The organism is Streptomyces sp. NPDC055239 (genome assembly GCF_053606205.1).
The window spans coordinates 665,454-723,124 of the sequence record NZ_JBSGRD010000001.1 but is presented as its reverse complement, the minus strand read 5'-3'; the positions used below and the strand labels follow the sequence as shown (position 1 = coordinate 723,124).

At 69.5% G+C, this 57,671-nt stretch carries 26 protein-coding genes (2 of these 26 cut by a window edge); 8 read left to right on the top strand and 18 right to left on the bottom strand.

Going from position 1 to position 57,671, the window contains the following annotated elements:
* Nucleotides 1–375 carry the end of an NAD(P)-dependent alcohol dehydrogenase gene (locus tag ACWFRJ_RS02890; protein ID WP_453525054.1) on the top strand. Its footprint begins 663 nt before the window's first position, so 375 of the gene's 1,038 nt are visible here — the last part of the coding sequence; its start codon lies beyond the left edge, outside the window; its stop codon occupies nt 373–375.
* Between the two features lie 28 nt (nt 376–403).
* On the opposite strand, the gene ACWFRJ_RS02885 is transcribed toward ACWFRJ_RS02890, so the two are convergent.
* Nucleotides 404–766: a winged helix-turn-helix transcriptional regulator gene (locus ACWFRJ_RS02885; RefSeq protein ID WP_453524392.1), complete on the bottom strand. Its 363-nt coding sequence runs from the start codon at nt 764–766 to the stop codon at nt 404–406.
* A 92-nt stretch (nt 767–858) separates the two neighbouring features.
* On the opposite strand from ACWFRJ_RS02885, the gene ACWFRJ_RS02880 reads away from it, so the two are divergent.
* On the top strand, nt 859–1,698 hold the full coding sequence (locus tag ACWFRJ_RS02880; RefSeq protein ID WP_453524391.1) for an SDR family oxidoreductase: 840 nt from the start codon (nt 859–861) through the stop codon (nt 1,696–1,698).
* A gap of 92 nt (nt 1,699–1,790) precedes the next feature.
* Here ACWFRJ_RS02880 and ACWFRJ_RS02875 read toward each other — a convergent pair whose 3' ends face one another.
* From ACWFRJ_RS02875 to ACWFRJ_RS02865, 3 genes are all read right to left on the bottom strand, one after another.
* Nucleotides 1,791–2,819, bottom strand: coding sequence for an NAD(P)H-dependent flavin oxidoreductase (locus ACWFRJ_RS02875; RefSeq protein ID WP_453524390.1), 1,029 nt, complete (start codon nt 2,817–2,819; stop codon nt 1,791–1,793).
* 132 nt (nt 2,820–2,951) lie between these two features.
* Nucleotides 2,952–4,319 (bottom strand): family 43 glycosylhydrolase, encoded by a 1,368-nt coding sequence (locus ACWFRJ_RS02870; RefSeq protein WP_453524389.1) that lies wholly within the window; start codon nt 4,317–4,319, stop codon nt 2,952–2,954.
* A 53-nt stretch (nt 4,320–4,372) separates the two neighbouring features.
* Complete coding sequence (locus ACWFRJ_RS02865; RefSeq protein WP_453525053.1) at nt 4,373–5,881, bottom strand: sulfatase-like hydrolase/transferase; 1,509 nt, start codon at nt 5,879–5,881, stop codon at nt 4,373–4,375.
* A gap of 403 nt (nt 5,882–6,284) precedes the next feature.
* Here ACWFRJ_RS02865 and ACWFRJ_RS02860 point away from each other — a divergent pair, with 403 nt between their 5' ends.
* The 5 genes from ACWFRJ_RS02860 to ACWFRJ_RS02840 all read left to right on the top strand — a co-directional run bounded on the left by ACWFRJ_RS02860 (nt 6,285) and on the right by ACWFRJ_RS02840 (nt 11,121).
* The gene (locus ACWFRJ_RS02860) at nt 6,285–7,478 is read left to right on the top strand and encodes an ROK family protein (protein ID WP_453524388.1); all 1,194 of its coding nucleotides are present in this window, start codon (nt 6,285–6,287) and stop codon (nt 7,476–7,478) included.
* A gap of 19 nt (nt 7,479–7,497) precedes the next feature.
* Nucleotides 7,498–8,310, top strand: coding sequence for an ABC transporter permease (locus ACWFRJ_RS02855; protein WP_453524387.1), 813 nt, complete (start codon nt 7,498–7,500; stop codon nt 8,308–8,310).
* Entirely contained in the window at nt 8,307–9,089 is a 783-nt protein-coding gene (locus ACWFRJ_RS02850) for an ABC transporter ATP-binding protein (protein WP_453524386.1), read from the top strand. Before ACWFRJ_RS02855 ends, ACWFRJ_RS02850 begins: the two co-directional genes overlap by 4 nt.
* 62 nt (nt 9,090–9,151) lie before the next feature.
* Complete coding sequence (locus tag ACWFRJ_RS02845) at nt 9,152–10,135, top strand: aliphatic sulfonate ABC transporter substrate-binding protein (protein WP_453524385.1); 984 nt, start codon at nt 9,152–9,154, stop codon at nt 10,133–10,135.
* A 29-nt stretch (nt 10,136–10,164) separates the two neighbouring features.
* Entirely contained in the window at nt 10,165–11,121 is a 957-nt protein-coding gene (locus tag ACWFRJ_RS02840) for a formylglycine-generating enzyme family protein (protein ID WP_453524384.1), read from the top strand.
* Nucleotides 11,122–11,208: 87 nt separating this feature from the next.
* Here the strand turns inward: ACWFRJ_RS02840 and xdhC are convergent, their stop codons facing one another.
* The 12 genes from xdhC to eccD form a co-directional block, all read right to left on the bottom strand.
* Nucleotides 11,209–12,018, bottom strand: coding sequence for a xanthine dehydrogenase accessory protein XdhC (xdhC, locus tag ACWFRJ_RS02835; RefSeq protein WP_453524383.1), 810 nt, complete (start codon nt 12,016–12,018; stop codon nt 11,209–11,211).
* Nucleotide 12,019: 1 nt separating this feature from the next.
* On the bottom strand, nt 12,020–14,464 hold the full coding sequence (gene xdhB, locus ACWFRJ_RS02830; RefSeq protein WP_453524382.1) for a xanthine dehydrogenase molybdopterin binding subunit: 2,445 nt from the start codon (nt 14,462–14,464) through the stop codon (nt 12,020–12,022).
* On the bottom strand, nt 14,461–15,990 hold the full coding sequence (locus tag ACWFRJ_RS02825; RefSeq protein ID WP_453524381.1) for a xanthine dehydrogenase small subunit: 1,530 nt from the start codon (nt 15,988–15,990) through the stop codon (nt 14,461–14,463). Before ACWFRJ_RS02825 ends, xdhB begins: the two co-directional genes overlap by 4 nt.
* A 345-nt stretch (nt 15,991–16,335) precedes the next feature.
* Nucleotides 16,336–39,867 (bottom strand): WXG100-like domain-containing protein, encoded by a 23,532-nt coding sequence (locus ACWFRJ_RS02820; protein WP_453524380.1) that lies wholly within the window; start codon nt 39,865–39,867, stop codon nt 16,336–16,338.
* A 120-nt stretch (nt 39,868–39,987) separates the two neighbouring features.
* Nucleotides 39,988–40,359 carry a hypothetical protein gene (locus ACWFRJ_RS02815; RefSeq protein ID WP_453524379.1) on the bottom strand — a complete coding sequence of 124 codons (372 nt, stop codon included), beginning with the start codon at nt 40,357–40,359 and terminating at the stop codon, nt 39,988–39,990.
* A gap of 2 nt (nt 40,360–40,361) precedes the next feature.
* Nucleotides 40,362–40,817 (bottom strand): YbaB/EbfC family nucleoid-associated protein, encoded by a 456-nt coding sequence (locus ACWFRJ_RS02810; RefSeq protein ID WP_453525052.1) that lies wholly within the window; start codon nt 40,815–40,817, stop codon nt 40,362–40,364.
* A 178-nt stretch (nt 40,818–40,995) separates the two neighbouring features.
* Nucleotides 40,996–44,466 (bottom strand): AAWKG family protein, encoded by a 3,471-nt coding sequence (locus ACWFRJ_RS02805; protein WP_453524378.1) that lies wholly within the window; start codon nt 44,464–44,466, stop codon nt 40,996–40,998.
* Nucleotides 44,467–44,603: 137 nt separating this feature from the next.
* Complete coding sequence (locus ACWFRJ_RS02800; RefSeq protein WP_453524377.1) at nt 44,604–45,077, bottom strand: type VII secretion system-associated protein; 474 nt, start codon at nt 45,075–45,077, stop codon at nt 44,604–44,606.
* A gap of 100 nt (nt 45,078–45,177) precedes the next feature.
* The gene (locus ACWFRJ_RS02795; protein WP_453524376.1) at nt 45,178–45,486 is read right to left on the bottom strand and encodes a WXG100 family type VII secretion target; all 309 of its coding nucleotides are present in this window, start codon (nt 45,484–45,486) and stop codon (nt 45,178–45,180) included.
* 84 nt (nt 45,487–45,570) lie between these two features.
* The gene (locus ACWFRJ_RS02790) at nt 45,571–45,906 is read right to left on the bottom strand and encodes a hypothetical protein (protein ID WP_453524375.1); all 336 of its coding nucleotides are present in this window, start codon (nt 45,904–45,906) and stop codon (nt 45,571–45,573) included.
* 493 nt (nt 45,907–46,399) lie between these two features.
* Nucleotides 46,400–47,974, bottom strand: a complete 1,575-nt coding sequence (eccB, locus tag ACWFRJ_RS02785) for a type VII secretion protein EccB (protein WP_453524374.1) — start codon at nt 47,972–47,974, stop codon at nt 46,400–46,402.
* Between the two features lie 80 nt (nt 47,975–48,054).
* Nucleotides 48,055–49,461, bottom strand: coding sequence for a type VII secretion integral membrane protein EccD (gene eccD, locus ACWFRJ_RS02780; protein ID WP_453524373.1), 1,407 nt, complete (start codon nt 49,459–49,461; stop codon nt 48,055–48,057).
* 456 nt (nt 49,462–49,917) lie between these two features.
* Between eccD and eccCa the strand changes: the two genes are divergently transcribed.
* Nucleotides 49,918–53,898: a type VII secretion protein EccCa gene (gene eccCa / locus ACWFRJ_RS02775; RefSeq protein WP_453524372.1), complete on the top strand. Its 3,981-nt coding sequence runs from the start codon at nt 49,918–49,920 to the stop codon at nt 53,896–53,898.
* A gap of 64 nt (nt 53,899–53,962) precedes the next feature.
* On the opposite strand, the gene ACWFRJ_RS02770 is transcribed toward eccCa, so the two are convergent.
* Together ACWFRJ_RS02770 and ACWFRJ_RS02765 are read right to left on the bottom strand one after the other, a co-directional pair.
* Nucleotides 53,963–55,207, bottom strand: coding sequence for a S8 family serine peptidase (locus tag ACWFRJ_RS02770; protein WP_453524371.1), 1,245 nt, complete (start codon nt 55,205–55,207; stop codon nt 53,963–53,965).
* Nucleotides 55,204–57,671, bottom strand: the 3' portion of a protein-coding gene (locus ACWFRJ_RS02765) for a right-handed parallel beta-helix repeat-containing protein (protein ID WP_453524370.1). It continues 853 nt past the right edge of the window; the window shows 2,468 of its 3,321 coding nt (coding positions 854–3,321); the start codon falls outside the window, past its right edge; it ends in the stop codon at nt 55,204–55,206. Before ACWFRJ_RS02765 ends, ACWFRJ_RS02770 begins: the two co-directional genes overlap by 4 nt.

The window sequence follows — 57,671 nt, the reverse complement described above, 5'->3', positions numbered from 1 at the left end:
TTGTTGCGCGAGGACACCGCTCAGGTACTACGGGCGCGGACCGAAGGCCTGGGCGTGGACGCCGTACTCGACTTCGTCGGCACCACGGCCACACTCGAACTCGCCACCCATGTACTGCGCCCGGGCGGCGAACTCGCGGTCGTCGGCAGCGGCGGCGGCCAACTCACCGTGCGCAAGCCGGGCTTCCTCCCCACAGGCTTCCGCCTTTCACTGCCGTTCTGGGGCACACGGCCCGAACTCGCGGAGGTCGTCACCCTGGCCCGCTCAGGAGCGCTCCGAGTAGAGACGGAGCAGCTCCCTTTGTCCTCGGCGCCGAAAGCGCTCGGCCTGCTGAGACAGGGGCAGGTGCGGGGGCGGGCCGTCCTGATTCCCTGAGAGCCGTCCTGATTCCCTGAGATCGGCGTCAGCGATCCGTCAGCCGCAGCGTGATCCGGTCGAACAAGTCCGTCAAAGGCTCGCCGATCTCCTGACCGAACTCGGTGAGCCCGTACGTGACTTGGGGCGGCGTCGTCGGCTCGACCTCTCGCCAGACCAGGCCGTCCTGGACCAGCGCGCGCAGGGTCTGAGCGAGCATCTTCTCGCTGATGCCCCGGATGCTGTCGCGCAGCTCGTAGAACCGAAGGTCGTTGTTCCGCAGGGAGATGAGCACCCAGACGCCCCACCTGCTGGTCACGTGGTCGATCACCCCGCGAGCGGGGCAGTCGGTGTGAAACACGTCATACCGGCTGCCTGCCTCGGCCTGCGTAAGCTGCGCGCCTTCCCTCATGTCCGGAGCTTACCTCTGGGTATGTTCTTACGGAAAGTAAGCCCGGCTCCTAGCGTCAGTTGCCGTAGTGCACAACGGACTAGGAGCTGAACATGATCGTGGTGACCGGGGCTACCGGCAATGTGGGCCGGCCTCTGACGCAGGCCCTGATCGAGGCGGGCGAGCAGGTGACAGCGGTGTCGCGGCGCGCCGTGGCGGTGCCGGACGGCGTCCGGCACGTGACGGCCGACCTGGCCGAACCGGCGTGCCTCACAACCGCGTTGGACGGTGCGAAGGCACTGTTCCTCCTGCTCTCCGGCGACCTGCACGCCCCCGGAGCCAGACCGACCGACCTCATCGACCTGGCCGCGGCAAGCGGGGTCCGCCGGGTCGTCCTGCTGTCCTCGCTTGGCGTGGCGACCAGGCCGCTCGGCCCGACGAGGGTCGCGATGCGCGCGATGGAGGACGCGTTGCGGGAGTCCGGCCTCGACTGGGCCGTCCTGCGACCGGGCGGCTTCGCCTCCAACGCCCTGGCATGGGCTGAGCCCGTCCGCACACAAGGGACGGTCGCCGCACCCTTCGGCGACGTAGGAGTGCCGGTCATCGACCCGGCCGACATCGCCGAGGTCGCGGCGGCCTGCTTGCTGGACGACCGGCACACGGGCGGAGTGTACGAGCTGACCGGGCCTGAGGTGATCACGCCGCGTCAGCAGGCAGCGGCGATCGCCGCCGCGCTCGGCTCGCCGGTACGGTTCCACGAACTCACCCGCGACGAGGCCAAGGCCGAAATGACCCGGCACGTGCCCGCGGAACTCGCCGACGACACCCTGGACATCATCGGCGCCCCGAACCCGGCCGAACTGCGGATCAGCCCGGACGTGGAACAAGTCCTCGGCCGCGCCCCGCACCCCTTCGACGCCTGGGTCGCCCGCAACATCTCCGTCTTCCGCTGAGCCACAACTCAACTGAAGCGTCCGGAAAGCCTCGTGCGGCTGTGGCCGCACGAGGCACCCACCTCCGCGGTGCCGACGTCGCCGGGGCACCGTCATGACCGGTCTCCGGATCCGAACCGGGTCAGTACCCGCTCTGCCTGATCCATCATCTCCCGGACGATGGCCTCGGCGGGCTTGATGTCGTGGACGAGGCCGACGCCCTGCCCCATCAGCCACGGCATCTCCTCCCAGTCCCCCTCGGTCCCCGGCATCGGCGGCAGCACATTGAACTTGCGCAGCACGGTCTCCTCCCCCTGGAAGACCGTGGTGCCGATCTGGTCGAGTGCGTCACGGTCCTTCGGTACTTGGTCGAGCCGCTCGTTCCACTCGGACACCACGCGATTGCGCTGTACCCGCATCGGATTGAAGTCCGGCCACTCAGGGCCGAAGATCGCTGAACGGACCGAGTCCTCCCCCAGGGCCGAGATCAGCCGACGGTGGTGCTCGGGATGGACCTGCGCCTCCCGCGACGCGACAAGGCGCGTTCCCACCCATACGCCGTCGGCGCCCAGGCACAGGGCCGCGGCGCTCTGGCGTCCGTCGGTGATCCCGCCCGCGGCGAGTACCAGCGCGCGGTCACCCACGGCGTCCACGACGGAGGGGACGCCGACCATGGTGGGCAGGCCGCCGTAGTTGTGGCCACCGGCCTCCCAGCCCTGGGCGACGACGACCTCCACGCCGTCGTCGACGGCGAGCCGGGCCTCCTCGGCGGAACCGACCTGCTCCCACACCGACACCCCGGCCTCACGCAGCTGCTTGAGCTCGTCGCCGGGCGGGTGCCCCCAGTGGTAGGAGACGATCGGCACCCGCTCGTCGGCGCAGACCCGGACATGCTCGGAGTTGTCGAAGTACGAGATCAGGTTGATGCCGAACGGCGCACTCCCCACGCCGTCGCGGACCTCATGGATGATCTGCCGGAGCCGCTCCGCGGGCATGAGCGCGGCGCCCACCGCGCCGACACCACCCGCCCGGGTGACGGCCACCGCCAGATCTGATGTTCCGCCCGCGAAGGCCATTCCGGCACAGGCGAACGGGTACGGAACGGCGAACTTCTCGGTGAACCTGGTGGACAGCACGCTCATGACGGCTTCCTCCTGGAGCTCGTGAGACACGGGCCCTTCCCACGCCCGTTCCGCAGGTTCCCACCGGACGACAGTACGAGGCCAGCGTCCGGTGCGGATGGGCGCGAACCGTATCGTCGGCCTCCTTGTGCTCTACCTCTGGCGCCGTACGTACAGGCGGTTGCCCTTCGGGCCCGTCCACTCCAGGCGGACGACACCCGCTACCGCGGCATCATCGGCGCGGGAGGGGTCGGCCCAGTGGCCGAAGGCCGGGTTGCGGAAGAAGGTCGCCCACAGGTCGCCGTCGCGGTCCTTGAAGAAGTTGTTGTGCCCGGCGCCGACTCCCGCGGTCCAGCGCTCGGAGTACGGGCCTTCGAAATGGTCCGCCACGGCGACGATCGCGTCGTACTGGTACTGCGTCCGTCCTGCGCCCCCGACGTCGTAGGCGTAGCGCGTGCTGCCGTCGGCGTTGACCGACGTGCGGTCCCATGCGGCGTGCACCAGGTAGTACTTGCCGCCGTGCTTGAAGACGTAGGCGCCCTCCAGGTACGGCTCGGGCGTGTACGGGGTCTGCTTGAACGCCGGGAGGTTCGTCGTCGGAACGATGTCCTCCATGTCCCCGCGGAACTTGGCGTAGACGTGATTGTGCAGCACCAGCCATGCGTCGGAGCCCTCCGAGTACAGGCTGCCGTCGATGTGGTGGTACGCGCCGGGCTTGATGAACGACGGCCCGCCGATGAACGAGTCACCGAAGGGCTTTTCGAGATTGCCCTCGACGAGGCGGTACGGGCCCGCGACCCCGCCCTCGCTCACCAGCATGAACGAGCCGACCTTCTGGGAGTGGTCGCCCATGCACGCGACGAGGTACCACTTGCCACGGAAGTAGTGCAGTTCGGGCGCCCACGCCTGGCCGCGCTTGCCGAACTCGTCGTCGTACCAGTACTCCTGCCACGGGGCGACGACCGTGCGGCCGGGGCGGTTCTCCCCGACGAACTCGGGCGACCACACCTTGCCGCGCTCCGCGCCGGGCCGAATGCCTTTGGTGTCGGCAAGCCGCCACGGGCCGTGCAGGGACGGCGCCGTCCATACGAAGAGGCCGTCGTTCCAGGGTCCTGCCGCAGTGAGGCCGGGCACGCGGGTGGTGCCGGTGGCGACGTAGAGCGGACGGCCGTTGACGACGAAGCAGTTGACGTAGGTGTCGCGCATCCAGACGCGGCCGAGATCCTTGTCGCGGGGACGGAGCTGGAGGGGCAGGACGAAGGAGTTGTCCTCGCGCGGCCACAGGTCCTCGCGGGCGTCCGCGACACCGTACGGCCTGGGGTCGGGCCAGTTCGACGGGTGATGCTTGTGATGCTTCGCCGCCGCGGCTTCGGCGGGCAGTGCGGCCTCCGCGGGCAGTGCGGCTTCACCGGGCAGCGCCTGGGCAGTGGCCGAGGGCAGTGCGGCCACGCCCACGGTGCCTGCGATGCCGGCCAGCATGGACCGTCGGCCGAAGTTCGTTCCGTTCTCGGATCTGGTCATCAGTAGCGAATCCTTTGTCGTCTGTCGTCGAGGACACCGGTGCTGTCGGAAAATCAGTGGGGGCGTGCGGCGCTGCCCTCCGCGTGCGCTTCGAGGCCGCCGGTCTCGAACGCGGAGAGGGTCGTGTCGTAGTCCGTCTCCACGTCGTACATCGGCGTCATCCAGTGGTAGAAGTTGTCGCCGCGCTCGCGGAGCAGGTCGTACAGCTGCCGGGTCAGTGCCGTGCGTATGCCCAGCATTTCGGGGTGGTCATGGCGGTTGTGCAGCTCGTCGGGGTCGGCATCGAGGTCGTACAGCTCGTTGCGGGACTCCGGGTTGATCACCAGCTTGTGGCTTCTGGTGCGCAGCATCCGCTGCGGGTAGGGGAAGTGGTGGCCGTGGAACTCGGCGAGGTGGTGCTCGTCCCACTGCGGGTGCTCGCCGCGTACGAGGGGCAGCAGGCTGCGGCTGTCCACGGCCGGCTCGGTCTTGCTGCCCGCCAAGTCGAGGATGGTGGCGGTGCAGTCGGTGAGGGAGACGAACTCCTCGCGGACCTGGCCCTGCGGGGCGCCTGGGACCTTCAACAGCCCGGGGATGCGGTAGATGTCCTCGTACATCGCGGGGCCCTTGTCGTGCAGCCGGTGGGCGCCGGTGAACTCGCCGTGGTCGGCGGTGAAGAAGACCGCCGTCCTGTCGTCCAGGCCCAACTCCCGCATGGCGTCGAGGATGCGGCCGATCTGCTCGTCGATGAGCGTGACGTAGCCCCAGTAGACGGCGATCAGCTTCCGCGACTCCTCAAGGGTCATGGTGTCGAAGGCCCACAGCTTGCTGTAGTTCTGCTGGACTGCCGGTTTCGCCGCGAAGGTCTCGCTCACTGAAGCGGGCAGTTCGACCAGATCGGGGTCGTACATGTCGTAGTACGCGTCCGGGAGGATGTACGGCAGGTGCGGGCCGAAGAAGTGGGTGGCCAGGAAGAACGGCGCGCCACCGCCGTCGTCCTCCTGTGCGGCGAAGCGGCGGAGCATCTCGATGGTGCGCGTGGCCAGGTAGTACTCGAAGGTGGCTTCGACCGGCTGGTGGAGGCGCGCGGCGAGGAGGTTTCCGGGGCTGCCGTTGGGTGTGGTGCCCCGCACCGGGTCGGTGATGCGGTACGGGGGCAGGCCGTTCTCCGCCAGGTGGGCGAGGTAGTCGGGGTGGTCCACGGGGTTGTGCCAGCCGACCAGGTCGGGGCCCTCGAAGCCGTAGTCGGCGGCGTTGCGGCGTACACCGCCGTGCCACTTGCCGAGCAGGCCCAGGTTGTAGCCCTCGGAGCGCAGTTGCTCGGAGAAGGTGAACTGGCCGTCGGAGAGGTCCTCGAGATAACCGACGTTGCGCTCATAGTTGGCGAGCAGCTTGTGCCGGAACGGGGCCGCCCCGGTGAGCAGGCTCGCGCGTGCCGGGGTACAGATCGCGGTGGGGGTGTAGAAGCTGTCGAACCGTGTGCCGTCGGCCGCGAGCCGGTCGAGGTTCGGGGTGTGCGTGTGCGGGTTGCCGTACGCGCCCAGGGTGTCCACCCGGTGTTGGTCGGTCATCAGGAAGAGCATGTTGTGGCGCACGGAGGGCCTCTCGGGTCGGTCGGTCCGGCTCGCGCGGCGGCCGGGGCGGGCCGACGCGGTCCTGGGAGCGTGACGCGGCTTCCGGTGCGTGCCCGAAGCTTCCGGTGCGTGCCCGAAGGTGCCGTGCGTGCCCGAAGGTGCCGTGCGTCGCATGCTCCGATCCGGCGACGATTTAAGTCAAGAGTACGGACGTTAATCACACCGAGGTAGCCCACCAAGGCGCATGAGCACCGTTCCGCGCCGCCGACACGTCCTGAGACCGGGAGTGACAAACCTGTTTGCCTGTACGTGACAGCAGGTCAAGCCGGTATCGGTGAAGAGCCTCGTGAGGGGTGTGGCATTCACATGAACAATTTGTTTCGACTCATTGACGAAAATACTCGGCGCTCACATGCTGTCCTGCATGCACGAACACGACGGCCCGCTGACGCGGCTCCGACGCAGCCATGAGCAAGCCGTTCTTGAGCTGCTCCGCAAGCACGGTCCGCTGAGCCGCGCCGAGTTGGGCGACCGCAGCGGGCTGTCCCGAACCACGCTCCACGACATCGTCGCCGGGCTTGTCGGCAGCGGCTCCGTGGTCACGGGCACACCACACGTCGAGGTGCGCAAGCGCGGCCGGCCGGTGGAGAAGCTCAGCCTGAACCCGGCCGCGGGCGAGGTGGTCGGCATCGACTTCGCGCGCCGTGCCGTACACGTCGCGGCGGTCAACTTCGCCCATGAGGTGATCGGTTCGGCGAGCGAGTCCCATGCCGCGGACCTGTCCTGGCCCGAGCGGATCGACATCGCGGGACGTCTCATCGCCACGTCGGGCACCGCACACCTCGACGCGCTCAGCGCGATCGGCGTAGGCGTGGTCGGACCGATCACCGACCCCGGCAGCGAGAACGCCCGCGCGCAGGGCATCGACGGCCTGCCTGACCTGCTCCGCAAGCAGTTCGGCGTGCCGGTGCTCCTGGACAACAACACCCGGCTCGCGGCGCTCGCCGAAGCCGTGTGGGGCGCGGCGGCGGACAGCAGCGACGTGCTCTACCTGCGGTTGTCACACGGCGTCGGCGGCGGCCTGGTCGTGGGCGGCGCGCTGCACCGCGGCCGCAACGGCCTGTCCGGCGAGTTCGGACACATCACCGTGGACCCGGCGGGCAGACCGTGCGAATGCGGCGGGATCGGCTGTCTGGAGACCCGCGCCTCGCTCGACGCGGTCCTGAACCGCTACCGCGAAGCCGGTGGCCGGGCCGACGACCTCGCCGGACTCCTCGACGCGGCCGCCGTCGGCGAACCGTACGCCCTGAACGTCCTCGAACGCGTCGGCAGCGACGTAGGCGGGGTACTTGCCGCCGTCTGTCATGCCGTCGGACCAGGCGTCATCGTCATCGGCGGCGAACTGGCGGAGGCAGGCCCCGCCCTCCTCGAGCCGGTCGAACGGGCCCTGCGGCAGCAGCTGATGCCGCTGGTCCGCCAGCTCGTGGACGTACGGCGCGCGACGCTCGGCGATGCCGGGAGCGCGCTCGGCGGCATCGCCCTCGTTCTCCATGAATCCCCCTTGCTCTCCCATTACCCGCAGCCCGTCTCCGAGGAGAACGCGTGAAGCCACCAGCGAGGAACCCATGGCTGTGATCACTCCCGTCGACAAGACGGCCGCCGGGGGGCGTAAGCAGCAGCCGCGCCGCTCCCGGCACCGGCCCCTGCTCCTCAACGCCGTCGCGGTGGCGGCGGGCATCGCCGTATGGGGCGTCGTGGCCGCCCTGGGCCTCGTCGAGAACCTGCCCACGCCTTCTGCGGTGGCGCAGAAGGCCGGCACCATGATCTCCGACGGCACCCTGGCGTCCGATACGTTGGCCAGCCTGCGCCGGGTCTTCCTCGGCTACGCCATCGGCGTGGCCGTGGCCGTGCCGGTCGGCTTCCTCATGGGCTGGTATCCCACCGTGCGCGCCCTGGTCGAGCCGTACATCCAGTTCTTCCGCACCATCCCGCCGCTCGCGCTCATTCCGCTGGCGGTCGTGCTTCTCGGGATCGGTGAGGTGCCGAAGATCGCCGTGATCTTCCTGGCCTCGTTCATGGCCTGCGTCCTCTCCTCCTTCCAGGGTGTCATCGACGTCGACAGGACACTGATCAACGCGGCCCGGGTGCTCGGCGCCTCCGACCGCACGATCTTCGCCAAGGTGGTCGTCCCCGCCTCCACCCCGTTCATCCTCGTCGGCATGCGGATCGGCCTCGGGGCGTCCTGGGCCACCGTGGTCGCCGCCGAACTCATCGGCGCCCAGGAGGGGTTGGGCTACCGGATGCAGAAGGCGTCCACCTGGTTCGAAATGGACACGATCTTCGTGTCCCTGATCACGATCGGCGTGCTCGGGCTCATCATGGACCGGCTGCTGCTGCTGGCCGAGCGACGCCTCACCGGCTGGCAGGAGCGACGATGAACAGCAAGATCAGTTTCCGCGACGTGGTGAAGACCTTCCCGCTCAAGGACGCGACCTTCACCGCTCTCGGCGGGGTGAGCCTGGACATCGCGGACCAGGAGTTCGTCACCGTCGTAGGACCGTCCGGCTGCGGCAAGTCCACCCTGATGAGCATGGCCGCAGGCTTGCAGGAGCCGGACTCGGGCAGCGTCCTGGTCGACGGCACGCCGGTGTCGGGGCCGGGCCCCGACCGTGGAGTCATCTTCCAGCAGTACGCCCTCTTCCCCTGGCTGACCGTGCGGCAGAACGTGGAGTTCGGGCTCAAGCTCGCCTCCGTACCCGCCGTGGAACGGCGCCGGCGCACCGATCAGGCCATCAGCCTCGTCGGCCTGAGCGACTTCGCCGACGCCCTGCCCAAGACGCTCTCCGGCGGGATGAAACAGCGCTGCGCCATCGCCCGTGCGTACGCGGTCGACCCCCAAGTGCTCCTGATGGACGAGCCGTTCGGTGCACTCGACGCCCTGACCCGGGTGCAGCTGCAGGACCAGCTGCTCGAGACCTGGAGCCAGGAGAAGCGCACCGTCCTCTTCATCACCCACGACGTGGACGAGGCCGTCTACCTCGCGAGCCGGGTCGTCGTCATGGCCGCCAAGCCCGGCCGCGTCCACCGCGTCATCGACGTGGATCTGCCCTACCCCCGCACCGAGGAGATCCGGCTCTCGCCCGAGTTCCGGCGCATCCGCAACGAGGTGTGGACCTCCGTGTACCACCAGGAAGCCCCGCCTCAGGCCGCCGCCTGACCCCACCGTCCCCGGCACTTCGTACAACCAACCCCGCGCACCACCCCGAGAGGACATTCCGCATGCCCAGAAGGTCGGTCAGGCACGCCGTCACGGCGCTGCCCGTCGCGTTCATGCTCTCGCTCTCCGTCAGCGCCTGCTCCAACAGCGCTTCCGAGAACAACAACACGGTCCGGTTCGGCTACATCGGCGACTACAACGGTGCCAGCCTCCTCGCGATCGCCGAGAAGCAGGGGATGTGGAAGAAGGCGGGCCTGACCGCACAGGTGAAGTCGTTCAACAACGGTCCCGTGCAGGTCCAGGCACTCAGCGCCGGCAACCTCGACTACGGCTACATCGGCCCCGGCGCGATGTGGCTGCCCGCATCCGGCAAGGCCAAGGTCGTCGCCGTCAACACCCTCACGTACGCCGACCGGGTCATCGGGCAGCCCGGCGTGAAGTCCATGAAGGACCTCAAGGGCAAGCGGGTCGGCGTACCCGAGGGCACCTCCGGCGACATGGTCCTCAACATCGCCCTGGCGAAGGCCGGGATGACGACGAAGGACGTCGAGAAGGTCAACATGGATCCGTCCACGATCGTCTCCGCCTTCTCGTCCGGAAAGATCGACGGTGCGGGCTTCTTCTACCCCGCCATCGACACCATCAAGAAGAAGGTTCCGGGCCTCGAGGAGATAGCCAGCACCAAGGACACCGGGGATTCCTTCCCCACCGCGTTCGTCGCCGGCACCAAGGTGCCCGAAGGGAAGAACAGCAAGGTGATCAAGGTGCTGCAGCAGGCCAACGACTGGCGTAAGCAGCACCCCGAGGAGACCGTCACGCTCACCGCCAAGATGCTCCAGGTCACCGAGGCCCAGGCCAAGGCCGACGCCTCTCACGTCCAGACCCTCTCCACCGAGGACCTGGCCGCGAAGACCAAGAGCGGCGAGGTGGACAAGTGGCTGAAGACGCTGGGCGACTTCTTCGTCCGCAACAAGCAGCTGGACGAGAACCCGGACCCCTCCGAGTACTACACGGGCGATCTCTACACGAACGCGTACAGCAAGTAGCCCTGGACCACGTGGAGCACGGGCCGGAAATGAGCCTCCCCATGAAGAGCTGCTGCGCCCCCTCCGGCCCGAAGCCGCAGGCACGCGATCTCCCCGACACGCCCGAAGGAGCTGTTCGTTCCGGCACGGCTGCGTGCCGCCCCGCGCACGCCGCACACGCCGCACACGCCGAGTACGCCGACCGCGTCCCCCTCCCCGGCGGAACCTTCCGCATGGGCGGCGAGGACGCGGACGCGAACCTCGGTGACGGCGAGGGGCCCGTACGCGACGTATCGGTCCCGCCCTTCGCCATGGACGCCTACGCGGTCACCAACGCCCGCTTCGCCGCCTTCGTCGAGCGGACCGGATACGTCACCGAGGCGGAGGAGTTCGGCTGGAGCTACGTGTTCGCGAAGTTCCTGCCGGGCCACCTGCGCAAGGCGTCATCACGCCCGCCGGGAACCCCGTGGTGGTGCGGCGTCCAAGGCGCCGCCTGGAACAGACCGGAAGGGCCGGACAGTCGCCTTGACGGCCGCTGGGACCATCCCGTGATCCACGTGACGTGGCGAGACGCGACCGCCTTCGGCCGGTGGGCCGGAGGACGGTTGCCCACCGAACCGGAGTGGGAGTACGCCGCACGCGGGGGCCTCGACCAGGCCCGCTACCCCTGGGGCGACGAACTCACGCCGGGTGGGGAGCACCGCTGCAACATCTGGCAGGGCACCTTCCCGTTCCGCAACACCGAATCTGATGGCTTCGCGGGCACCGCTCCCGTGCACGCGTTCGCCCCCAACGGGTTCGGCCTCTACAACGTCGCGGGAAATGTCTGGGAGTGGTCCGCCGACCCCTGGCAGGACGGCGATGCCGACCGTCGCGCGATGCGAGGCGGTTCCTACCTCTGCCACGACTCGTACTGCAACCGGTATCGCGTCGCCGCCCGCACCGCGAACACCGTCGACAGTTCCGCGGGCAACCTCGGCTTCCGCATGGCCTGGGACATCGACTGACACCGGGCGGCAACGGATCGACGGGGCCGCGCATCGATGCGGGGCCCCTTCGATCCGTTGCCGATCGGTGTCGACCCGGTCGTAGGGTCAGTTCCCGCCGGCTTCGAACGTGCGCAGCAGGTCGGCGGCGACGCTCACCGCGATGGTCGCGGGTTCCTTGCCGGTGATGTCCGCGAGGCCGATCGGCGTCTTGATCCGATCGATGGTGGCCTCGTCGTGACCGCCCTCGGTGGTGAGGCGTTTGCGGAACCGCACCCACTTGGCCGCCGACCCGATGAGGCCGATGGAGCCGAGATGCGTGGTGCGCAGAGCGGCGTCGCACAGAGCCGCGTCCTCGGCGTGATCATGGGTCATGATCAGGACGTGGGTGCCGCGCGGCAGCTCCGCGAGGACCTCCTCGGGCAACAGCAGCGTGTGATGCACGTGCACCTGCCCCACCGCGTCCGCAAGGACGCCGAGCCGCTCCTCGGCGAGGATGTCGGAGCGCGTGTCGATCAGATGGAGATCGAGGTCCTGACGTGCCAGGATGCGCGCCAGCTCAAGGCCGACGTGCCCGACGCCGAAGATCGCCACCGCCCGTACCACCGACAGCGGTTCGAGCAGCACCGAGACCGTACCGCCGCAGCACTGCACGCCGTGCTGGTTGGTCACCTTCTCGTTCAGAGCGAAGTCCATCAGCTCCGGCTCCGGTTTGGCGGCGGCCATCATCTCCCGGGCCCGATCGATCGCGACGGCCTCGACATTTCCTCCGCCGATCGAGCCCCATGTCTCGCTCTCCCCCACCACGAGTTTCGCACCGGCGTCGCGCGGGGCGTGTCCGCGCACGGTCGCGACGGTCACAAGGACACCGGACTCCCGGCGTGCTCGCAACCGTGCGACCGCGGCGACCCACGTCATGTCAGGCACCGCTCAGCGTTGCCGCATCGGAACGGATCTGACCGCCGGCGGGGTGGCCGCCGACTGCAGAGCCGCCATCGGCCAGCCCGGCGAACTCGGCGAACCCGGTCCGGGACACCTCGTCCCGGCGAGCCGCCTCGATCGCCCAGTACACCGCCTCCGGCGTCGCGGGCGAGGCCAACTCGACGCTGACCCCGCTCGGCCCGAACGCGGCAGCGGCCTGCCGAAGGGCTTCCCGCACCGAGAACGCCAGCATCAGCGGAGGCTCACCCACTGCCTTGGACCCGTACACCGCACCTTCTTCCGTGGCATTTTCAAGAAGCGTTACGTTGAACTCCTCGGGCATCTCCGAAAAGCTGGGGAGCTTGTAGGTGCTCGCGGCCTGAGTGAGGAGACGGCCGCGGTTCGGCCCGTCGCCGGTGTCCCAGCGCATGTCCTCGAGTGTCAGCCACCCCGCGCCCTGCACGAACCCGCCCTCGACCTGACCGATGTCGATCATCGGGGACAGGCTGTCGCCGACGTCGTGCACGATGTCCACCCGCCGGATGCGGTACGCGCCGGTGAAGCCGTCCACCTCGACCTCGGCAGCGGCGGCGCCGATGGCGAAGTACTTGAACGGCGTGCCGCTGAACGACTTCGCGTCCCAGTGCAGACCCTCGGTCCGGTAGAAACCGGCCGCCGACAGCTGAACCCGCTGGAAGTACGCGGTGCGCACCAGGTCGTCCCAGGCCAGCTCCTTGTCGCTGCCGAGGGTGCGGGCGACGCCGTCGACGATGCGCACATCGGCGGGACTCGAACCCAACTGGGTGGCGGCCACCTGCAGCAGCCGCTCGCGCAACTGTTGGCAGGCGTTCTTCACCGCCGCACCGTTGAGGTCGGCTCCGGAACTCGCCGCGGTCGCAGAGGTGTTGGGGACCTTGTCGGTACGCGTGGGGGCGAGGCGCACCTTGTGCAGCGGGATACCCAGCGTGGTCGCGGCCACTTGCAGCATCTTGGTGTGCAGGCCCTGGCCCATCTCGGTGCCGCCGTGGTTGATCAGGACCGAGCCGTCCTTGTAGATCAGCACCAATGCGCCGCCCTGATTGAAGGCGGTGAGGTTGAACGAGATGCCGAACTTCACGCCGGTGATCGCGAGTGCCCGCTTGGTGTGGGGATGCGCGGCGTTGAAGGCCGCGATCTCGCGCTTGCGATCGGCGAGTCCGCCGTTCTCCTTGACCTGCTGCCAGACGGCGGAGATCCGTTCGGGCTGAGCGACGAGCTGTCCGTATGGCGTCACCTGGCCCTGCCGGTAGAAATTGCGCTCCCGCAACTCCATCGGATCCAGGCCGAGCAGCGGCGCGCACCGGCCCATGATGTCCTCGATCACCAGCATGCCCTGGGGCCCGCCGAAGCCGCGGAAGGCGGTGTTGGACGCCTTGTTGGTCTTCGCGATGCGACCGGCGACGCGCGCGTTGGGAATCCAGTAGGTGTTGTCGATGTGGCACAGCGCGCGAGCCACCACCGGCTCGGACAGGTCCAGGCTCCATCCACCGTCCGCGGTCAAGGTGGCGTCCAGGGCCCGGATGCGACCGTCGGCATCGAAGCCGATCTTCCACTGGGCGTGGAACCCGTGGCGCTTGCCGGACATGGTCAGATCCTGCGTCCGGTTGAGCCGTACCCGAACCGGCCTGCCGGTCAGCTTGGCGCCGAGCGCGGCGATGGCCGCGAACCCGTGGGGCTGCATCTCCTTGCCGCCGAAACCGCCCCCCATCCGCAGACACTGCACGGTCACCTCGTGGCTGTGCAGGCCGAGAACGTGCGCGACGATTTCCTGGGTCTCCGAGGGATGCTGAGTGCTGCTCTGGACGAAGACCTGCTCGGCCTCGTCGATGAGGGCCAGCGCCGCGTGTGTCTCCAGATAGAAGTGTTCCTGATCGGAGAACTGGAACTCGCCGGTGAACACCTGCGCGGAGTCCGCGAAGCCGGCCTCCGCGTCGCCGGTCAGCATCATGGGCCGGGCGCCGTGGAAACTGTCGCCCGCGATCGCGTCCTGCAGCGTTACCACGGAGGGCAGTTCGTCGAGTTCCACCTCGACGGCGGCGGCACCGAGCCTGGCCGCCTCCAGGGTCTCGCCGAGCACCCAGGCGACCGCGTGGCCGTAGAACATGACGGTGTCGGGGAACAGCGGTTCGTCGTGCTTCATCCCGGCGTCGTTGACGCCGGGCACATCGGCGACGGTCAGCACGCGGACCACACCCGGCACGGCGAGCGCGCGCTCGGTGCGCAGCGCGGTGATCCTGCCATGGGCCTTCGTGGCCTGGACCGGGTAGGCGTGCAGCACGTCCTTGGTGCGATGGATCAGGTCGTCGGTGTAGAGAGCGGCGCCTGTCACGTGCAGGGCAGCGCTCTCGTGCGGCACGGAGACACCGACGACAGACTTTTCGGGGCGCTCGGACAACTCGCTCATGACGACACCGCCTCGGTGGTTTGGGCGTACAGCTTCAGCAGGCTCTGGCCGAGCATCGCGGAGCGGTAGTCGGCGCTTGCGCGGTGGTCGTTCATGGGCGTGCCCTGGGCCCGCAGCAACTGGGCCGCGGCCTCGACGGTCGGCGCCGTCCACGGCTCGCCCTCAAGGGCCGCCTCGACGGCGAGCGCGCGGACCGGGGTGGCAGCCACGCCGCCCAGGCCGATGCGTGCCTTGCGGACGATCCCGTCCTCGATGTCGAGCGCGAAAGCGACCGCGACACTGGAGATGTCGTCGAAGCGCCGCTTGGCGATCTTGTGGAAGGCGACGACCGGCGACAGCGGCATCGGGATGCGCACGGCGCGGATCAGCTCGCCGGGACGGCGCACGCTCTGCCGGTAGCCGGTGAAGTAGTCGGACAGGGGGATCTCGCGCTCACCGTCGTCGCCGGCGAGCACCACCGACGCCTCAAGGGCGAGCAGTACCGGCGGGCTGTCACCGATCGGGGAGCCGGTACCCAGATTGCCGCCGAGGGTCGCACTGTTGCGGATGAGCCGCGACGCGAACTGCGGGAAAAGGTCCGCCAACAGCGGGATGCGGCCGTCGAGGCGGCGTTCGATCTCCGTGAGCGTCTGCGCCGCCCCGATCTCGATGTGGTCGGATTCGACCCGCAGTTCCCTCAGTTCGGGCAGACGGTCGACGGCGACCACGCAATTCTCGCGCCGGGACCGGATATTCACCTCCACGCCCCAGTCGGTGCTTCCGGCGACCACCACGGCGTCGGGCCGGTCACGCAGCAACCGCAGCACTTCCGCCAGGGTGCTCGGGCGCAGGAACTCCCTGCCGTCCTGGGTGTATTGGGTGGCGACCGGTGCGGGCGCGGCTTGCTCGCGACGCCGCGCCAGGAGGTCCTCGTCGGTGGGTGTTCCGACGGCGAACGCGGCATCGCGGATCGGGCGGTAACCGGTGCAGCGGCAGAGGTTGCCACTCAGCGCGTGCAGATCGAACCCGTTCGGACCGTGCTCGGCGTCGGTGCTTTCGGCCGAGTCGGTGCTGTTGGACGAGTCGGTGCTGTTGGCCGCGTCCGTGTTTTCGCCTGAGTCCGCGTGTGAGTCCGCGTGCGCGCAGCGGTCAGGTCGGTAGTACTCGGCGGCCATGCTGCAGATGAATCCCGGTGTGCAGTATCCGCATTGGGAGCCGCCGCGGACGGCCATCTCCTGCTGCACCGGGTGGAGCGTGGGCGGCGTTCCCGCTTCACCGGCGGAGGCGAGGCCTTCGGAGGTGATGATTTCCTGGCCGTCGAGGGCCGCGGCAGGGACCAGGCAGGCGTTGACGGCCACCCAGTCGGTGGGCTTGTTCACTCCGGGACGGGCCACCAGGACCGAACAGGCGCCGCATTCACCCTCGGCGCAGCCTTCTTTGGTGCCGGTGAGGCCGCGCTCGCGCAGGAAATCCAGTGCCGTGGTGTGGGTAGCGGCCGGTGAGATCGGTGCTTCTTTTCCATTGACCGTGATCCGCGCCGCTACCATGTCAGGCCTTCGTTTCGGTACGCGATCGGTCGCTTCATCATGTTCGCCAATTTCAGGCAGCTTTCTGTGTTCAGAGGCGCCACGGAAGAGGAGTGGGCGCAAAAGGGCACGCGAGAGTTACGTGCCAGAAGATGGTGAAGGTAAATCCGGAATGCGCCCCGGAATGTGCCACAGACAGGCACATCAGAACGGCGTACTCAGCAGCCGTGCGCGATACGACCCGGCACCCAGACGGTGCGCTGGGCGAGGCGACCGAGATCAGAGCTGGTGTTCATCCGCGGGGTCGCCTCCTTCGGTAGTTACAGATCGTTGGCCACCGCAACCTAGTGGCTGCGGCCACGTCGGTCAAGAGCTCGGGCTCTGGATGCTGTCGCCGCTGTTGCCGATCATGACGTAGGTGCCGAGGCGCCGGAAGTCGTTGATCACACCGAACATGCTCTTGCCCGACGGCAGGAGGGCCTGGAGAGCAGGGTCCTGCGTCAGCTGGGCGCTGAACATCTCCTTGTACGCGTTGTAGACCCTCGCCGTGTAAGTGGGCTCCTTTGCCGCGTTGGTCCTGTGGTCGTTGGTGAGGGCGATGGAGGCGAGGTCCATGAGGTAGCAGTCGATCAGGTCGGTGACGTCCTTGGTCTTGGCCCCCTTCCTGCTCGCCTGTGCGTCCTCCTCAAGGAGACGCGCCATGCCCAGAACGATGTCGCGATGAATACGGTGCCTCGTGCTGCTGGGGAAGGCGGCCATGATGTGGTCGGCCTGACCCGCGCCATCGGTGTTCATGGTGCGCGGCGTCTTCAGGTCATCCAGGCCGGGAACGGCCAGCGGGACCGCTTCGAACATCGACTCCTCGTCAGGAATGCTCGTGTTCCGTGAGGCGAGGGGATGCAGGCCGATCTCATGGGCCAGCATGCCCATGATGTAACCGACGTCGTACTTCTCGAAGTAGTAGCTCGCCAAGTTGATGTCGACACCTGCGTCGCCGTGGTCCTGCACATCGGCCGGCGTCTCCGTCGTACGCACGTGCAGGGTGATCCGGACCTGGCGGTCACCGACATAGTCCCGGATCGTCTCGTGCCTGTGCAGCAGATCGATGATGCGGGCTGCCTTGTCACGGTACGTCTCGTTCGTGTGCTTCAGGTTGGTGAACTCGATGTTCCCCGTTGCTTCATCGGGTGCGGGGCTCGGGTCCTGCGTGCTGGGCTCCTGCGGCATGCGGGCCGGGGCCTCGGTACGCGCCGTGTCGCCGTCGGCCGACATGGGCAGGGAGACCGGGTCCACCCAGACCGACTCACGCAGTACCGGGGCAGCGCCCGTGCGAACCGCATCCCAGCTCTGCTCGCTGTCCTGCTCGCTGTCCTGCGGGCTCGGCTGCTGCGGCGGCGGCACGTCCCCGATCAGGGCGCCCATCAAGGCCAGATGACGGCCACGAAGACCGGCCGCAGCGAGCGAGGAATCCTCCGGGGCCGCATAAAGGTCACCCAGCAAACTGCCCTGGATGTGGGGGCGGTGCGGGGAATCAGCGTCACGGTACTCATCCCGCAGACCAAGCTGATGAGTCAGCTCATGCACCATCTGTACCGGATCAGCGTCCGCCCACCACGTGTTCTGATCCATCGCACGGTCCCTGCCCACCAGGTCCACGGTCAAGTGGGGGGCATCGGCGGGGTCGACGTGCTCGACGGTGACGTGCAGCAGGTCACCGTTGGGCAGGCGGTAGCCGGGCGCGTTCAGGAACTCGGCGACACCCGCACCGAGTTGCTCGAGAGCATGCGCGGCCTGCCCGTCCGTGCCGCGCATCGCGATGCGGACGGTGAGTTCGGTGACCGGATCGCCGTCGTACGTGAATCGCCGCGCGTCGAACCCGGAACGCACCACGAACCGGGGCCGACTGTCACGCGGCCTCCGTGGCTGGGTCTGTGACGTGGTGTCGGTGCTGCCCTGCGGAAGCCGGGGACGGGTCTCGCCGGTGTCGCTACTGGTGGGCGCCGGGTCAGCCGTCTGGATGCTGTCGCCCTGGTTGTTGAACGCGACGCTGCTGCCCAGACCGAAGAAACTACCCGTGACGTTGTACCAACTCTTGTCACCCGGCAGCAGATCCCGCACGGGACTGTCCGGCGCCAACTGCTCGGCGAACTGCACCTTGTACGCGTTATAGGCCCTCGCCGTGTAAGCGGTGTCCTTGATCGCCCTCGCCCGGTGATCGTTGGTGACCGCGATCGTGGCCAGGTCCATCAGATAGGTGTCGACCAGGTCGGTGACGTCCTTGGACTTGGCACCCAACACACCCACCCGTACGTGCCGCGCCAGCACCTCCGCCATCTCCACGACGATGCCGCGGTAGATACCGTGCCGGATCGACTGCGGAAGGGCAGCCATGATGTGGTCCGCCTGCCCCGCCCCCACAGTGTTCATGAAACGCGGCGTCTTCAGCGTCTCAAGACCCGGCACCTGCAACGGCATCCCCCGGAACAGATCCTCCTCCTCAAAGATCCTCGCATCACGAGCGGCCAGAGGATGCAGACCGATCTCATGAGCCAACATCCCCATGATGTAACCGGTGTCGTACTTCTCGAAGTAATAACTCGCCAAAGCGATGTCCACACCGGCATCACCACGGTCGATCACATCAGCCGGAGTCTCCATCTTCCGCACATGCAGAGTGATCCGCACCGGGCGGTCACCGACATAACTCCTGATCGTCCCGTGCTCGTCCAACAACTCGATGATCCGGACCGCCTTGTCCAGATACTCCTCCGTCTGATTCAGGTTGGTGAACTCGAAGTTCCCCAGCTTGAAGGGACGGAGCACCGGCTCCGACGCGGCGGGCGCTGTGTCCTCGGTGTTGGCCTGGGGCAGTCGGGGACGGGCCTCGCCGGTGTTGCCGTCGTTGGTGGTGTCGCCGGTCAGGTCCGGAGTGACAGTGATGGGTTGCCGGATGCTGTCGCCGCGATTGTTGGTACCGACACTGGTGGCCAGTGCGGCGAAGTCCCCAAGGACGCCGAGTCTCCCCTTGTCCGCGGGCAGCAGGGCGCGCACGGCGCTGTTCGGAGCGAGCTGCTCAGCCAACTGCGCCTTGTAGGCGTTGTAGACCCTTGCCGTATAGGACGGGTCCATGATCGCCCTTGCCCGGTGGTCGTTGGTGACCGCGATCGAGGCCAGGTCCATCAGATAGGTGTCGATCAGATCGGTGACGTCCTTGGACTTGGCACCCATCACCCGGACACGCGCGCGCCGCGCCAGCACCTCGGCCATTTCCACGACGATGTCGCGGTAGATCCCGTGCCGGATCGTGTGAGGGAAGGCGGCCATGATGTGGTCGGCCTGCCCCGCCCCCTCGGTGTTCATGAAACGCGGCGTCTTCAGCGTCTCCAACCCCGGCACCAGAAGAGGCATCCCCTGGTACAGCTCCTCCTCCTCGGGAATCTTCGCGTTCTGTGTGGCGAGGGGGTGCAGACCGATCTCATGAGCCAACATCCCCATGATGTAACCGGTGTCGTACTTCTCGAAGTAGTAACTCGCCAAAGCGATGTCCACACCGGCATCACCACGGTCGATCACATCAGCCGGGGTCTCCGTCGTCCGCACGTGCAAGGTGATCCGAACCGGACGACCACCGACATAGCTCTTGATCGTGCCGTGCTCGTCCAGCAACTCCACAATCCGGACGGCCTTGTTGAGGTACCTCTCCGTCTGGTTCAGGTTGGTGAACTCGTAGTTCCCCAGCTTGAAGGAGCCCATCGCCGGAGTCGGAGCAGGTGCCGTGTCCGCGTCCGCGCCCTGCGGAGCATGAGCCGGAACTTCGTGGACTGACGCGCCATCGGCAGGCCGGGGCAGCGAGACCGGGTCGACCCAGATGGCCTCGCGGGTCTCCGCAACAGCGGCGTTACGGGCCGCAGCCCAACTCTGATCGGCCAGGTCGGCCTGATCACCGGTCTGCTGCGGCGCCGGTGTCACCTCGCCGATGAGCGCACCCAGCAGAGCCAAGTGCCGATCCCGCAGGCCGGCGGGGGCGAGAGACGCATCTTCCGGAGCCTCGTTCAGGTCACCGAGCAGACTGCCCAGGACGTGCGGGCGGTGCGGTGAATCCGTATCCCGGTACTCGTCGCGCAGGCCGAGTTGATGGGTGAGTTCGTGCACCAACTGCACCGGGGCCGCGTCGGCCCACCAGGTGGTCTGATCCATTGCCCGGTCCCTACCCGCCAAATCCACGGTCAGGTGCGGGGCATCGGCGGGGTCGACATGCTCGACGGTCACATGCAGCCGGTCGCCGTTCAGCAGCCGGTAGTCCGGGCCGTTCAAGAACTCGCCCACACCCGCACTGAGCTGGTCGAAAACGTGGGCGGCCTCGTCATTCGTACCCCGCAGCGCAACCCGGACGGTCAGCTCCGTGACCGGCTCACCCTGATACGAGAAACGCCGCGCGTCGAACCCGGAACGCACCACGAACCGAGGACGACTGTCACGCGGACCACCGCGCACCGGTGAGGTGACGGACGACTCTGTCTGCGGCGCGGGGTCGGTTCCGGGCTCGGGCAACCTGGGGCGCGCGTCACCAGTATTGCCACCGGACTGGTCCGTAATGACAGGCTGCTGGATGCTGTCGCCGCGATTGTAGGTAGCGATGCTGGTGGCGAGTTGGGTGAAGGACCGAGCGACGCCGAACAGGCTCTTGTTCGTCGGCAGGAGATCTCGAAGAGCAGGGTTCTCCGCCAACTGCTCAGCCAGCTGCGCCTTGTAGGCGTTGTAGACCCTCGCCGTGTAGTTGGGCTCCTTGACCGCGTTCATCCGGTAGTCGCTGGTTACCGCGATGGACGCGAGGTCCATCAGGTAGGTGTCGAAGAGGTCGGTGACGTCCTGGGACTTGGCGCCCGGCACGCCCACCCGAGCACGCCGCGCGAGCACCTTCGCCATGTCGATGACGATGTCGCGGTAGATGCGGTGCCGGATCGTGCGGGGATAGGCCGCCATGATGTGGTGGGCCTGCATCGCCGAATCGGTGTTCATCATGCGGGGCGTCTTCAGGTCGGTCAGCCCCGGCACCGGCAAGGGCATACCTTGGTACGCCTCCTCCTGCTCCGAAATGTCCTCGTTGCGGGAGGCGAGGGGGTGCAGACCGATCTCATGAGCCAGCATGCCCATGATGTAGCCGGTGTCGTACTTCTCGAAGTAGTAGCTGGCGAGGTTGATCTGGACGCCGTCGTCGCCCAGGTCGCGTACGTCAGCCGGGGTTTCGGTCGTGCGCACGTGCAGGGTGATCCGCACCTGACGGTCACCGACGTAATCCTTGATGGTGCTGTGCTCGTCCAGCAGCTCGATGATCCGGACCGCCTTGTCCAGATACTCCTCCGTCTGATTCAGGTTGGTGAACTCGAAGTTCCCCAGCTTGAAGGGACGGAGCACCGGCTCCGACTCGGCGGGCGCCGTGTCGCCGGTGTCGGCCTGGGGCAGCCGGGGACGGGCCTCGCCTGTATTGGTGTCGGTGGTGTCTCCGGTGATCGTGTCGTCGCCAGTCTGGTCCGGAGTGACAGTGACTGGTTGCCGGATGCTGTCGCCACGGTTGTTGGTTCCGACGCTGGTGGCCAGTGCGGCGAAGTCCCCAAGGACGCCGAACCTTCCCTTGTCCGCAGGCAATAGAGCACGCAGGGGGCTCTCCGGAGCAAGGCGGTCAGCCAGCTGCGCCTTGTAGGCGTTGTAGACCCTCGCCGTATAGGACGGGTCCATGATCGCCCTTGCCCGGTGGTCATTGGTGACCGCGATGGAGGCCAGGTCCATCAGATAGGTGTCGATCAGATCGGTGACATCCTTGGACTTGGCACCCATCACCCCGACCCGCGCGCGCCGCGCCAGCACCTCGGCCATTTCCACGACGATGTCGCGGTAGATCCCGTGCCGGATCGTGTGAGGGAAGGCGGCCATGATGTGGTCGGCCTGACCCGCCCCCTCAGTGTTCATGAAACGCGGCGTCTTCAGCGTCTCAAGACCCGGCACCAGAAGAGGCATCCCCTGGTACAGCTCCTCCTCCTCGGGAATCTTCGCGTTCTGTGTGGCGAGGGGGTGCAACCCGATCTCATGGGCCAGCATCCCCATGACGTAACCGATGTCGTATTTCTCGAAGTAGTAACTCGCCAGAGCGATCTCGACGCCGTCGTCCCCGCGGTCGATCACATCGGCCGGGGTCTCCGTCGTCCGTATGTGCAGGGTGATCCGCACCTGGCGGTCGCCGACGTAGTCCTTGATGGTGCCGTGCTCGTCGAGCAACTCGACGATCCGGACCGCCTTGTCCAGGTACCTCTCCGTCTGGTTCAGGTTGGTGAACTCGTAGTTCCCCAGCTTGAAGGAATCCTGCGCCAAGACCGGTGCGGCGGGCGTCGTGTCCGAGTCCGGCGGAGCGTGCGCCGGAACCTCGGTGGTCGCCGTGCCCTCGGCAGGCCGGGGCAGGGAGACCGGGTCGACCCAGATGGCCTCGCGGGTCTCCGCAACGGCGGCGTTTCGAGCCGACGCCCAGCTCTGGTCGGCCGGGCCGGTCAGGTCGTCGCTCTGCTGCGGCGCCGGGGTCACCTCGCCGATGAGCGCTCCGAGCAGGGCCAAGTGCCGGTCGCGCAGGCCGCCGGGGGCGAGGGACGAGTCCTCGGGAGCCTCGTTGAGGTCGCCGAGCAGACTGCCCAGGATGTGGGCGCGGTGCGGCGAATCGGCATCCCGGTACTCGTCGCGCAAGCCGAGCTGATGGGTGAGTTCATGCACCAACTGCACCGGAGCGGCATCCGCCCACCAGGTCGTCTGATCCATCCCCTGGTCCCGGCCCGCCAGATCCACGGTCAAGTGGGGTGCGTCGGCGGGGTCCACGTGCTCGACGGTCACGTGCAGCCTGTCACCGTTGAGCAGACGGTGGTCCGGAGAATTCAGGAACTCCTCCACCCCCGAACTCAGTTGGTCGAACACACGGGTGGCGTCGCCGTCCGTGCCGCGCAACGCGACACGAACCGTGAGGTCGGTGACCGGCGTGCCCTCGTACGAGAACCGCCGCGCGTCGAACCCGGAACGCACCACAAACCGGGGTCGGCTGTCACGCGGGCCGCGCGCCGGTGAAGTGGTGGAGTGCACGGTCTGCGGCACGGTGCCAGTGTCGGCCTCGGGCAGTCTGGGACGTGCCTCGCCGGTGGTGCCTCCGCTCCGGTCCGGAGCGACGGGCTGTTGGATGCTGTCACCGCTGTTGAAGGTCGCGATGTTGGTGCCGAGTTGGGTGAAGGACCGTGCGATGCCGAACCAGCCCTTGTCCGACGGCAGGAGGTCCCGCAGAGGAGTGTTGTCCGCCAGCTGGGCGTAGAGCATCTCCTTGTAGGCGTTGTAGACCAGTGCCGTGTTCTTGGGCTCCTTGGCCGCGTTCCTCCGGTAGTCGCTGGTGATCGCGATGGAGGCCAGGTCCATCAGGTAGGTGTCGAAGAGGTCGGTGACGTCCCTGGACTTGGCGCCCGCTACGCCGACCCGCGCGCGCCGAGCGAGCACCTTGGCCATGTCGATGACGATGTCGCGGTAGATGCCGTGCCGGATGGTGCGAGGGTGGGCGGCCATGATGTGGTCGGCCTGGCCCGCCCCCTCGGTGTTCATGGTGCGCGGCGGGTCCAGGTCGGTCAGTCCCGGTACCGGCACGGGCTTACCCCGGTACGCCTGCTCCTGCTCTGGAATGTCCGTGTTGCGGGCGGCGAGAGGGTGCAGGCCGATCTCGTGGGCGAGCATGCCCATGATGTAGCCGGTGTCGTACTTCTCGAAGTAGTAGCTCGCGAGATTGATGTCGACGCCATTGGCGCCGTGGTCCTTCACATCGGCCGGAGTCTCGGTCGTGCGCCGGTGCAGGGTGATCCGGACAGTGCGGTCGCCGACGTAGTTCTTGATGGTGCCGTGCTCGTCGAGCAGCTCGATGATCCGGACCGCCTTGTCGAGGTACCTCTCCGTCTGCTTCACGTTGGTGAACTCGTAGTTCCCCAGCTTGAAGGGACGGAGCACCGGCTCCGGTGCGGCGGGCGCCGTGCCGTCGGTGTTGGTCTGGGGCAGTCTGGGGCGTGCCTCGCCGGTGTTGCCCCCGGTGGCGTCTCTGGTCTGATCCGGAGTGACAGTGACGGGCTGCCGGATGCTGTCACCGCGGTTGTTGGTTCCCACGCTGGTGGCGAGTGCGGCGAAGTCCCCGAGGACGCCGAACCTTCCCTTGTCGGCGGGCAGCAGGGCACGCACGGGGCTGTCCTGCGCGAGGTGCTCGGCCAGCTGGGCCTTGTAGGCGTTGTAGACCCTTGCCGTGTAGGCGGGGTCCTTGATCGCTCGCGCCCGGTGGTCGTTGGTGACCGCGATGGAGGCCAGGTCCATCAGATAGGTGTCGATCAGATCGGTGACGTCCTGGGACTTGGCACCCATCACCCCGACCCGCGCATGCCGCGCGAACACCTCGGCCATCTCCAGGACGATGTCGCGGTAGATCCCGTGCCGGATCGTGTGAGGGAAAGCAGCCATGACGTGGTCCGCCTGCCCCGCCCCTTCTGTGTTCATGAAACGAGGCGTCTTCAGCGTCTCAAGGCCAGGCACCATCAGGGGCATCCCCTGGTACAGGTCCTCCTCTTCAGGGATCTTCGTGTTGCGGGTGGCGAGAGGGTGCAGACCGATCTCGTGGGCGAGCATCCCCATGACGTAACCGATGTCGTACTTCTCGAAGTAATAGCTCGCCAAAGCGATGTCGACGCCGTCGTCGCCGCGGTCGATCACATCGGCGGGAGTCTCGGTCGTGCGCACATGCAGGGTGATCCGCACCGGGCGGTCGCCGACGTAGTCCTTGATCGTGCTGTGCTCGTCGAGCAACTCGACGATCCGGACCGCCTTCTCCAGGTACCTCTCCGTCTGGTTCAAGTTGGTGAACTCGTAGTTCCCCAACTTGAAGGAACCCAGCGCCGGGTTCGGTACGGCGGACGCCGTGTCCGAGGCGGGCGGAGCGTGCGCCGGAACCTCGGTGGTCGCCGTGCCGTCGGCAGGCCGGGGCAGGGAGACCGGGTCGACCCAGATCGCCTCGCGGGTTTCCGCGGTGGCGGCGTTTCGGGCCGCCTCCCAGCTCTGGTCTGCCAGGTCCGTCAGGTCGTCGCTCTGCTGCGGCGCCGGGGTCACGTCGCCGATGAGCGCGCCGAGCAGCGCCAAGTGCCGGTCACGCAGGCCGCCGGGGGCAAGGGACGGGTCTTCGGGAGCCTCGTTGAGATCACCCAGGAGGCTGCCGAGAATGTGCGCGCGGTGCGGCGAATCGGCATCCCGGTACTCGTCCCGCAGGCCCAGCTGGTGAGTGAGCTCGTGCACCAACTGCACCGGAGCGGCATCCGCCCACCAGGTCGTCTGGTCCATCGCCTGGTCCCGGCCCGCCAGATCCACGGTCAGGTGCGGGGCATCGGCGGGGTCGACGTGCTCGACGGTCACACGCAGCAGGTCACCGTTGAGGAGACGGTAGCCGGGCACGTTCAGGATCTCCTCGACACCCGAACTCAGCTGGTCGAACACGTGGGCAGCGTTGCCCTCCGTGTCGCGCAGCGCCACGCGGACTGTCAGCTCGGTGACCGGCGTGCCCTGATACGAGAACCGCCGCGCGTCGAACCCGGAACGCACCACGAACCGGGGCCGACTGTCACGCGGGCCACGCGCCGGCGTCGCGACGGTCGGCGCGGTGTCGGTGCTGCCCTGCGGCAGCCGGGGGCGTGCCTCGCCGGTGTCGCTACTGGTCTGCGTCAAAGCAGCAGGCCGTTGGATGCTGTCGCCCTGGTTGTTGAACGCGACGCTGCCGCCCAGACCGAAGAAACTACCCGTGACGTTGTACCAACTCTTGTCACCCGGCAGCAGACCCCGTACCGGACTGTCCTGCGCCAACTGCGCGGCGAACTGCAACTTGTACGCGTTATAGGCCCTCGCCGTATAGGCGGGGTCCTTGATCGCCTTCGCCCGATGGTCATTGGTGACCGCGATCGTGGCCAGATCCATCAAGTAGGTGTCGATCAGGTCGGTGACGTCCTTGGACTTGGCACCTGCCACGCCGACCCGCGCATGCTGCGCCATCACCCCGGCCATCTCCACCACAATGCCCCGGTAAATGCCGTGCCGGATCGTGTGGGGGAAGGCGGCCATGATGTGGTCGGCCTGACCCGCCCCCTCGGTGTTCATCAAACGCGGCGTCTTCAACGTCTCGAGACCCGGCACCATCAAGGGTGTGTCCCGGAACTCCCTCTCGTCCTGAGGGATCCTCGCGTCGCGGGCCGCGAGGGGATGCAGGCCGATCTCGTGGGCGAGCATCCCCATGATGTAACCGGTGTCGTACTTCTCGAAGTAGTAACTCGCCAACGCGATGTCCACACCGGCATCACCACGGTCGATCACATCCGCCGGAGTCTCCGTCGTCCGCACGTGCAAGGTGATCCGAACCGGACGACCACCGACATAGCTCTTGATCGTGCCGTGCTCGTCCAGCAACTCCACAATCCGGACGGCCTTGTTGAGGTAGTTCTCCGTCTGGTTCAGGTTGGTGAACTCATAGCTCCCCAGCTTGAAGGGACGAACGACCGGCTCCGGTGCGGCGGGTGCCGTGTCCGCATTCGTGGGGGCGTCCGCGCCCGCATCATTGCCGGACAGCGTGCTCAGCTCGTACGCCTCCTCCTCCAGGAGGCCCGGGAGGTCGCTGCCCGTGGGTGACGGGGGCAGCGGAACGGTAGCCGGGTCCTCGGTCACCTTCGGTGCCGGGGCCGGGGTGTGGAGGCTCAGGGGTACGAAGTCGCCGCCCCGGCGGCGCAGTCGGATGTGGGGGCTGTCGGTGGACGGGCCGGGATAGGTGTGGGCGGTGCCGTTCTCGTCGACCAGGGTGACGGTGGTACCGGTCGCCGCGGCGGCCCACTTGGACACGGCGCGGTCCGCATCGGGACCCCACGGGGCCTCAGCCAGATAGCGGCGCAGGTGGCCGTCGAGCTCGTCCTGGTTCGGCGCGGGCGCGTTCGGGCCGCTGAACCGGAGGGGCGGAGGCGTGAAGAGCGAGTCGCGCGCTGCCGGGTCGTCGCCCGGAAGGCCGTTCATCCGCATCAGTTGCGTGGCCGGCACCCCGGCGCGGGTGCGCAGCCGTGCCGCCTCGCGGCGGTCCGGCCCGGGCTGTACCGCGGCCTGGCGCAGGGCGGAGGAGAGCGCGCCGAAGAAGCCGTTGCCGCGGCCGGTGGGGGTGCCCTGGGTGTAGGTGGCGCCGTCGGGTGCGGTGAGGACGCCGTCGCGGTCGAGGCGGTAGCGCGGGCCGCTGCTGTCGGCGGGCGAATGCCAGGGCAGGGTGGTGTGGCTGCGGTGCGCGGGCGGTTTCGTGGGCTGCTGCTCCGGTGCGGAGCGCGTGGTGTCGGTGCTCGATGTCCCCTTGTCCGTACCGGATCCGGTGTCGGTCGGCGGGGCGGTGATGATCAGGGTCGGGGTGCCGGACGGGAGCGCGGCGGAGAAGAAGCCGTCGGCGGCGAAGAGGACCGGGTCGGCGGCCGCGTCGATGGCGGCCGGGTCGGCGCCGTTCGGCAGGAAGAGCTGCGCGCGGCCCTCTCCGGTGACCACGGTGAGCGGGGTGCCCAGAACGCGGGCGGCGAGGGCGGGCAGCAGATCGGCGCCCCCGTTGTCACCCGGGCGGCGCTCCGGCGGGGCCGGTTCGCCGTCCGGGCGCTTCGTGTCGCTCGGCTGCTTCGGGTCGTTCTGCGATGGCTCGCTCGCGAACGGGCGGGACAAGGCGGCGGTGGCGAGCTTCACTCGCTGCGTGGGAGTCGGCCAGAAGTTCTGCGGGAGTCGGCCGAAGGCGTCGTACTCGGCCTGCTGGGGCGGGGTGAACTTCACTCCCGCATCGTTGAGTTCATCCGGCGTGAAGGTGTCCGCGACGTCCAGTGCGAGGGCGTCGAGCAGGTCCTCGTTGTCGTCCTGGCCCAGCGCCGAGGCGAGGCGGCGGCGGGCGGCGCCGACGGCATCCGCGGTGAGCGACGGGTCGCCGGGCGCGTTCGCGAACTGCTTGGCGAGGTCGGTGCCGAGCAGATAGGACAGGCGGTCCCGGACCTCGGCGGCGGCGAGCAGCGAGTGGAAGAACGACGCGCCGTCGTGCGGCACGTCGTGCACCTCGCGCACCGTGGTGCCGTCCGGCGATGTGATGGTGCGCGGGGTGGAGTCGGTCGCCGCGGTGACGACGTACGGCTTGGGCGCCTCGGAGCGCCATTCCGGCTCGGTGTACTTCTCCGTCGCGTCCGGCGCCGGGACCGAGACGGGGCTCTGATGGTGGGAGGTGAGACGGGAGGCGGCGAGGTGCAGCCGGTGGTGGTCCCGGGCGGCGGCGTCGGCGTGCTGCTCCCAGCGGTGGACGTCCTGGCGGGCGGCCTGCCAGGCGACGACGGCCGGGGACCAGACCACGTCCTGCGGCAGGTCGGTCGGCGGGCCGGTGTTGTCGTCGCCGAGCGCGGTCTGCTCCTGCGCGCTCAGGTCGAGCCATGTCTCCCGCGCCCGCGCGCGGGCGTCGTAGTAGCCCGTCTCGGCCGCGGCGAGGTCGCCCGCCGCCTTGGCCTGGTCGTCCCAGGCCCCGCGAATGTCTTCGGTGAAGGTGGTGTCGTCCAGGAGGCCGTGGTCGCGGGCGATGTCCTCGCGCAGCCAGACGAGTGCGGTGGTCTCGGCCTCAGCGGCGCGCGGCCCGCGCCGGGGCTTGCCGAGCGCTTGCAGCGGGCGGCTGTCGGTGAACCGGTGGTCCACCTCTGCCACCGAGAGCCAGCTCACCGGCAGCGCGAAGAGCATGCTGCGATCGGTGACGACCTTGATGTGCGTGCCGAGGGTGGTGTCAGCGGCGCCCTTGAGCGTGGTGCCGTCGTTCGTCCCGCCGACCGGAATCGTGGCACCCGGGTTGGTGACGCCCGCGTTGCTGTTGCCCGCGAGCGGCGAGGTACCGACCGCGCCCTCGACGTTGTCGGAGATGCCCGCGTCCAACGCGTCGGAGGTCTTCCGGCGTTGCATGGCCTCCATGCGCGGCTTGTTCTCGACGGCGAGCAGCCGGGCGCCGCCGCGGTGCATCTTCGCGTAGATCCGGGAGTCGGCGGTGTGGGACTGGCCCAAGAGGCGGGCCGATGACTGGGTGGGCAGCGGCGAGCCGTTCGCGCCGAGCGCCTCGCGGAACCCCGCGGTCAGGCCGCCCTGCGCGGTGGCCTCCAGCTGAGCCTGTGCGGGGGCGCTGCCGGGACCGGTCAGTGTGGTGAAGCCCGCCATGCGTACGTGTGCGGCGAGGCTGTTGCCGGTGTGCCGCCGACCGAGGTCGCCGTCACCGAGTCCGTCCGCGCGGGCGGTGGCGAGCGTCAGGGCGTCCTGCACGTTGGCCGCGCCGCGGATGTCCACGGCGAGGATGCCCGAGCCGATCTGATCGTCGAAGGTCAGGACGTCGGAGTCGGAGCTGCCGGTGGTGTCACCGGCGGCGGAGGTGCGCCAGGCGGCGATGCCGTCCGGGCGTGCCTGATCGGCCGTCAGCATCCGCACCGCGCGCTCCGGTTCCGGCACGTCCTGCTCGGTGAGGGCGTTGTCGGCTCCGTCGCCGACCGGGGTGAGCAGGCTCGCGGGGAGGATCTCGTTGAGGCTGCCGACGGGCGTGTCGACGGCGCTGGGGGTGAGCGGATCGCCTTCCGCGTCCGTCATGGTGACGGTCAGGGTGTAACTCGTGACGATCTCGGCGTGCGCCTGGGTGGTGGCGATGTTCGGCATCGCGGTACTGCCGGCGGTCTCGGTCCTGGTGCTCGACCGCTGCTTGGCCGCGGTGCCCTGGAGGGAGGGGTTGGCGACGAGGATGCCGCTGCTCGCCGCGCGCTCGCCGCCGCTGAGGGTCACGTCGGCGCCACGGTCCTGGGAGACACCGTCCGCGTCGTCGCGGGCGATGGTGCGGTAGTCCTCGAGCTCGTAACCGGTGCGCAGCCTGTCCACGGTGGTGGTGACCGGGGTCAGCGCGAACCGGACCTGTCCGCGGCTCCCGCCGACCGGCAGCCGGAGCGGGCTCGACCAGGAGCGGTAGCGGACCGGCAGGGTCATCCCGTCGGTCGTCAGCTCGTGCAGGTGGGAGCGGAGGAAGTCCGGGGAGAGCCGCTGGAGGACCTGCTCGCGGTCGTGCGAGGGCACTCCGATCTTCTCGAGATCCCCCATCAGCTGCCGCGCCGCGTCGCTCGCGTCGAGCTGGCCGCTGGGGTGGGTGGGGAAGCGGCGGCCGCTCAGGAAGGCGGGAAGGCGGTAGCCGCCGCCGAGGTTGTGCGGGGTGGTGGTGCCCAGGCCGTCCGGGGCGAGTCCGGACTCGATGACGTCCTGCATCGGCAGGTGGAACATCACGGCGTCGCGGATACGTTGCACCGCGGCGGCGGCCCGGCGCGGGGCGAGCCCGTGTGCGAGGTGCTCGGAGACCCGCCCGGCCACGGAGCTGATCCCGGCTCCGGCGCGGGTGCCCACCGCGCCCATCGCGGCCGTCCAGCGATCCCGTACCGCGACGGTCTCGGCGGCGTCGGCGACCACCAGGTACGTCCGTCCGGAGTAGCTGAGGGTGGTGTTGCGCCCGCGGGTGAGGGTCTGCGCGAAGCTGTGCCCCTTGCCCCAGGCGTACTGGAGGGCGGTCGAGTAGGAACCGACCACTGCCGCCTGGCCCGGGGCCTGCTTCAGCGGCATGTCGGCGCCCTGGAGGCCCAGGGTCGTGTGGGAGACCGTGCTCGTGGTCCCGTTGACGCGGTGCTCGTTGCCGATGGTGGCCTCGAGGCTGGCCGGCTTCGGGTCGCTCTTGACGCGTACGTTGTCCAGATCGCCGCGGATCGCGGCCTTCATGTAGTGGGTCTGGAGCGGTCCCGCACCGGTCAGACCGGTGACGCGTGAGCCGAACGGGCCGAGGTACTGGCCGATCTGTCCGGCCACTCCCAGGTTCGCCATCGCCCGGCGCAGTGCGGTGCGTACGGGTGCCCCTGGCGCGCTGACGTGCCAGGAGGTGCCCGACGCGAGGTCGGCGGTGTCCTGCATGAGCTGCTGGCGCTGCGGTGCGCCCTCGGTGCTGAGCACGACGTGCGGGGAGCTCAGCAGTTTCCGGATGAGCTGCCGGTCGGGTGTGTTCTCAAGGGGCTGCGGGTGGGTGCCGTCGAGGAGTTGGTCCGCCTCGACGGAGGAGAGCGGCTGCGGTACGGGTGGTGTGGGTACGGGCCCGCCGGGCTGCGGATCGGCGGGGGCATGGCGGTCGGAGCCGTGCGCGGCCGGCACGGCGAGCTCCACCCGGCCCACGGTCTCGTTGCCCTCGGTGAACAGCGGCCGAGCCTCGACCTTGCTGACGAAGACGCCCGCGCCGAGCAGGCCGACCGAGGCGAGTCGGGCCCAGCCGCGCGGTCGGCTATGTCCTTCGAAGGTGGCGCCCAACTTCACCTGGTAGCTGTAGAGGTCGGCGCCGTTCTGGAACATCAGGTTGTCGTGGGTGACCGCGACCGTGCTGCGGGTGGCCCTCTGTTCCGTCTTGGCGTACCGGGCGCCGAGGGACGCGCTGCCGGCCTGCCGCGGCAATCCGGTTCCGGGCACCTTGTCGTGGTCGCGCGGGGAGACTCCCAGCTCGACACCGCCGGAGAGGGTCGTCGACGCCTGCTGTCCCTGACCCGAGAGCTCGTAGCCGACCACTCCGTTGCGCAGCGAGCGCTCGTTCATGGTGGTCTCGAACTGCCGGTCGGTGAGGCGAGCCGTGAGGATGAGCGTGTGATGGCCGCGGCGCACCTTGCCGTCCTCGGTGAGGGTGACCGGCACTCCGGTGGTGGTCAGGTCGTCCAGGCTCTGCGCCAGGCTTGGCCTGTTCAACGCCTCACGCACCTGGCGGTCGTTGTGCAGCGCGGTCCGCATCCGCCCGTCGCCGTACCAGAACTTGGCAAGGCGCGGGTGCCGCAGTACCAGCGGCGGGACGAACAGCGACGGGTAGGAGTGGTGCAGCGTGTCCAGGACGCTGTCGGCGAAGGCCCGCATGGGGTCTTGGGGAGCGGGTTGACGGGGCGGAGTCTCGGACTGGGGCTGCGTCTGGGACTCGGTCTGCGGCTGAGTCTGGGGCTGGGTCTGTTCGACAGGCGGCGGTTGTGTCTGCGTCGGCTGTATCTGGGTCTGCGGGCCGATGGGACGGAAGCCCTCGGCGCGGACCTGGCCGCTCAGGTGGACCGGGTCCTCTCGGCTGAGGTACCACGGCACGGGCGGTTCGGCGTCCGGGTTGGGTCCCGCCTTGCCGGGCGTACGACTGTCCCAGCCCGCGAGGCGGCGCGCGTCCTGGGTGGACATCCAGTCCAGGCTGACCACGCGGACCGGGCGGGCATCCGACGGCAGATCGCCGGGCTTGCGCACCATCAGAGTGCGCTCGACCCGATAGAGCGCGACCGGGTGGTTGCGGACGCGGCCGGTGGTCTTGCGAGCCGCGGTGGTGCCGAAGTAGTGGCCGCGCCCGGTGGTGAGGTCCGCGCGGACCAGCGGGCCGCCCTGGAGACGTACGTCGGTCTCGGGACCGGTCAGGGTGTAGTTCGGCCCGGCGGTGACCTGGACGCCCATGCGGGTGTCACGGACGTGGCCACGCTCGTTCTGGTACGTGGTGTAGGCGAGTTCGCGCAGTTCCGCCTTGACCGACTCGGTGACCAGCGTGGCTCGGTGCGGCACCGACCGTTCCACGATCAGGTGCCCCAGCGGGTGCTGTCCACTGCCCTGGGTCAGCTCGGGCCCGGTGACCGGCCCGGAGAACCTGCCGAACAGGGCGTGCAGCCGCCCCGGCCGGACGTACGAGACCAGGGTGCGGTGCGCCGAACTACCGGGCCGCGCACCGGAGATGGCGAGTGCCATGTCCTCCGGTGAATCCGTCAGGTGCAGTCCGGTGATGTCGGCCATCCTCGGCTCGACACCGTCCGGGAAGGTGAGCGTCTTCGGAGCCCGCTGGGGCCCCGTGTAGGGCACGGTGAGGTCGTCGGGCAACCGCCAGCTCAGCCCGTCACGCATCGCGAACTCGGCGGTGTGCACCTGGCTGCGCTGCCAATTAGGCGTCGGTGAGGGTGAGTTGGTCTGGTCGCTACTGTCCGGGCCGGTGGTGGCCGGATCCGTGGTGACCGGGCCGGTAGTAGCCGGACGGGGGGTGACCGGGGCCTCGGTGACGCGGTCCACCCGCACCCGGTAGTGCACGTCGTCCAGGTGCAGGTGAGAGCCCTCGTGGGCGCGCCACTCGGACTGGTTGTACGCCTGGGTCCCCTGCGCGTAGTCGGTCTTGCGGGTCCAGCCCAGCGAAAAGCCGAGCTTGAGAAGCCAGTTGAGCGGCGGACCCATGCTCAGCCCAGCGGCGATCCGTCGCCCGACGCCCACGCTGCGGCCACCGCCCGTGCCACCCTGGCCGCGTCGCATCGTGTCAAGGCGTACGGTGCCGCCGTCCACGTCGGAGAAGCGCACCCAACGGTGGTACGGGATGGCCTCCACGGTCATCTCGTGGCCGACCCCGGACTTCTCCCGGCCCACGAAGCGCGCGCCGCGCGGGGCGGTGAAGGCGCTCGGCTGATGGGTCAACAGCCGCAGCAGTTCCGCCTCGTCGAACTGGGCGCGCAGCTTCGCGGGAAGTTTGCTCAGGATCTCCTCGGCCACCTGCTCGGGCGAGCGCAGGGTGGTCATGCCGGCGCCGGTGAAGATTCCGGTCGGATGATTCTGCGGGGTGCCGTCGGTCCGGCCGCCCGGGGTGCCGTCGCCCGGGTCGGCGTCCGGACTGATCAGGACAGTGGGCAGTCGGCTGCCGTCCTCGAAGGTGACGGTGGGCGGTACCGGGCCCGGCGGTCGGGCGTCCGGGCCGGTCAGCAGCCGTGCCGGGCGGTGCCGTTCGAGCTGGGTCTCCAGCGGCACGGGGTCGCCCGGGTCGGGGGCCTTGCTGTCGGGGGCCTTGCTGTCGGGGGTGGAACCGTCCGTGTCCTTGGTCTCCGGGGCAGGAGCAGTCAGGTCCGGGGTGGTGGTGACGGCCGGGTCCGGCGTCGTTGTGACAGCCGGGTCCGGGGTGGTGGTGACGGCCGAGTCCGGCGTCGTTGTGACAGCCGGGTCCGGGGTAGTGGTGACAGCCGGGGCCGGGGGCGTCGTGGTGTTCACGTCCGGTACGGGGGTGAGCGGGGCCGAGGCCGGGATCAGCGCGTCGAAGTGGTCGGTGCCGTTGTAGGCCAGGTGCAGCGTGCTGCCGTTCCGGCCGCCCGGGTTGAGGGTGTTGACGAGGGTGTTCCCCGGTGACGTCCTGTCGGGCTGGACGAGCCGCAGGTCGAGGTCGAGGGTGTGCGCGAGGGCCTCCGGAAGCACGTCGGCGAAGGGAGAGGACCACAGCGCGGGGAGTTCGGCCGTCGAGGCGACGAGCCCCTTGGCTCCCAGCCGCCAGGCGTCGGCGGGAGTGGGCGCCACGTCGGCGAGGTGCGGGTAGCCGCTCTCCCGGAGGATCCGCTGCCACTGGCCGGTGTCGCCGTCGGTGACGACAGCCTGCGCGATCCCGTTCCAGAGGTCGGTGATCCGGCTCCGCTCTGCCTGATCCTGTACCCCGGCGACGGCACGCATCCGCAGATCGTCCACCACGGCGAACACCGGGTCCGGGAACGCCATGGACACTCTGTCGCCGAGCTCGGTCCCGGTGATCCGGTCGCTCAGCAGACGGCGCAGGCCCGCGACGTTCTTCGATGCCCACGCCGGCGGTATTTCCCGGCTGCGCGCGCTGTCGAGCAGCGCCCGGAAGAAGCAGTTCCCGTCACCCGGGGTGTCGAGGCGCCGCAAGGCCAGACCATCCGCGTGCACGGTGTCCGCGGTGCCGGGCGTGGCCTTGCTGAGGAGGGTCATGTCCTCGGCGAGGCTCTCCGGGCGGCTCGGTGCGGGCGTCAGATCGGGCCTGCGGCGGGCGAGTTCGGCGGTGTCGTCGGAGCTGAGTTTCAGCTCGGACAACGGCAGCGGAGTACTGGAGAGCGACCAGGTGACCTGCGCGGAGGGTGCGTAGGCGAGACCGCGGACGTCCTCCGGCGAGACAAGGGTGGTCGGCGGGAGCACGGGAGGCGGCGGGGGCAGCAGGGCGTCGAGGGTGGTGTCGGGCCCCGCGTTCGTGTGCAAGTCGGCTGCAGCGCGCAGGAATTCGGTGTACTGCTCGACAGTGGGAGAGGCGGCCGGATCGCTGTCACTGGTGGTGGCGCTCGTCGCACCGCTCCGGTCGACGACCATCCGGCGCAGCAGGTCCGGGGTCATCCGGCCGTCGCCGTAGCGGGCGGCGGTGTCGGGGCTGAGCCAGCGCAGGCCGTCCACGAAGGCAAGACCGGCGATCAACTCGCGGTTCTCCGGCTGCTGTTCGGCGTCCGGGCCGAGGGCGTCGCGCAGGGTGCGGATCTGCTGGAGGGTACGGGCCAGGGCGAAGGCGTCGGCCGGTTCTGGACCGGCGTGCAGACCGGCGTCGCGAGCGAGCCCGTCCAGGTCGGCGCCGCTGGGCTCCGGGGTGAAGAGGCGCCAGCGTCCAGGACCGTCCGCGCCCTCGGCGAGCACCGCGCGGACGTTGCCGTCCTTGTCCAGGGCCGTGCCCACCTCGGTGGTGGGCGCGTACACCGGTCGCCCGGTGCGGTTCGCCACGTGCTGTGCCACCGGCAGCCCGGCGACAGCGGGCTGCCGTCCGGTCTCGCAGGAGAACAGCACCAGCGGCCGGTCGTTGTCGCTGTCCTGTGACCAGGACTTGTATGCCTCGCCGAACTGCACACCGCTGACCTTCACGGTGGGGTGTTGCGCGTCGTCGGTACCGAGCGTGACGGTACGGGGAGTGCCGTGCCCCGCGAAGTAGTCGGCGCCCCGCTCGGTGCCCGAGCCGGGGAGCGCGGTCGGCGGACCGGTGAACACGGTACGGGGAGCGGGTGCGTCCGCGGCGGTGTCCGGAGCCGGAGGAACGGACGTGGTACGCACACCGCGGAAGGTGTCCTGGCCAAGGAGTGCGCGACGGCCCGCGCTGTGCGCCGTACCGTCCTCTGCCGGGCTCTGCGAGATGGTCAACGTCTGTACGGCACGCCCTGGTTGGGGTTTTACGGTCGCGTCCGGCACCAAGCGCCGCAGCTGCGCGATGGGCACCGTGTGGCCGTCCAGGGTGGTGACGGCCGGCTCGGGCGCGGGCTGGCGCGCAGGGGTGTTTCCGTTGTCCGTGGTATCGCCGCTGACGACGGGACGTACGACGATCTGCCCGGTGGGCGGGAGCGCTACGGGAGGTGTCGCCGGGGAGTTGTCCGGCGCGACGGTCGAAGGCGTGGGGGAAGGCGGAGGCGGAGGCGTAGTGCCGCCGTTCCCGGGACCGCGTCCGCCGGTTCCGTGGCCGCTGCCGCCGCCCGACTCCAGGTGCAGATCGGTGGCCGTCTCGGTCCAGGGGCGTGACAGGGTGGCGAGCTTGGTCGCGGCGGGCGGGCTGGTGTCCGCGGAGTCGGGGCCGACTCCGTTGCTGTCCAGGGGACTCGTCGGCCCCGAGACCACCTTCGGGCGCGTGGCCGGGCCCGATATCCCGGAGGTGGTCGTGCCGAGGGCGTCGGCGAGCGGCAGCAGCACGTCTGCGCCGGGGAACGCGGCGTCCTGAGCATCCGGAGTACCGTCCGGCGTCACTGCGGTCGGCGGGCCGGTGAGCGGGCGGACCCGGACCGGGGCGCCCGGACCGTCGCGGGTCAGCTCGACGGCGGCGCGCACCGGGGCCCCCGGCCCCACCTGCGCGACCGGCGGTCCGAGCACGACGGCCCGGTCGACCCCGGCCCCGTCAAGGAGTTCGGCCGCTTCCGGTGCCCCCTCCCCCGGTGGCGGAACCTCCGAGACCACGATCGTCAACGCCGGTGACCGAGTGGGAGAGGGGCTCCCGGCGAGCGGGGTGGGCCCGGCCTTCACGTCACTCGGGCCGCTGACATCGCGCACGCCGTCCGTGTCGGCGTACGAGCCGGTGGTGCTCACCTTCGGCGGAGTGGTGGTGATGTCGGTGGCGTCGGGGAGGAGGGAGCTGTCGACGGAGTCCGACGCATCGGTGTTCCCGGTCTCCGGGCCGGTGCTCTCCGGAGACGAGGTGCTCTCCGCAGGTGAGGTGGTATCCGGCGACTGCGAGGTCGTCGGAGCGCTCTCGGGCGTGCTCTGGGACTGCGCGGTCGAGGGAGCCGGGGAGCCATTGGCAGCCGGAGCCCCACCCGGCCTGGCGCCGGTACCCGTGCCGGGTGTGGCGGAGTTGGCGGGGCCTGCCGTGGCAGAACTGCCCGAGCCGGAAACACCGGAGTTGCCCGGACCGGACGCGGCGGAGGCGCCGGGGCCGGACACGGGCGAGGCGACGGGGCCAGGCGCAGCCGAAGGCGAGGGACCTTGCCCATCGGAGCCACTCGAGTCCGCGGCGGCGGAGTTGGCAGGACCGGACGCGACCGAGGTGTCAGGGCCAGCCGTGGCCGAGGTGTCGGGACCAGCCGTGGCCGAGGTGTCGGGACCAGCCGTGGCCGAGGTGTCGGGACCAGCCGTGGCCGAGGTGTCGGGACCAGCCGTGGCCGCGGTGCCAGGGCCAGGCACCGCCGACGCATCGGGACCGGGCGCAGCCGAGACGTCAGGACCAGACACCTCCGACGCATCGGGAGCAGGTGCAGCCGAGACGTCAGGACCAGGCGCAACCGACGTTCCGGGATCGGGTGCTGCCGAGGTGTCAGGACCAGACACCGCCGACATACCAGGATCGGGTGCTGCCGAGGTGTCAGGACCAGATACCGCCGACGTACCAGGATCGGGTACTGCCGAGGTGTCAAGACCCTGGGAGGCCGCGGGCCCGCCCGTGTTCTGCCCCGGCGCCCCAGTCGTACTGTTGCCGCCCTGCCCGGCTGCTACCTCGTCCGGAGTGTTCGAAGTATCAGGAGTGTTCTGAACGCCGCTCCCCGGGACGTCCGCACCCGAGCCCTCCGGAGACGCCCCCACCCCAGCGTCGGGCCCCTGGCCCACCACCGAGTCGACGCCACCCCCCGTACTGCCGGTACCGGAGTCGACCACAGCGCCGTTGCCGGAGAGTGGCGTATCCACCGTGACCGGGGTGCCGAAGCCGTCGAGGGCACGGCGGACCCCGTCGGCGTCGATCTGCCCTGCCGGGCTGTTTCCCGCCGGGACCACCCGGACCTCGGGCACCTGCGACAGGTTGCCGTGCAGGCCGTCGCGGACGCCGATCTCGGTGCTGCCGGGAGCCTGGGAGCCGCGCAGGTCGGCGAGGTCGTGCAGGGCCTGCTCGCGGACCTCGGCGGAGCCGTGATGGACCTGCTGCCACAGATCGTTCTCGGCGGCGGTCACGGACAGCGGGCCCGGCGAGTAAGCCGGTGGGTCGACAGTGGAGTACGGCGGCGGGCTCTCGGCGACGTAGGGCGGGGGCGACTGGCTTCCGGTGACGTCCCCGAGGCCGGTGTTCTGCTGGGTGGCAGGCGGAGGCGAGGTGAGCGCGGAGCCGTCGCCGCCCGAGGTAGCCGGCCGCGAGGGACCGTCGGTGTGGTCGGAGCCGCCACCCGTGCGAGAACCCCCGGAGCCGACCGAGTCCCCCGTGCCGGAGTCGGGAGTGCCGCCGGAGACGGTGGGCGGCTGGTTGCGCAGGTTGTCGATGACGTTGCGCAGTTCGGCGCCGCTGTTTATCGCCCCGCCGGTGAGCGTGGACTCGACCTGGCTGCTGATGCCCGCGCCGACGAAGGTGGACCAGCTGGTGGACCAGTCGCCGTCGAAGGCCCCCTTGATCAGGATCTCCGCCAGCGCCTCACCGGCACCGGCGGCGATGAAGTCGGCCACCCCCTTGATCCCGTAGTGCCCGGCCACCGCACCCGGCATGTGGGAGTAGTTGTTCAGCAGGTGGTTGTTCCGCCACAGGTTCGGGTTGTTGAAGAAGGAGAGCGGGTTGTTCGTGAGGTTGGGGCCGCTCCCGTACGGGGTGGGGCTCGGGGTGGTCTTAGGCGTCGGAGCCGGAGGGGTGGGCGTGGGAGTCGGCGTAGGCGTGGGAGTCGGCGTGGGCTCGGGCTTCGGCGTAGGCGTGGGCTCGGGCTTCGGCGTAGGCGTGGGCTCGGGCTTCGGCTTGGGACTCGGGCCATTGCCGCCGGGGCCGAGACCCGAGCCGTTAGGACCGTTGGGGCCGTTCTTGAAGTCGTTGCCCGGGCCGTTCTTGAAGAAGTTGCTGTCGTAGCTGTTGACGATGTTCTTCGCGAAGCCGTTGAAGATGCTGGTGAGGCCACCGGCGGCGGCGCCGAACGCCGCTGACTTGAGGATGTCGTCCCAGTCGAACCCGTCGGGGCGGCGGTCGTTCGGAGCGAAGTTCATCATCGCGAGCCGCACCGCGAAGGTGGTGAACGCCTCGGCGAACGCCTCGGTCAGCGAGGGCGCGATGTGCAGCCGCTGGAGCAGGTGGCTGAGCGTGGTGAGGATCATGAACCGGCTGCGCAGCTTGGCCAGCAGGATCTGACTGGCCGACGCGCCACCGGTGAAGAAGGACATCGCCAGGTAGATGGCGATCTCGATGAGCAGCCGGATGATCTCTGCGATGACCTGCCACTTGGACTCCATGATGTCCATGGAGGTCTTGCGCCGGCCTTCCGCGATCTTCTCGAGTTGGTCGGCGAATTCGAGAAGGTAGTTCTTGCCGCCGTCGTTGGTGAGCGTGCCCATCGCATTGGCGTACGACTTGGACAGGTCGTCCGGCATCGACTCGGCGATGTCGTGCACCGACTTCGTGATCAGCGAGGACATTCTGTCGAGCTTCTTGCCCAGGCCGGAGTACGGCATCCGGCTGTCGTAGGCGAGGTCCTCGTCCGCGTCGATGAGCCTCTCCCCGGTGAGGATGAAGATCATCGCGTTGACCTCGGGCGAGACCTGGATGCTCATAGGGGTCCGTCCTGTGGGCCGCGCGGGCAGGACGGAGCGGCGGCGCCGTCCTGGAGGTGACGCGAGCAGGACCGAGTGGCCGCTCCCGGCGTGGTGTGGGAGCGGCCTGCGGTGCGGTGGTCAGCGGCGCCCATGCCCGCCCGAGTCACCGTCAAGACCGTTGGCGTCGATGCGGTTCTTGCCCTGCTCGATGTCCTCGATGTTGCGGTCGCGGGTGCCCTGCATCATGCGGACCTGGCTGACCGTGGCATCGGTGATGCTCGTCAGGGCGTCGCGGATGGACAGCATGGTGTCCTTGGTGGTCTGCCGCTCCTTCTGCTCCTGCGGCTTGGCCTTCTCGGCGAAGTCGCCGCTCGTGCCGGGCCAGCTGACCGTGGGAGCGAGCTCGTCGAGGAACTCCTCGGTCATGCTCCTGGCGAGGGTGCCGATCTCCTCCAGCTGCTCCGACAGGGCCTCGATGCGCTGCGGATCGGCGTAGTACCGCTGTCCCATGGTCAGTTCTCCCCGTCCTCGCCGATCGCGTCACGCCAGGCGGGGGTCGGCTGACCGCCGCGTGCCGTGTCCTCTTTGTCCTCGCGGAGCACCTCGGGACCGAAGATCCGCTCCCAGTCCAGCTCGAAGCCCTTCAGCTCGGGTACCTCGCTGCTGGGTTCGGCGAAGGGCGCCAACGCCTTCATCACGTGGCGGTTCATCTTCAGGCGCGCGGCGTTCGCCGACTCCAGGACGCTGGCGGCCAGCTCCTGCGGGGACATGTCGCGGTACTTGTTCTCCAGGAACTCGATCCCGGTCAACTCGCCCTGCGGGCCAACGGTGGAGCGGACCGCGCGGTCGGACGAGAGCACGGCGAACGACGCATCGCGCAGCTCGCGCTCGGTGCGCGCGACCCCCTCCTGGGCCGTTTGGAGTTCGGCCATCGCCTTCTCCAGACGCTTCTCCAATGGTTCCATCAGGTCCGCGCCTCCCTTCCGCCTCGGTCTTCCCCTACGCCCGGACCGGGTCCGCGCGTGTCAGGTCCTGGTCCCACGTACATCAACTGCGCACATGATCTTGCCTGGTGAGAGCCGGTTACGGAAGCGGGGGCCGCATGGGATTCGTCTCTCCGCGGTGATCGAACCGGGGCTCCGGGAGTCATCGACCGATGACGGACGGGGTACCGCCCTCCTCGGTTCCCCATACGTCGGCGTCCTCTTCCAGATAGTCGGCGGAAGTGGTGACCCTTCGGCCCGACTCCGCCTCTTCCTCGGAGCTGTCGCCGCCGGTGGTCGACACGCGGGAGGCCGGTGCCAGGAAGGTGTCGCTGTCCTCCTGCCGGTTCCACGGGCTGCGCCTGCTGCGGCGGTTGCGCCGCTCGCTCTCCTCCACCGCGTCGACAAGTACGGAGCGCACCCGCTCGCCGTTGCCCTTCTCGCCGCCCGCGCCCATGCCGCCCATGCCGCCGCCCATCGGCATGCCGGGCGAGCCGGGCGTGCCAGGAGCGCCGGGTGTGCCGCCCCCGCCGGAGGAACCGGACGGGCTGTTCGCGGACGCGCCGTCGGAGAGCGGGGAAGCCCCGCCCGCGCCGAGACCGTCCAGCGAGCCGGAGCCCCCGGAGAGGCCTGCGCCGGCACCGACGGACAGCGGGCTGCCGCCGCCCGCGCCCACTCCGCCGCCGCTGCCACCGCTGCCACCGGTGTTCAGATCGGGGAGCGTCACATCCCGGTTGCCGCCCCCGCCGCCGCCTCCGCCGTTGGGGATGTCGAGGCTGTTGGGGATGTCCAGGTTGCTCTTGTCCCCTACGGGGTTGAGGTCGTGCAGGTCGATCGTCTTGGTGCCGCCCTGCGGATCGGTGAGGGTGGCGACGCCGGTGTCCGGATTGATCTTCTGCGAGCTGCCGTCCGGGAAGGTGGTGACCGGCTCGCCGTTGTCGAGGGAGGTGACGGAGCCGTCCGGGTTCGTCACCTTCGCCCCGTGGGTGAGATCGGTCAGCTTGGTACTGCCGTCCGCGTCGGTGCTGGTGAGCATCCCGGTGTCCGGGTCGAAGGTGGCCTTGCCGCCATCCGCGAACTTGGTGGTGAAGTCGTTGCCGTCGAGCGAGGTGTGCCCGCCGGTCGGTGTCTCCAGGCCGGACTGGTTGTTGTTGAGGTCCCCGAGGTTGTTGAGGTCCCCGAGATTGCCGAGATTGTTGGAGTCCCCGAGATTGCCCAGGTTGCCCAGGTCGCCGTTCGACTGGGTGTCCATCCCGGAGTTGATGTCGCCGAGGTCGCCCAGGTTCCCCACGCCGTTCCCGCTGTTCCCACCGTTGATGTTGCCCAGATTGCCGAGGTTCTGGGTGGTGGTTTTGCCGTCCGGGTCGGTCGTGACCGCCTGGCCGGTCGAAGGGTCGACGTTCTGAACGGTGCCGTCGGGGAAGGTGGTGGTCAGCTTGCCGTCGTCCCCGAGCGAGGTCACCGAGCCGTCCGGGTTCGTCACCTTGGTGCCGTCGCCCAGGTTCTGCGTGGTGGTCGAGCCGTCCGGGTTGGTGGTCGTGAGCGTGCCGCTGTCGGGGTCGAAGGCGCTGCTGCTGCCGTCCGGGAAGTCGGCGGTGACTTGCTTGTTGTCGCCCAGCTGGGTGCTGCCGCCGGTCGGGCTCTTGAGAGGCGTGTTCGCACCGCCGTTGATCCCGCCGAGCCCGCCGCCGGGGGTGTTCAGGTTGCCGAGGTTGCCCAGGTTCTCCGGAACCGGGGGCATGGCGGCGCGCTTTTGCGTCCCGTCACCGCCGGGACTGTTCAAGCCGCCGAGGCCACCACCGGGGCCGTTCAGGTTGCCGAGGTTACCCAGGTTCTGCGGGATCGGAGGCACCGCGACGGACTGCTGCCCCCCGCCACCGCCGGGGCTGTTCGAGTCGCCGAGGCCACCACCGGGGTTGTTCGCACCGCCGGGGCCACCACCGGGGCCGTTCAGGTTGCCAAGGTTGCCGAGGCTCTCGGTCGGCGGGTGGTTCGCGTTGTTCTGGTTGCCGCCCGGGTTCAGCAGGTCGTCGAGGTTGAGCTTCTGGTTGCCCCCGCCCCCACCAGGATTGTTGAGGCCGCCGAGGCTGTCCCCCAGGGCTTTGCTGTTGGCTTTGGCCGCGGCCTCGGCTTCCGCGCGCGCCTTGGCCGCGTCCGCCTTGTCCTCCGCACGCTGCTTCTTCAACTCGTCAGCAGCCGCCTTCGCGGCCGCCTTGTTCTCCGCGTTCGCCTTCTTCGCCTCGTCAGCCGCCTCCTTCGCGGCCGCCTTGTTCTCGTCGTTCGCCTTCTTCGCGTCGTCAGCCGCCTTCTTCGCGGCCGCGGCGGCCTCCGCGTTCGCCTTGGCCGCCGCGTCAGCCGCGTCTTCCGCCTTCTTGTCCTTGTAGTCCTCCGAAGCCGTGCTGGTCGTCTTCGGCTTGGGGATGTTTTCGGAGAAGTCTTTGCTGAGGTCGATGAAGTGGTTGTTCAGGCGGGACTGCACTATGGCGGCTTCCTCGCCCAGGTACTTGTCGACACCCTGGGTCCAGATCTCGACCGCCTTGTCGCCGACCTTCGTCCAGGTGGCGGAGTCGGTGAGGTCGCCGTAATCGTGCACCTGACTGAAGTCGCTGTGCGGGCTGTGCATGTAGGTGGTGTAGTAGGGACCGATCGCCTCGATGTCCGTCTTCTTGACGTTGTTCTCGTTCACCCACGTGGCGAGGTCGTCCAGGACATAGCGCAGTACCTGATGCGGGTCGTAATGCGGGGAGTTGGCCCACTTCAGCCATGCGGCGAGCAGATCCCTCGCGGCGTCCTCCAGGTACGTACGGCCCAGTGCGAGCGCGCGTGAGTACACCGTGCCGTCGGTGCTGGTCCCGCTGCCTCCGCCGACGGCGGAGTTGAAGGTCTCGACGTAGTTGTCGTAGTTCTCGCGGATCTTCTCGAGCAGGCTGCGGAAGACGTCCGCCGCCTCGCCCTTCCAGCTCGCGTCGTCCGCGCCGAAGCGGTCCTCCCACTCCTTCAGGAGCGGCGCTTGGTCCTTGAAGAACTTCGCGGCATAGTCGAAGGACTTCCCGGTGTCGTCGAAGGACTTCAGGATCACGGCGTCGCCGCCCGGAACGGGCAGCTCGCTGAACTTGGTGCCCTCGGTACTGCCCTCCAGCAGAGCCATGAGTGCCGCCCGCGGTCCGTTCATGTACTGGGCGAGTGGCCGACTGTCCATCTTGTCGTCGTTGTAGTCCGTGAACTCGTTACCCGACCGGACACTTGCGTCGTTCACGTTGTCGGAGCCCGCAGAGGCGAAGATGACCTCGTCACCGGACTTCACGCGGCCCTCGAAGACGATCCGGGCCTGCTTGACTTCCATCGTCTTGTCTTTGTCGAAGAACCAGATGTCGTAGTCGTCGTCCGAGTTCATCGCGAAGCCGGTGGAGTCCTCGACGGCCGTCTTGATGCTCTTCTCCTGGAAGTCCATCCGGAAGAGCTTGCCGCCCTTGTCGGAGCGGAGCTTGTCGAAGAGTTCGGGGCGCTTCGGCATCGGATAGCCAGTGATGTGGGCGACCAGGTCGGCCCACACGTCGGTCTCCAAGTATTTGCCGTTGGCGACGTGCTTGAGGTGGTCGTCGTAATTTTCGTCGATGCCTGTGTCTTCCGCCACCGGGCGCCCTTCCTGGTCTGTTGTCGTCCGTACCGACGCACCCCGTCCTCGTGGGGGTGTGCGGCCGGATGTCTTTCACGCGGGCGCGCCGGGCGGCCGTGGCCCCGGCCACTGCGCGCGGCACGGGCTCAGGAGTCTCAGTCGTCCGAGCTGTCGGTGCCGCCACTGCTGCCGGCGGTGAGTGTGTCGACGTCTTCGAAGCTCTGGAGCAGCGTCTTCGCGTCGATCGCCTCCAGGTTCTTGTCCTTGGTCTTGTTGGCCTCGTCGATGGTGTCGGTGAGCGCGTCTTTCAACTCCTCGAAAAGCTTGATCTGGTCACCGAGCAGTTTGTCGACGGCCGTGGCCGCGTCGGTGACGCCCTTGATCAGCTTCGGCCCCGAGACCAGGGTCTCCGTGAGCATCTTGCCGATGCGCAGAAACTGCCTCTCCGGCACGAGGTTGCGATCGGTGGTCTTTCCGTCGATGAGCTCTTCCAGCGTGCGGACGCCGGCCTTCGAGCCGTCCGAGCGGTGCGTCTTCGCGCGGTTGTACACCGCCTGTACCTCGTTGTCGCGGAAGTTCTCCATCTCCTTGAGATTGAAGTGCTTGACGTCGGCTTTCTCACCAGCCATGGGACGCTCTCCTGCTGCTCGGTGCCGGTCGGGGGGGACGGGATGGTCCGGCGGGCGCCGTGCGTACGGGCGCCCGCCGGACCGGTGGGTGAGGCTGGGCCTAGCGGGCCCGCACGCCGCCCCAGTTGTCGGCGCTCTTGCGCTCGTCACGGGAGTGGTTGTCGTGGATGGACTGGATCAACGCACCGTTGTCACCGAGGAGCCTGGCCATGTTCTTGGTGGCCTGGTCCCACTCCGCCTGGACCTCACGGTACTTTTCCTGGTCCGCACCCTCCCAGGAGGTGACGAGCGGCTTCAGCTCGTCCTCCAGGTTGTTGAGGGTCGTGATGATGAGCTGGGTCTGCTCCATCAATTCCTCGATGGCTTGCTGGACCTTGGGGTATTGCAGGTCGATGATGCCGTCGGCCATGACGTCTCCTCTCGAAGTCCGGGCGCGCGCCCGGGAAGCTCACGAAGTCCGGCCTCACGGATGGGGCCGGTGCCGCGGTGGGGGTCAGCTCAGTGCTTCGAAGACACCCTGGCTGGTCTTGCTGTTCAGGACCTCGGTCAGGTCCTGGTTCTCCTTCGCCAGACGGTTGGCGGAGGTGACGTTCTCCTGGAGCGCGTCGATCATCGTGCTGATCTGGACGACGACCTTCTGCGCCTCGGAGTTCCAGCTGCGGAAGAGCTTCAGCAGAGCCTGGCCCTCGTCGCCGCCGACGCCCGAACGCGCGGCGATCTCGGCGACGTTGTTCTGGACCTTCTCGACCTGGCCACGGGCCGACTCCAGGGAGGTGACGCCTCCCAGACCCTTGGCATAATCCGCTTTCCTTGCGGCGCTGTCCGCCATGTCGCGCTCCTTTCGTTCAGGCGCGTGCATCGCACCGTTCCCCGCTGAGGCTAGAGAGAACTCAGTGATTTGCGCAACGCGAGTGGGGAAGATCTGAGCATCGGCCGACCATCGGAATTCAGCTCTATGGCAACGGAGTTGTTGCAAGATTGCAGCGGGGTGAACACACGTGTCGGCCGATCGGGCGCGCGCGATGTGGAGTTCGGCGCCGCGGATCGCGAAACGGGCGGAAGGCGGGCACGGGAAGAGACCGAACGGGCATGGGGAAAACCCCGATTCGGGCCTTGGCCCGGAAATCCGTCGGCGAGGTCACTCCTGAAACATCTGAGCTTCTTCTGAGCTTCGCGCGTGCGCATCCGGCACCGTGAAGACGCCGATGTCTTCACTAGATTCACACTACATGAGTCGGATCGAGGACGACTTTTCCCTTCGATCGTCCCCTTTCCCTTTCTTCGGCGCGCTATGTACGCCTTGCCCGAATCCGCACGGTGTGTCAACTCCGAGATGCGGTAGCCGTCTTGCCCGCGTCATCGTTCTCGCCGCCCTTCTTCTTCGCCCGGTCGGCGCTGCCGCACGCCGGAGCCGTGACCTTGGGCTCGGCGGCGCCGGACGCGGCGGCCGGGTCGAGGTCCGCGCCGGTCGGCAGGGCCGCGAGGAGCGGTGCCGGGACCGAGCCGATGTCCCCCTCCGTGTACCCGAGTGCTTCCAGCGATTCCTTGGCCGAGAGGCGGTACTTCACGCCGTTCTCCGCGACCAGGTAAGTGGTCCCGGCATGCGCGGCGCCGCTCGCGTGCAGCGCCCGGACCAGGGCACCGTGACCGGGTCGGACGATCGTGGCGTCCGTGGGGACGCAGGCCGGGCTCAGCGGCTCGGCGCTGCCCTCCGACACCGCGACCGGGGCGAGCCGGGACAGCGGCACGAGCACCGACCGGATCCGGGCGCCGCCGTCGCCGCCGTCCACCTGCGCGCAGAGCGCGTTGCCGCGCGTCGCGGACTGCGGGGTCGGTGGCGCGTCCGGCAGCTCCGCGGACGCGACGGAGCCCGGGTTCTTCGCCCGGTGTTCGCGCAGCACGGCCGCACCGACCGTGCGCACCTCGGGCGACTCCCCCTGGTAGGCGTCCTTCTGGGTGGCGGGGTCGCCGAGCACCAGAGCGGCGCCGAGCCGGGTCAGCGGCACCGTGCCGTCCTTGCGAAGGAGGTGGTAGGTGCTGTCGCCGCCGGGCACGCTGACCTTGAACAGCTGGCCGATCCGACTGGCCTCGCCCCCGAGTTCGGGGCCCGCCTCACCGCGGCCCGGCACCTTCGGCGGAGCCAGGGCCGGTCCCGGCGCCAGCGCGTCGAGGAAGGCCGCGGAGACCGGCATCGGGTGCTTGGAGCCGTAACCGAGCGCGTTGCGGGCGTCGGACGCGCGGTCGAGGGCAAGCCTGCTCCCCCGCCACACCAGGTACTCGGTGCCGTCAGGGCCGCGTACGAGCACCCCGCGGTCACTGTCGACGTCCTGGGAGTTCAGCGGCGACCCGGCCACGACGCTGGTGGCCCCGGGCTTGTTCACCCCCGTTTCCGCCACGGCACCGGAGGTGTCGGGCAGCGCCCCGCCGGGCCCGGTGACGCACATGTGCCAGGCGCCGGAGTCGAGTTGGCCCGCGCCGGGCACGGTGTCCGGAGCCCCGGGGATGCCCACCGGGGTGCCCACCGGGACGTCCTCCAAGGAGGCGGTGCGGACGTCGACGGCCGTCAGGTCGGAGCCCCCGATCAGCCGCGCCGACGCGTAGTTGCGCACCGGGTGCAGGGTGCCGTCGGTGTCGGTCCACAGATAGCGGGCGCCGGTGTCGCTGTTGACCACCAAGTGCTTGCCGTCACGCCAGCTGTCGTTCCCGCCGGGGCGCAGCAGGCCGTAGACGGTGGTGATCGCGCCGATCAGGACGGTCACCAGGATGCCGAAGATCACGCCGCGTGTGGTGCGCCCGAGCGGGCTCTCCGGGGCGTCCGGATCGGCCGTCAGCAGGCCCGAACTGAGCCTGCCCATCATGAAACTGTGGGCGTGTACCTGGTCTCGTTTGGACTGCACGGCCTCTCCTACGACTCCTTCTCCGTGTCCCGGTGTGCGGGCTCTTTACCCCGGTACGGGATCCCTCTGTCCCGGTGTGCTCAGCCGAACAGGCCGCGCAGCCAGCCGAAGAGCCCCGCGACCCAGAGACTGAGCGGCATCAGCGCCACGGCGAAGAGGGTGTGCGCGAGTTCCCCGGCACGGCCCCAGTACGGCAGCACCCGGCGGCCGGGGATGACCCAGGCGGCGACCACGAGTGCGGCGGCCGCGGCGAACAGCACCGCGAAGACCACCAGGCGGCCGGTTCCGTCGCTGTCCACCGCCCAGGCGCGGGCGAGCAGCAGCAGCCCCCAGACGCCGGGAACGGTCAGGGTCAGCCGCTGCCCGATGTGGACGAGGCCGCGGCAGTGCAGGAGGAGCAGCAGGCTCAGCACGAGGGAGGCAAGCACCTCGGGCAGGCTCGGGCTCTGGGTGAGGACGAGCAGGGCGGCCGCGGCGATGGTGCCGGTGGCGGCGAAGAGCGCGGTGACCCAGCGCCCCGCCAGCTCGGTGCGCTCGGCGACCTCGTCGCCCGCGTAGGGCTCGATGCCCTCCTGGAGCTGGGCGGCGGTGGACGGCAGCGCGGGCAGCCGCAGGCCTGCCAGCTTGAAGGCGAAGGGCGCCACCGCTCCGGCGGCGAGCGTGACCACCCCTGCCACCACGGCCACCGAGGCCGAGGCGCCGAGGCCGGTGTACCCCATCATGGCCCCGGCGATGGCGGTCGCCACCGAGACGAGGGCGGTGGCAAGGAGGGCCGGGGCGCCGACCGCGGTGGCGGCGAGCGCGAGGACCGCGCCGCCCGCGCCTGCCGCGCCCGCGGCGAGCAGCCGCGCTCCCGCGACCTTGACCGCGTCCGGGCCGCTCAGCTCGCCGCCGGGCAGCAGCCAGCCGGCCAGGGCCAGGCAGGGCGCGACAAGGAGGCCGAGCGCGTTCGCGGAGAGCCGGTCGCCGACCGCGCGGCTGGCGGAGCCCGCGCCCGCGAGCAGCAGCAGCCCGGCCAGGGCCGCGCAGACGGCCCTGAGGGAGCCTGATTCGGTCACGCCGGGCCAGAGCACCAGCATGAGGGCGACCGCCACGGTCGCCACCGCGGTGCCCACCAGGAGGCCGCGGGCCGCTCCGGGGTGCCAGGTGTGCAGCCGCCGGCCCGCGGTGTCGGCTATCCCGTCCACCAGGTCGTCGAGCCGCGCCTCGGGCAGCGCCTCGGTGTGCGGGCGCAGGTAGAGCACGGCGCCGTCGGCGAGCCCGGCGCGGGCCAGGGTGGTCTCCTCGTCGAGCGGGGCGTCACCTAGTTGCTGGAGCACCCAGCCGGCGTGGTCGAGACCGGCCTCCTCGACCTCCTCGCCGACATAGCGCAGCAATGTGGGCAGGAGATCGGCGACCGGCACATCGGCGGGCACGGCCAGATCGACGGACACGCTCGGCGCACGTACGGTCAGGCGGCACAGTTCGGCCACCGCACTGTCGGTCATCAGCTGAACTCTCGTCTTCCGTGGAGGCTTTGTCTGGAGGACTTCCCCGGGAGTGGGGACGTGCGAATAGTACGGAAGACGCACGGGGCCAGGAACGGGGGTGCCGGGCCGGGGAATTGTGTCCGCGCCGACCGTGAACACCGCCCCGCGTGGACAGGTCGCGTTCCGTGAATGCAGACTACTGCCTACGATGACCGGGTCGTACTACGGACCGGTTCCATTGTCCCGCAGAGAGTTGTCCGTCAGGGGAGTTGCCCCTTCCCTCGCTATCCACCCGAATCTTTCACCCGGCGTTCACCGCTCCATGCGGGACCGGGACAATCAGCGCGGTGCGGGTCTTTTCCCGCTGCCGAGAGCCCCGGTATTAGCTGCGGGCCAAAAAGCCAGTGAAACCGGAGGTTCTGTTCCTTGAGCGTGGTGCTGTTTCGCCGGCCGGCCCGCAGACGCGGACCGGAGATGCCCGAAGGGCAATTGACCCTTCAGGAGCCGCCGGTCCTTGCCGAGACGGTTCCGGACACCTCGGCTATATGGACCTATTTGCCGATGGCGCTCATGTCGGTTTCGATGATGCTGATGTTCCTGCGCCCCGGCGGCGGGAACGGCGTCTTCATGTATCTGGCGATGGGCGTCATGGCGCTCTCCGCCGGTGCCATGCTGCTCGGTCAGATCATGCGCAAGTCCAGCGAGCGCAAGCAGCGCCTGAAGGGCGAACGCCGCGACTACCTCCGTTACTTGGCGCAGACCCGCAAGCGGGTCCGGGTCACCATCACGGAACAGCAGCGGGCGCTCGCCTGGCGTCACCCGGAGCCCGCATCGCTGCGCTCACTGGCCCGCACCTCACGGCTGTGGGAACGCCGCCCGGCCGACGAGGACTTCGGCGAGATCCGTCTTGCGGTCGGTGAACAGCAGCTCGCGCTCGCCCTGAACCCCGTATCCACCCGCCCGGTTGAGGACCTCGAACCCCTCTGCGCGCACGCCCTGCGCCGCTTCATCCGCGCCTACTCCACGATCCCCGAACAGCCCCTCGGCCTCTATCTGCGCTCCTCCGCCCGGGTCCTGCTCCGCGCCGACGAGACACCTGACACCGGGACCTCCGAGGCCTCCCAGGCCGACACCGAAGCGGTACGCGCTCTGGTGCGCGCCATGCTCGGGCAGCTCGCGGTGTTCCACGCGCCCGAGGAGCTGTGGATCGCCTTCTGCGTCAGCGACGAGCGGCGGCCCGACTGGGAGTGGGCCAAGTGGCTGCCGCACGCCCTGCACCCGTACGAGGAGGACGGCGCGGGCCAGGTCCGCCGGATCACCGCCGACCTCACCGAGCTCGACGACCTGCTCGGCGCCGAGTTCGCCGAACGCCCCGGCTTCGACCCGGAGGCCCGTCCCGGCCGTGACGAGCCCTACACGGTCATCGTCCTTGACGGCATCACCGTCCCCGAGGGCCACCGCTGGGAGGGGCACGGCTACCGCAACGCCCTGGTCCTCGACGTCTCCGGTGCGCTGCGCTGGCGCCCCGGCCGCAACACGCTGCGGCTGACCGCCGGGCCCGACCAGGTCAGCCTGGTGCGCACCGACCGCAGCCGCAAGGAGCGCTCCGTGCCGCTCGGCAAGCCCGACCGGCTCGGCCGGCACGGCGCCGAGTCGCTGGCCCGGCTGCTCACCAGCCGCCGGATCAGCCTGGGCAGCGACATCGCGCAGCCCCTGGACAGCGACGTCGAGCTGACCACCCTGCTCGGCATCCCCGACCTGCACCGGCACGACCCGCAGACGCTGTTCGACCGCAACACCGGCTCCGCACGGCTGCGGGTGCCGATCGCGGTCGGTGTGGACGGCCGCCCGGTGGAACTCGACATCAAGGAGTCCGCGCAGGGAGGCATGGGCCCGCACGGCATGCTCATCGGCGCCACCGGCTCCGGCAAGAGTGAACTCCTTCGCACGCTCGTCCTTGGCCTCGCCCTGACCAACTCCTCCGAGACGCTCAACTTCATCCTGGTCGACTTCAAGGGCGGCGCCACCTTCCTCGGCCTCGAGGAACTCCCCCACACCTCCGCCGTCATCACCAACCTCGCCGACGAGGTCGCCCTGGTGGAACGTATGCAGGACGCCCTGCACGGCGAGCTCATGCGCCGTCAGGAACTGCTGCGCTCCGCGGGCAACTACACCTCCGCCCTGGAGTACGAGCGGGCCCGCGCCGCCGGGGCCGATCTCGCCCCGCTGCCCAGCCTGTTCGTGGTGGTCGACGAGTTCAGTGAGCTCCTCTCCGCGCACCGGGAGTTCATGGACCTGTTCGTGATGATCGGCCGCCTCGGCCGTTCGCTCGGCGTACACCTGCTGCTCGCCTCGCAGCGTCTGGACGAGGGCCGCATGCACCAGTTGGAGAGCCACCTCTCCTACCGCGTCGGTCTGCGCACCTTCTCCGCGATGGAGAGCCGGGGCGTCCTCGGTGTGCCGGACGCCTACCAACTGCCCGCCCAGCCCGGCAGCGGCTTCCTGAAGTCCGGTGTGGAGTCCCTGACCCGGTTCCGTGCCGCCTACTCCTCCGGCACCTACGCGCGCCGCACCGGAGCAGTCGTACAGGCCCGGGTCGCCAGCCAGGTCGTACCGTGGACCAGTGGCTGGGTGGTGCCGCGCACCCTGGAGGCCGCGCCCGAACCGGAGCCGGAGGTCGAGGAGAACGGCCCCGAGGAGACCCTGCTCGACGTGGCCCTCGACAGGCTTCGCGACGCGGGCCCCGCCGCCCATCAGGTGTGGCTGCCGCCGCTGAAGGAGCCCTCGCCCCTTGACGCCCTCCTGCCCGGCGTCGCACCCGTCCCCGGGCGCGGCCTCACCGCCGAAGGCTGGTCCGGCACCGGCAAGCTCCGGGTCCCGGTCGGCCTGGTGGACAAGCCCTTCGACCAGCGCCGCGACCCGCTGGTCGTGGACCTCTCCGGGGCAGGCGGCCATGTCGCCATCGCCGGTGGTTCGCAGAGCGGCAAGTCCACTCTCGCCCGCACCCTGATCGGCGCTCTCGCCCTCACCCACACGCCCGCCGAGATCCAGTTCTACTGCCTCGACTTCGGCGGCGGCGGGCTCTCGCAGCTCGCAGCGCTCCCGCACGTCGGCGGTGTCGCGGCGCGGCTCAACCCGGAGCGGGTGTACCGGACCGTCGCCGAGGTGATGACGCTGCTCGCACGCCGTGAGCAGTTCTTCGTCGACCACACCCTCGACTCCATGCAGTCCTACCGCCGTCGCCGGGCCGCCGGGGAGTTCCCCGACGAGCCCTTCGGCGACGTTTTCATGGTGATCGACGGCTGGTCCACGGTCCGCCAGGACTACGACAACCTGATCCCGAAGTTCAACGAGCTTGCTGCCCGTGGCCTCAACTACGGCATCCACCTGCTCATCACCACCACCCGCTGGGTGGAGCTGTCGGCCCAGGTCCGTGACCAGGCCGCCACCCGCCTCGAACTGCGGATGGGTGATGCGATGGACTCCGAGATCGACACCCGCAAGGCCCGCTCGGTGCCGCGCAGCGGCGGTCGCGGCATCACGGCCGACAGCAAGATGCACTTCCTGGCAGGTCTGCCCCGCATCGACGGGAGCGGCTCCCTGGAGGATCTCGGCGACGGTGTCGCCCACCTCGTCGCCGAGGTGTCCCGGCACTGGACGGGCGCGCCGGCCCCGCAGGTACGGATGCTGCCGCACCGCCTCCCGCTCGCCGAACTCCCCGCGCCCGAGGCCACCGAGGGCGGCGGCATGCGCCTCCCGCTCGGCATCGACCAGGACGCGCTCGAACCGGTCTGGCACGACTTCAGCCGCACCCCGCACCTGATCGTGGTCGGCGACACCGAGAGCGGCAAGACCAACATGCTGCGCCGCATCACCCAGGGCATCACCGCCCGCTACACGCCCGACGAGGCGAAGATCATCGCGGTGGACTACCGGCGCACCCTGGTGGACACCATCCCCGAGGAGTACCGCATCGGGCACGTGATCTCCCTGGACAACCTCAAGGAGACCATCGAGGGCGCGGCCCGCGCGATGAAGACCCGGATCCCCGGCGCCGACATCGCTCCTGGCCGCATGCGCCAGTGCGACTGGTGGACAGGGCCTCGCCTCTTCATCCTGGTCGACGACTACGACATGGTCTCCGGCAGTTCCTTCCAGAGTCCCTTCGAGCCGCTCTTCGAGCATCTGACGCTGGGCTTCGAGACGGGTCTCCATCTCGTCGTCGCCCGCAGCGCCATGGGCGCGGGACGCGGTCTCAGCGACGGACTCATGCGCCGCCTCGACGAGTCCAACAACCCCGCCGTCCTGCTCTCCTGCCCGCCCACTGAAGGCCGCCTCTTCGGCAATGCCAAGCCCCGCAACCTTCCCCCGGGCCGTGCTCTGCACATCGCCCGCCGCAAGGAGCGCCTGATGCAGACGGCGCTGGTGGAGGAGAACCCGGGGCAGAGCGACTGAGGAAACGCGGAGTACGAACGGAAAGTGGGGGCCACCTGTGGTGGCCCCCACTTTCCGTTCGTACTCAGTCCTGTGCCGGTACTCGCGCGTCCGCCGGACGCCATCCCCTTCTGCGGGCCCGGGGAAGCGCGAAAGCGCCCCAGAGGATCGCGAGGACGGCGGCGGAGCCGAGCAGCACGAAGACGGTGGCGCGGCCGGTCGCGCGGTCGGTGGCGGACGTGTCGCGGACGGCCACGGGTTCCGCGGCGTGTTTGGCGCGGGTGGGGGCGCCGGATTCGCCGAGAACCGTGGTGACGGCGGCGTAGGCATCCAACTGGGGGATGTCAGCGGGGTAGGCCGTGGCGGTCAGGCGGCGCTCGACGACCTTGGGTGATTCGTCGGGATGGGCGGAGCGGACCACTGCCGCGGCCCCGGCGGCCTGGGCTGCGGCCACCGAAGCACCCGCGCCGAGATAGTGACCGTCGCCGCGCGGGCCGCCGGAGACCACTCCGGCGCCGGGGGCTGCCAGGTCGATGCCGCTGGTGGGCAGGGAGCCGTCGGGGCGGACGCCGCCGGGAAGCATGTCGGCGACCGAGACGACACCGGGCTCACCGGCAGGCCAGTAGACGCGGGACGGCACCTCCTCCGTACCGCGCGAGGGCGGGTCCGGGGTGGCGGCGGCGATCACGACGGCGCCCGCACGGCGGGCGTCGGCGACCGCTTGGGTCAACGCCTTGTCCCGGCGCGGCAAGGCGACCGCCACAGTGATGACTTTGGCCCGGGCCTCGGTCGCCTCGCGCACCGCCTGTACGACCAGGTCGGGGTTGGCCTGACCGCGCGGTCCCGTGCCGCGCAGGGCCAGGATCTTCGCGCCAGGGGCGACCCCGGCAAGGCGCGGGCTCTCCCCGCCGTTCCCTGCGATGAGCCCGGCCAGGAAGGTGCCGTGGCCCACGCAGTCCTCACCGGCCGCTCCTGCGGCGGTGACCCGGCCCTCGAGCCCGGCGGCGTCGGGGGCGACACCGGTGCCGATCAGGGCGACGGTCACGCCCGCACCGGTGTTGTCGCGGTGCAGCCGGTCCAGATCGAGGCGCTGGCGTGACCAGTCCTGCTTCTTCGCCTTCTCACGGGAGGCGGGGGTGCAGGGCGCGTTCGCGGCGTCCGGGTCGAGCGCGGAGGGCATGCCGGGCAGTTCCTGGCCCTTCTTCCCGTCGGCCGTCGGCGGGCGCGAGAAGGGCGCCGCCTGGGCCGGGACGGCCACGGGAAGGAGCAGGGCGGCGGCGAGGCCGGTGCCTGACAGCAGGCGGGCGGTCCCGCGGGCGTGCGAATTCATCGGGGAGCCGCCTTAGGTGCCGCCGCCACGACGTCGTCGGGGACGAGGATGCGCAGGTCGTCGAGCGTGGGCGTGGCCAGTGAACTGAGGCGTCTCGCCTGGCGGGTGACCATCGTCTCGACCACCTGGCGGGCGAGGCGGGCGTTACCGAAGGTGCGGTCCCGGGGCAGCGAGTCGAAGTACTCCCGCAGGAGCGGTCCTGTGCCGGGGCCGCACTCGTAGCCCATTTTCGCGGACTGGGAGCGCACGATGGTGACCAGTTCCTCGGAGGAGTAGTCGGCGAAGCCGATCCGGCGCGGGAAGCGGGAGGAGAGGCCCGGGTTGGAGGCGAGGAAGCGTTCCATCTCGTCGGTGTATCCGGCGACGATGACGACCACCTCGTCGCGGTGGTCCTCCATCAGCTTCAGGAGGGTGTCCACCGCCTCCTGGCCGAAGTCGGCGCCGCCGCCCGCCGGGGTGAGGGTGTATGCCTCGTCGATGAACAGCACGCCGCCGCGGGCCCGTTCGAAGACCTCGCGGGTGAGCTGGGCGGTGTGGCCGATGTAGCGGCCGACCAGGTCGGCGCGGGCCGCCTCGATCAGCTGGCCCCGGTCGAGGATGCCGAGCTGGGTAAGGACCTCACCGTAGAGCCGGGCGACGGTGGTCTTGCCGGTGCCGGGCGGCCCGGTGAAGACCAGGTGGTTGCTGAGCGAGGGCACCGGAAGTCCTGCGGCCGCGCGGTGGCGGGCGGTGGTGATGAGGTTGACCAGGTCCGCGACGTCGCGCTTGACCTCGGCGAGGCCGACCATGTCGCCGAGCCGGGTGAGCGGGTCGTCGACCGGGGCGACGGCGGTCCCGGCGTCCTTCGCGGCGGCGGTGAGGGAGACGTCCTCGGGCAGCAGCAGCCGCAGGTCCTTCTCGCTGACCTGCGGCAGAGTGGCGAGCCGGACCGCCTGTCTGTCCACCATCTCCTCGAACACCCCGCGCGCGGCACGGCCGTTGCCGAAGCCCGCGTCGCGCGGCATCGCCTCGAAGTGTGCGGCAAGGGCGTCGGCGGTGCCCTCGCCCAGCTCGTACTGGTGCTGGCCGCACATGTTCTCCATGATCGCGACCAGTTCGGGCACCGAGTAGTTCTCGAACTCGACGGTCCGCGAGAAGCGTGATGCCAGGCCCGGGTTGGAGCCGAGGAAGGAGTCCATCTCGCGGGAGTATCCGGCCGCGACCACCACCACGTCGTCGCGGTGGTCCTCCATCAGCTTCAGGAGCGTATCCACCGCCTCACGGCCGAAGTCGGCGCCACCGTTGTTGCTGTCCGAGGTGAGCGTGTACGCCTCGTCGACGAACAGCACGCCGCCGAGCGCCCGCTGGAAGGTCTCGGTGGTCTTGATCGCGGTACCGCCGACGACCTGCGCGACCAGGTCGGCGCGGGAGACCTCCACCAGGTGTCCGCTGCGCAGCGAGCCGAGTTCGGCCAGGATCGAGCCGTAGAGGCGGGCGACGGTGGTCTTGCCGGTACCGGGCGGCCCGGCGAAGATCAGGTGCCGGCTCATCGGCGGCGCCGACATGCCGAGTTGTTCGCGGCGCTGGGCGAGCTGGGTCAGGTTGACCAGGGTGCCCACCTGCTGCTTGACGTTCTCCAGGCCGATCAGCGCGTTGAGGGCGCCGAGCGGGCCGCCTTCGCGGTCCGGCGGGGGTGCGTCACCGGCGCCGGACCCTGCCGGGTCGGTGTTCTCCGCGCTGCCGCTGCCCCAGGCGTCCCGCTTGCCGTTGCCGACGCTGTTCAGGCCCTCGACGGCGAGCCGGTCGCCGGGCGAGGTCTGCACGAGACCGCCGCCCGCGTTCTCCCGGGCGAGGCAGTTCACGAGGGAGACCGGCGCGGTGGACTCCACGCGGAAGCCGTCCTGTTCGCCTCCGGAGACCTCGCAGCCGCTGAGCGAGGCGAGCGCGCCCTCGTTGAGCAGGAAACCGTGGCTCTTCGGGGCGTGGACCGTGGTGCGGTTGGCGGTCAGCTCGCCGCCCGCGGCGACGATCACCCCTTCCTCGCCGGATATCTCGACGCGGAAGTCGCGGACGGTGACGTTGCCGCCGTCCTCAACGATCAGGCCGACGGTGTCCGTATCGGAGACTCCGCCGCCCGCCAGGTAGAGGGTGCTGCCGGAGGCCACGCGCACGCCGGCGCCCTTCGGCCGTACGATCTCGCAGTCCTCGGCGCGGCCACGGGCGTCCTTGGTGGCCGCGATGCCGTCACCGGCGGGCTCCACCAGACGGGCCCGGCGCAGCAGGGGGTTGGCGCCGCCGCGCACCGCGATCGCGGGCGAGCCGCCGATCACTTCCAGGCGGTCGAGCTCGGGCGCCGAGTCCTCTTCCAGGAGCAGCCCGGTCCCGTCGCAGTCGCGGACGGTGAGGCCGGTCAACGCCGGCGATGCGCCCCCGGCGACCCGCACGGCCGCGCCCTGCGCGCTGTCCACCCAGCAGTCCTCGAAGG

Coding starts and splice junctions, on each gene's coding strand:
- ACWFRJ_RS02800 (WP_453524377.1), bottom strand. CDS start 45,077: ATGGCTGGTGAGAAAGCCGACGTCAAGCACTTCAATCTCAAGGAGATG.
- ACWFRJ_RS02850 (WP_453524386.1), top strand. CDS start 8,307: ATGAACAGCAAGATCAGTTTCCGCGACGTGGTGAAGACCTTCCCGCTC.
- ACWFRJ_RS02820 (WP_453524380.1), bottom strand. CDS start 39,867: ATGAGCATCCAGGTCTCGCCCGAGGTCAACGCGATGATCTTCATCCTC.
- ACWFRJ_RS02790 (WP_453524375.1), bottom strand. CDS start 45,906: ATGGCGGACAGCGCCGCAAGGAAAGCGGATTATGCCAAGGGTCTGGGA.
- ACWFRJ_RS02860 (WP_453524388.1), top strand. CDS start 6,285: ATGCTGTCCTGCATGCACGAACACGACGGCCCGCTGACGCGGCTCCGA.
- ACWFRJ_RS02795 (WP_453524376.1), bottom strand. CDS start 45,486: ATGGCCGACGGCATCATCGACCTGCAATACCCCAAGGTCCAGCAAGCC.
- ACWFRJ_RS02870 (WP_453524389.1), bottom strand. CDS start 4,319: ATGACCAGATCCGAGAACGGAACGAACTTCGGCCGACGGTCCATGCTG.
- eccD (WP_453524373.1), bottom strand. CDS start 49,461: ATGACCGACAGTGCGGTGGCCGAACTGTGCCGCCTGACCGTACGTGCG.
- ACWFRJ_RS02825 (WP_453524381.1), bottom strand. CDS start 15,990: ATGGTAGCGGCGCGGATCACGGTCAATGGAAAAGAAGCACCGATCTCA.
- ACWFRJ_RS02865 (WP_453525053.1), bottom strand. CDS start 5,881: ATGCTCTTCCTGATGACCGACCAACACCGGGTGGACACCCTGGGCGCG.
- ACWFRJ_RS02770 (WP_453524371.1), bottom strand. CDS start 55,207: ATGAATTCGCACGCCCGCGGGACCGCCCGCCTGCTGTCAGGCACCGGC.
- ACWFRJ_RS02875 (WP_453524390.1), bottom strand. CDS start 2,819: ATGAGCGTGCTGTCCACCAGGTTCACCGAGAAGTTCGCCGTTCCGTAC.
- ACWFRJ_RS02885 (WP_453524392.1), bottom strand. CDS start 766: ATGAGGGAAGGCGCGCAGCTTACGCAGGCCGAGGCAGGCAGCCGGTAT.
- ACWFRJ_RS02815 (WP_453524379.1), bottom strand. CDS start 40,359: ATGGGACAGCGGTACTACGCCGATCCGCAGCGCATCGAGGCCCTGTCG.
- ACWFRJ_RS02845 (WP_453524385.1), top strand. CDS start 9,152: ATGCCCAGAAGGTCGGTCAGGCACGCCGTCACGGCGCTGCCCGTCGCG.
- ACWFRJ_RS02880 (WP_453524391.1), top strand. CDS start 859: ATGATCGTGGTGACCGGGGCTACCGGCAATGTGGGCCGGCCTCTGACG.
- xdhB (WP_453524382.1), bottom strand. CDS start 14,464: ATGAGCGAGTTGTCCGAGCGCCCCGAAAAGTCTGTCGTCGGTGTCTCC.
- xdhC (WP_453524383.1), bottom strand. CDS start 12,018: ATGACGTGGGTCGCCGCGGTCGCACGGTTGCGAGCACGCCGGGAGTCC.
- eccCa (WP_453524372.1), top strand. CDS start 49,918: ATGCCCGAAGGGCAATTGACCCTTCAGGAGCCGCCGGTCCTTGCCGAG.
- ACWFRJ_RS02840 (WP_453524384.1), top strand. CDS start 10,165: ATGAGCCTCCCCATGAAGAGCTGCTGCGCCCCCTCCGGCCCGAAGCCG.
- ACWFRJ_RS02855 (WP_453524387.1), top strand. CDS start 7,498: ATGGCTGTGATCACTCCCGTCGACAAGACGGCCGCCGGGGGGCGTAAG.